Raw genomic sequence first — 55,761 nt, 5'->3', positions numbered from 1 at the left:
CCGCCCCGGTTGCCGCTGTGCCCGCCGCTGGCGCCCCGGCTGCTGGCGGCGACGCCGGCGCTGCCGCCGAAGAGAAGGATGAGTTCGACGTCATCCTCGACTCCGTCGGCGACAAGAAGATCCAAGTCATCAAGGCCGTCCGCGGCATCACCTCGCTCGGCCTGAAGGAAGCCAAGGACCTCGTGGACTCCGCTCCGAAGCCGGTCCTCGAAGGCGCCAAGAAGGAAGACGCCGAGAAGGCCAAGGAAGAGCTCGAGGCTGCCGGCGCGTCCGTCACCCTCAAGTAACTCCTCGCAGGCGATCGCCTGCTGAAGCGAGAAGCTTTACTCAGCTGCCCGCTCACCATCACGGTGGGCGGGCAGCTGCGTTATGTGAGGAGCGCGGAGTATACCTGACGTGATCAAAGACATTGCGCAAGGGTGTGGACACGCCGTCGATTTGGCCCTAATGTAGAGAGTTGCGCTTATCGTGTCCGAGGTGGACTGTGATCCGGCATCCGTTTCCGCGCGCAGGATGTGGTTGGCACAGTACCAGGTAGGGGCCGATTGAGCGACCGTGCACATGAGATCCGCAGGGAAGGATGCCCTTTGGCTGCCTCGAGCACCTCTAATAGCCCCACGGCTGAAGCCATTAAGAACCGTACGGCCTCGCGTCGTCAATCGTTCGCCAAAATCCATGAACCGCTGCAGGCACCCGATCTCCTAGGGTTGCAGACCGAAAGCTTTGACTGGCTGCTCGGCTCTGATGCCTGGCGTGAGCGGGTTGAAGCCGCCAAGAAGAGCGGCGACCGCCAGATCCCGGAGACTTCCGGTCTGGAAGAAATCTTCGCGGAAATCTCTCCGATCGAAGACCTTGGTCAGACGATGGAACTGACCTTCAAGGAGCACCACTTCTACGAACCGAAGTACTCGGTCGAAGAGTGCCGTGAGAAGTCCAAGACGTATGCGGCCCCGCTGTACGTCGTGGCTGAATTCATCAACCACGGGACCGACGAGATCAAGTCCCAGACGGTCTTCATGGGCGACTTCCCGCTCATGACCGACAAGGGCACCTTCATCATTAACGGCACCGAGCGTGTCGTCGTCTCCCAGCTCGTCCGTTCCCCGGGCGTGTACTTCGAGCGCAGCGAGGATCTCACCTCCGGCCGCGACATCTTCACCGCGAAGATCATCCCGTCGCGTGGCGCCTGGCTCGAATTCGAGATCGACAAGCGCGACGCCGTGGGCGTGCGCATCGACCGCAAGCGCAAGCAGTCCGTGACCCACTTCCTGCGTGCCCTCGGCATGACGACCGAAGAGATCCGCGAAGAATTCTCGAACTACCCGGTCGTGCTCGAGACCCTCGACAAGGACACCGTCACGACCCAGGACGAGGCCCTCGTCGATATCTACCGCAAGATCCGTCCCGGCGAGCCGCCGAGCGCGGACGCGGGCCGCAACCTGCTCAACAACTTCTACTTCACCGGCAAGCGCTACGACCTCGCGAAGGTCGGCCGCTACAAGGTCAACAAGAAGCTCGGCCTGGACGCCGACCTGTCCGAATCCGTCATGCGGGTTGACGACGTCGTAGCGACCATCAAGTACCTCGCCGCGCTGCACGCCGGACACGACACGATGCCGGGTGTCCGCAAGGGCAAGGAGGTCGAGGTTCGCGTCGAGACCGACGACATCGACCACTTCGGCAACCGTCGTATCCGCGCCGTGGGTGAGCTTATCCAGAACCAGGTCCGCACGGGCCTGGCGCGCATGGAGCGCGTCGTGCGCGAGCGCATGACCACCCAGGACGTCGAGGCAATCACGCCGCAGACGCTCATCAACATCCGACCCGTGACCGCCGCGATCAAGGAGTTCTTCGGAACCTCCCAGCTCTCGCAGTTCATGGACCAGAACAACCCTCTCGCGGGCCTGACCCACAAGCGCCGCCTGTCCGCGCTCGGCCCCGGTGGCCTCTCGCGTGACCGCGCGGGCATGGAAGTCCGCGACGTGCACCCCTCCCACTACGGCCGCATGTGCCCGATCGAGACGCCGGAAGGCCCGAACATTGGCCTCATCGGTTCGCTCGCGACGTTCGCGCGCATCGATCCGTTCGGCTTCGTCGAGACCCCGTACCGCAAGGTCGAAAACGGCAAGGTCACCGACAAGGTCGTCTACCTGACGGCTGACGACGAGGACCGCCACATCATCGCGCAGGCGAACGCCAAGCTCGATGACTCCGGCAAGTTCGAAGAGGACCACGTGCTGTGCCGCGTGTCCGGTGGCGAGCCGATCCTCGCGCCGATCGAGCAGGTCGACTACATGGACGTCTCCGCCCGCCAGATGGTGTCGGTGGCAACGGCCATGATCCCGTTCCTCGAGCACGACAACGCCAACCGCGCCCTCATGGGTGCGAACATGCAGCGTCAGGCCGTGCCGCTGGTCCGCCCGACCGCGCCGCTCGTCGGCACCGGTATGGAGCGCCGCGCCGCCGTCGACGCTGGTGACGTCCTCGTCGCCGACGCGCCCGGTGTCGTCACCGAGGTTTCGGCTGACACGGTCCACGTCGCGGAAGACTCCGGCAAGACCCGCGTCTACCGCGTGACGAAATTCGCGCGCTCGAACCAGGGCAACGCCTACAACCAGCGCGTCCTCGTCTCCGAGGGCGACCGCGTCGAGGTCGGCTCGGTCATCGCCGATGGCCCCGCGACCGACGAAGGCGAGCTCTCGCTCGGCCAGAACCTGCTCGTCGCGTTCATGAGCTGGGAAGGCTACAACTACGAAGACGCGATCATCCTGTCGCAGCGCGTCGTCTCCGACGACCTGCTGACCTCGATCCACATCGAGGAATACGAGGCCGAAGCGCGCGATTCGAAGCTCGGCCCCGAAGAGATCACCCGCGATCTTCCGAACGTCTCCGAAGACATGCTGGCTAACCTCGACGAGCGCGGCATCATCCGCATCGGCGCCGAGGTTTCCTCCGGCGACATCCTCGTCGGCAAGGTCACCCCCAAGGGCGAAACCGAACTCACGAGCGAAGAGCGCCTGCTGCGCGCCATCTTCGGTGAGAAGGCTCGCGAGGTGCGCGACACCTCGACCCGCGTGCCGCACGGTGAGTCCGGCATCGTCATCGGTGTGCGCGAGTTCAACGTCGAAAACGGCGATGATCTCGGCCCCGAGGTGACCCAGAAGGTCGTCGTCTACATTGCTCAGCGTCGCAAGATCACCGACGGTGACAAGCTCGCGGGCCGCCACGGCAACAAGGGTGTCATCTCCAAGATCCTGCCGGTCGAGGACATGCCCTTCATGGAAGACGGCACCCCGGTCGACATCATCTTGAACCCGCTTGGCGTTCCCGGCCGTATGAACCTCGGCCAGGTCATGGAGCTCCACCTCGGGTGGGTTGCCGCCAATGGTTGGGACATCACCGGCCTCGCGAAGGCTGGCGAAGAATGGGTAGCCTCGCTGCCCGAGGAGGCGCTGAAGGGTGAGCCCGGCTCGCTCGTCGCCTCCCCGGTCTTCGACGGCATCCAGCGCCCCGAACTCGAGGGCCTGCTCGCCAACGTCTACCCGAACCGTGACGGCGAACGCCTCGTCGGCACCAACGGCAAGGCGCGCCTGTTCGATGGCCGCTCCGGCGAACCCTTCCCGGACCCGATTGCCGTCGGCTACATGTACATCCTCAAGCTGCACCACCTCGTGGACGACAAGATCCACGCGCGTGCGACCGGCCCCTACTCGATGATCACCCAGCAGCCGCTCGGCGGTAAGGCCCAGTTCGGCGGTCAGCGCTTCGGTGAGATGGAAGTGTGGGCGCTGGAGGCCTATGGTGCCGCTTACGCGCTGCAGGAACTGCTCACCATCAAGTCCGACGACGTCACGGGCCGTGTCAGGGTCTACGAGGCGATCGTCAAGGGCGAGAACATTCCCGAGCCGGGCATGCCGGAATCCTTCCGAGTGCTCATCAAGGAAATGCGCTCCCTGTGCTTGAACGTGGAAGCGCTGGACGTCGATGGCAACGCCATCGAACTGCGCGATACCGAAGACGACGACCTACGCGCGACGGAGGATCTCGGCATTGACCTGGGCCGCCGTCCCGATGGCGCAAGCTTCGACTCAGCTCTTTAAGAAAAAACAGAGGAAGTAGGAAATCTTGCTCGACGTCAATGTCTTCGACTCGATCCACATTGGCCTCGCCACCGCGGACGATGTTCGGTCATGGTCCCACGGCGAAGTAAAAAAGCCCGAAACCATCAACTACCGCACGCTCAAGCCGGAAAAGGACGGCCTGTTCTGCGAAAAGATTTTCGGCCCCACCCGGGACTGGGAATGCAACTGCGGTAAGTACAAGCGCGTCCGCTTCAAGGGCATCATCTGTGAGCGCTGTGGTGTCGAGATCACCCGCTCGAACGTCCGCCGTGAGCGGATGGCCCACATTGAGCTGGCGACCCCGGTCACGCACATTTGGTACTTCAAGGGCGTGCCCTCGCGCCTCGGCTACCTGCTCGACCTCGCGCCGAAGGACCTGGAAAAGGTCATCTACTTCGCCGCCTACATGGTCACGAGCGTCGACGAGGAAGGCCGCCACGAAGATCTGCCCGACCTCGAAGCCGAAATCTCGGTCGAGCGCAAGCAGATTGAGCAGCAGCGCGACGCGGATATCGAATACCGCCTGCGCAAGCTCGAGACCGACCTCGCCGCCCTGGAAGAGGCCGGCGCCAAGGCCGCGGACCTGGACAAGGCCCGCAAGGGTGCCGACCGCGAGGTCGGGAACCTGCGCCGCAACGCCGATAAGGAACTCGACCGCCTGGAGCAGATCTGGGACCGGTTCAAGAACCTGAAGGTCGGCGACCTCGAGGGCGACGAATCGCTCTACCGCGAAATGCGTGCCCGCTACGGCATGTATTTCGAGGGCTCTAAGGGTGCCGCCGCAATCCAGCAGCGTCTGCGCGACTTCGACCTGAAGAGCGAAGCAGAATCGCTGAAGGAAATCGCGGAGACCGCGACCGGTCAGCGTCGCATCCGCGCTCTGAAGCGCCTCAAGGTCGTCAACGCGTTCCTCACCACGGGCAACTCGCCCGAGGGTATGGTCCTCGACTGCGTCCCGGTCATCCCGCCGGACCTGCGCCCGATGGTGCAGCTCGACGGTGGCCGCTTCGCGACCTCGGACCTGAACGACCTGTACCGCCGCGTCATCAACCGCAACAACCGCCTCAAGCGACTGCTGGACCTGAACGCGCCGGAAATCATCGTCGACAACGAAAAGCGCATGCTGCAGGAAGCTGTCGACGCGCTGTTCGACAACGGCCGCCGCGGCCGCCCCGTCACTGGACCGGGCAACCGCGCACTGAAGTCGATCTCCGACATGCTCAAGGGCAAGCAGGGCCGCTTCCGCGGAAACCTGCTCGGTAAGCGCGTCGACTACTCCGGCCGTTCGGTCATCGTCGTCGGCCCGACCCTGAAGTTGCACCAGTGTGGTCTGCCGAAGGCCATGGCGCTCGAGCTGTTCAAGCCGTTCGTCATGAAGCGCCTCGTCGATCTGCAGCACGCGCAGAACATCAAGGCCGCCAAGCGCATGGTCGAGCGCCAGCGCCCGCAGGTGTGGGACGTCCTCGAAGAGGTCATCCGCGAACACCCGGTGCTGCTCAACCGCGCGCCCACGCTGCACCGCTTGGGTATCCAGGCCTTCGAGCCGCAGCTCGTGGAAGGCAAGGCCATCCAGCTGCACCCGCTCGTGTGTGGCGCCTTCAATGCCGACTTCGACGGCGACCAGATGGCGGTCCACCTGCCGCTGAGCCCGGAGGCGCAGGCCGAGGCCCGCATCCTCATGCTCTCGACGAACAACATCCTCAAGCCGTCCGACGGTCGCCCCGTGACCATGCCCTCCCAGGACATGATCATCGGTCTGTACCACCTGACGAACATGCACGAGGATGCCCTCGGTACCGGGCGCGCGTTCGCTTCCCCGTCCGAGGCCATCATGGCCCTCGACGCCGGCGAGCTCGGCCTGGATGCGATGGTGAAGATCCGCTTCACCTCGATCGTCCCGGGTATCGGGATGGAGCTGCCGGAGGATTACTCCGCCGGTGACCCGCTCGTCGTCGAGACGACGCTCGGTCGCACCCTGTTCAACGAGGCGCTGCCCGTCGACTACCCGTTCGTGAACAAGGTCGTCGACAAGAAGGTGCTCTCGGGTATCGTCAACGATCTCGCCGAGCGCTACCCGAAGGTCGAGGTCGCCGAATCGCTCGACGCCCTGAAGGCCGCTGGTTACTACTGGGCGACCCGTTCGGGCACGACGATCGCGATCTCCGACGTCGTCGCACCCCCGCAGAAGGGCGAAATCCTCGAGCATTACGAAAAGCTCGCCGAGGAAATCGAAGACTCCTTCCAGCAGGGCTTCTTGCACGACGCCGAGCGCCGCGAAGAACTCATCAAGGTGTGGACGGAAGCGACCGACAAGGTCGCCGAGGCCATGCGCGATAACGTTCCCGAGTCCAACACCGTCAACCGGATGGTCACCTCCGGCGCCCGCGGTAACTGGATGCAGGTCCGCCAGATCGCCGGTATGCGTGGCCTCGTCGCCTCGCCGCGCGGTGAGATTATCCCCCGCCCGATTAAGTCGAACTACCTCGAGGGCCTGTCGGTTCTGGAGTACTTCATCGAGACGCACGGTGCGCGTAAGGGTAACGCCGATACTGCGCTTCGTACGGCCGACTCCGGTTACCTCACGCGTCGCCTCGTCGACGTCTCGCAGGATGTCATCATCCGCGAACACGACTGTGGTACCCGCGCCGGCCTGACGTTGCCGATCGCCGAGGTCCGCGAGGACGGCTCGACCGTCCGCGCCGACACTGTCGAGACCTCCGTGTATGCCCGGACCCTCGCCGCCGACGTCACCGACGCCGACGGTAAGGTCCTCGCGGCCGCGGGCGAAGACGTCGGCGATGTCATCATCGACCGCCTCGTTGCCGCCGACATCACCGAGGTCAAGGTGCGCTCCGTGCTCACCTGCACCTCGCGCGTCGGCACCTGCGCCCTGTGCTACGGCCGTTCGCTCGCCTCCGGCAAGCTCGTCGATATCGGCGAAGCCGTCGGTATCATTTCGGCGCAGTCGATCGGTGAACCCGGTACCCAGCTGACGATGCGTACCTTCCACACCGGTGGTGCCGCCTCCGCGGAAGACATCACGCAGGGTCTGCCGCGTGTCCAGGAGCTCTTCGAGGCCCGCACCCCGAAGGGTGAGGCCCCGATCTCCGAGGCCGCCGGTACCGTCACCATCGAGGACCGCGACCGCGAACGTGTCATCGTCGTCAAGCGCGACGATGGGGGAGAGAACCTCGAATACCCGATCGCCTCGCGCGCCAAGCTCATGGTGGAAGACGGCGGCCGGGTCGAGGTTGGCCAGCAGCTCGTCCACGGTGTGCTCGACCCGAAGAACGTCCTGCGTGTCAAGGGCCCGCGGGCCGTCCAGAAGCACCTGGTGGACGAGGTCCAGGAGACCTACCGTTCCCAGGGCGTGGATATCCACGACAAGCACATTGAGGTCATCGTGCGCCAGATGCTGCGCCGCGTGACCGTCCTCGACGCAGGCGATACGAACCTGCTGCAGGGCGACCTCGTCGAGCAGTCCCGCTTCACCGACGAAAACCGTCGCGTCGTTGCGGAAGGTGGCACCCCGGCCTCGGCTCGCCCCGAGCTCATGGGTATCACCAAGGCCTCGCTCGCGACCGAGTCGTGGCTGTCGGCGGCCTCCTTCCAGGAGACCACAAAGGTCCTCACCGAAGCCGCGATGTCGGGCAAGTCCGACCCGCTACTCGGCCTGAAGGAAAACGTCATCATCGGTAAGCTCATCCCCGCCGGTACCGGCCTTGGCCGCTACCACAACGTGGATGTCGAACCCACCGAGGAAGCTAAGGCAGAGGCGTTCAGCCGCCTCGGCCTGTCGGAGATCGACTTCCAGCCGATCTCTCGCGAGCCCCTCAACCTGGACGATCTGGACTTCGGCGACGACTTCGACGTCGACTTCTCCTAATCGCTCCGCACTAGCACGTGGCCGGTACGAATCCGTTCGTACCGGCCGCGTGCCGTATCAGGGTGGCCGATACCACGTGTTGAGCCCCCGCTGCCCCTTTGACTCACGCCTAACGATCGCGCTAACCTGGTCGCTGGTGCCCGCACGCCGGGCCCTCGTGTGTGCTCCCCGTTCAGCGGGGGTGACAGCACCTCTCGATTAGGAGATGCGTAGGGCCTGCGGCGCGAGCCAGGTTCGCATCGCGAACTCGCGCCGGCCGTAAGGCGGGCAATAACCGACCAATTATCAGATCTTCGAGACGGAGAAGTAGTGCCCACGATTCAGCAGCTGGTCCGCAAGGGCCGCAGCGTCAAGGCCGGGACCTCCAAGACGCCGGCCCTCAAGGGGAGCCCGCAGCGCCGTGGGGTGTGCACCCGTGTGTACACCACCACGCCCAAGAAGCCGAACTCGGCGCTGCGTAAGGTTGCTCGTGTGCGTCTTTCCAGTGGCATTGAGGTCACCGCGTACATTCCAGGAGTTGGCCACAACCTGCAGGAACACTCCATCGTGCTCGTGCGCGGTGGACGTGTGAAAGACCTTCCCGGTGTTCGTTACACGATCGTCCGTGGTGCCCTCGATACCCAGGGTGTCCGCGATCGTCAGCAGGCTCGTTCCCTGTACGGCGCCAAGAAGGAGAAGAAGTAATGCCTCGTAAGGGTCCCGCGCCCAAGCGCCCCCTCGTTTCCGACCCGGTCTACGGCTCGCCCGTCGTTTCCCAGCTCGTGAACTCCGTGCTGCTCGACGGCAAGAAGTCCACCGCTGAGCGCATCGTCTACGGTGCTCTCGAAGGTGTGCGCGAGAAGACCGACTCTGAGCCCACCGCCGTGCTGAAGCGCGCGCTGGACAACATTCGCCCGCAGCTGGAGGTCCGCTCCCGCCGCGTTGGTGGCGCCACCTACCAGGTGCCCGTCGAGGTCCGCGCCTCCCGCGCGACCACGCTCGCGATGCGCTGGCTCGTGGAATTCTCTCGGCAGCGCCGCGAGAACACCATGACCGAGCGCCTCATGAACGAAATTATGGACGCCTCCAACGGCCTGGGTGCCGCGGTCAAGCGCCGCGAAGACATGCACCGCATGGCCGAAGCTAACAAGGCGTTCGCCCACTACCGCTGGTAATCCAGCGGGCTTGTGTCCGAACTTTAGGAAGAGAGACCACACGTGGCACTCGACGTGCTGACTGACCTGACCAAGGTCCGCAACATCGGCATCATGGCGCATATCGACGCCGGCAAGACCACCACCACCGAGCGCATCCTGTTCTACACGGGCATCAACTACAAGATTGGTGAAACCCACGACGGCGCGTCCACGATGGACTGGATGGAGCAGGAGCAGGAGCGCGGCATCACGATTACATCCGCCGCGACGACCTGTTACTGGAAAGACCACCAGATCAACATCATCGACACCCCCGGCCACGTCGACTTCACCGTTGAGGTGGAGCGCTCGCTGCGTGTTCTCGATGGTGCCGTTGCCGTCTTCGACGGTAAGGAAGGCGTCGAGCCGCAGTCCGAGACCGTGTGGCGTCAGGCCGACAAGTACAACGTGCCGCGTATCTGCTTCATCAACAAGATGGACAAGCTCGGCGCCGACTTCTACTACTCGGTCAGGACGATCAAGGACCGCCTGAAGGCTACCCCGCTCGTCATGCAGATCCCGATCGGCGCGGAGTCTGACTTCCAGGGCGTTGTCGACCTCGTCGAGATGAAGGCGCTCTACTTCCCGGAGAAGGACGCCGACGGCAAGGATTCCCTCGGCACCGTCATCGACGAGCGCGAGATCCCCGAAGACCTTCAGGCCAAGGCCGAAGAGATGCGCGGCGAACTCGTTGAGGCCGTCGCGGAAGCCGACGAAGAGCTCATGGAGAAGTTCTTCGAAGAGGGCGAGCTCACCGTCGACGAAATTCGTCGCGGTGTTCGCACCCTCACCATCGCTGGTGACGCCTACCCGGTGTTCTGCGGTACCGCGTTCAAGAACAAGGGCGTCCAGCCCGTTCTCGACGCCGTCTTGTACTACCTGCCCTCGCCGCTCGAGGTTCCGGCCGTTGAAGGCCACAAGCCCGGCGACGAAGAGGTGGCGATGTCCCGCAAGCCCAGCGAAGACGAGCCGTTCTCGGCGCTCGCCTTCAAGGTTGCGGCGCACCCGTTCTTCGGCAAGCTCACCTACGTGCGCGTCTACTCCGGCATTGCCCATCAGGGCGCGCAGCTGATGAACGCCACCAAGGGCAAGCGCGAGCGCGTTGGCAAGCTCTTCCAGATGCACTCCAACAAGGAGAACCCCGTCGAGGAAGCGCACGCTGGCCACATCTACGCGTTCATCGGTCTGAAGGACACGACGACCGGTGACACCCTGTGCGCGCAGGACGCCCCGATCATCCTCGAGTCTATGAGCTTCCCGGAGCCCGTGATCCACGTGGCCATCGAGCCGAAGACCAAGGGCGACCAGGAAAAGCTTGGCACCGCCATCCAGAAGCTCGCCGAAGAGGACCCCACCTTCACGGTGCGCCTCGACGACGAAACCGGCCAGACCGTCATCGGCGGTATGGGCGAGCTGCACCTCGACGTTCTCGTCGACCGCATGCGCCGCGAGTTCAAGGTGGAAGCCAACGTTGGTAAGCCACAGGTGGCCTACCGTGAAACCATCCGCCGCACGGTGGAGAAGGTGGACTACACTCACAAGAAGCAGACCGGTGGTTCCGGACAGTTCGCGAAGGTGCAGGTCACCTTCGAGCCGCTGTCCACGGCCGAGGGCGAAACTTACGAGTTCGACAACGCCGTCACCGGTGGCCGCATCCCGCGGGAATACATCCCCAGCGTCGATGCCGGCATCCAGGAGGCCATGCAGCTCGGCGTGCTCGCCGGATACCCGCTCGTGGGTATCAAGGCCACGCTGATCGATGGCGCCTACCACGACGTCGACTCCTCGGAAATGGCGTTCAAGATCGCCGGCTCCATGGTGCTGAAGGAAGGCGCTCGCCGCGCCGACCCGGTGCTGCTGGAACCGATGATGGCCGTCGAGGTTCGCACCCCTGAGGAATACATGGGTGACGTGATCGGCGACCTCAACTCCCGTCGAGGCATGATCCAGTCGATGGAGGACGCGACCGGCGTAAAGGTCGTTCGCGCCCTGGTGCCGCTGTCGAGCATGTTCGGTTACGTCGGCGACCTGCGTTCCAAGACGCAGGGCCGCGCGGTGTACTCGATGCAGTTCGATAGCTACGCCGAAGTTCCTCGGAACGTTGCCGAGGAAATCATTCAAAAGACCCGGGGCGAGTAGTCCCACCGGTCAACCGGAAGAAAAACAACCGACCAGTAGGACCTCTCCCCGCCAACAGGTACACTGAAAACCTGCCATAGGCTGAGAGAACAACTACCCGAGTCCCAGGAGGACACCAGTGGCTAAGGCCAAGTTCGAGCGGACAAAGCCGCACGTCAACATCGGTACGATCGGTCACGTCGACCACGGTAAGACGACGCTGACCGCCGCCATCACCAAGGTGCTGGCCGACAAGTACCCGGATCTCAACGAGTTCCGTCCCTTCGACCAGGTCGACAACGCTCCGGAAGAGCGTCAGCGCGGCATCACCATCAACGTTTCTCACGTTGAGTACCAGACCGATAAGCGCCACTACGCGCACGTTGACGCCCCGGGCCACGCCGACTACATCAAGAACATGATCACCGGTGCCGCCCAGATGGACGGCGCGATCCTCGTGATCGCCGCGACCGACGGCATCATGGCGCAGACCCGCGAGCATGTGCTGCTCGCCCGCCAGGTGGGCGTGCCCTACTTGCTGGTTGCGCTCAACAAGACCGACCAGGCGATGGCCGAATACGGCGACGACGCCGAGGACATGCTCGAGCTCATGGAAGAAGAAATCCGCGAGCTGCTCTCCTCGCAGGGCTTCGACGGCGACAACGCCCCGATCGTCCGCGTCTCCGCTCTGAAGGCCCTCGAAGGTGACTCCGAGTGGGTTGAGTCCGTTGCCAAGCTCATGGAAGCCGTGGACGAGAACGTTCCGGAGCCCGTGCGCGACATGGACAAGCCGTTCCTCATGCCGATCGAAGACGTCTTCACCATCACCGGCCGCGGCACCGTTGTGACCGGCCGTGTCGAGCGTGGCAAGCTGCCGATCAACTCCGAAGTTGAGATCGTCGGTATCCGCGAGCCGCAGAAGACCACCGTCACCGGTATCGAGATGTTCCACAAGCAGATGGACGAAGCGTGGGCCGGCGAGAACTGTGGTCTGCTCCTGCGCGGCACCCGCCGTGAGGACGTCGAGCGTGGCCAGGTCGTGGTCAAGCCCGGTTCGATCACCCCGCACACCCAGTTCGAGGCGCAGGTCTACATCCTGTCCAAGGACGAAGGTGGCCGCCACAACCCGTTCTACACGAACTACCGTCCGCAGTTCTACTTCCGCACCACGGACGTCACCGGCGTCATCACGCTGCCCGAGGGCACCGAGATGGTTATGCCTGGCGACAACACCGAAATGACGGTCGAGCTCATCCAGCCGATCGCCATGGAAGAGGGCCTCGGCTTCGCTATCCGCGAGGGTGGCCGCACCGTTGGCTCCGGCCGCGTGACCAAGATCCTGAAGTAAGGCACTCGGTGACCTTCTGATCTTTCGTTAGATCGCATCAAGGACCCGGTCCCCGCAAGGGGATCGGGTCCTTGGCTTGTGCCCGACGGTCGCGTGCGGCACGCCCGAGCGCGGGGGCGTGGGGAGGCTCACGCTCCGAAAGGGCCGCTGCGGGTTTCACTTGTAGGCCAATCTGCGGTAACCTCGAACGGCCGGAACGCCTGGCACCCACAACGGATGCCGGCCAGAACGTACGCTGAATCACGCGAATGCGGGTTTACACAGTGTGGGTAGTTCTGGCAGACTAGTACGGTTGCTCGGATCAAGGTCCGAGTGTGCAGACTTCGGGCGGGTGGTAAATCGCCCCCCGTCCAACCAAAGTAACCAACGACCCGGAACCTGCCGGAGCGTGGTGCGGTGCGCTCAAAGCGCACGCGACACGCCCGAGCGCGGGGGTCGGTGAAGTTGCGGTACGAGAGAGGTTAGACGACGCCATGGCGGGACAAAAGATCCGCATCCGGCTCAAGTCCTACGACCACGAGGTCATCGATAACTCGGCACGCGAGATTGTCGATACGGTGACCCGCGCTGGTGCGACGGTCGTGGGCCCGGTGCCGCTGCCGACTGAAAAGAACGTGTACTGCGTTATTCGGTCGCCCCACAAGTACAAGGACAGCCGCGAGCATTTTGAAATGCGCACCCACAAGCGGTTGATCGACATTATCGACCCGACGCCCAAGGCCGTCGATTCGCTCATGCGTCTCGACCTGCCGGCGGACGTCAACATCGAGATCAAGCTCTGAGGAACCTAGACATGACTACTTCTACCCAGCAGGAAGCGGGCAAGGCCGTCAAGGCACTTGTCGGCTCGAAGCTCGGCATGACCCAGGTCTGGGACGACGAGGCTCGCCTCGTCCCGGTCACCGTCATCAAGGTGGACACCAACGTCGTTACTCAGGTGCGCACCCTCGATGTCGATGGCTACCAGGCGATCCAGGTCGCTGCCGGTGAAATTGACCCCCGCAAGGTGACCCAGCCGCTTAAGGGCCACTTCGCGAAGGCCGGTGTGACCCCGCGTCGCACCGTGCTCGAAATCCGCACCTCGAGTGCGGACGAATACAACGCTGGCCAGGAGATCGGCCTCGACACCTTCGCCCCCGGCGATGTCGTCGACGTGACCGGCACCTCCCGCGGCAAGGGCTTTGCCGGTGTCATGAAGCGCCACGGCTTTGCCGGTGGTCCCGCTTCCCATGGCGCCCACAAGATCCACCGCAAGCCGGGCTCCATCGGCGGCTGCGCGACCCCGGGACGCGTGTTCCGTGGCATGCGCATGGCCGGCCGCACGGGCAACCAGCGCACCACCATTCAGAACCTCACGATCCACGCGATCGACGCAGAGAACGGTTACGTTCTCGTCGCCGGCGCGGTTCCCGGTGCTAAGGGCGCCACGGTCGTGATCCGTAACGCCGCGAAGGGAGCCTAGTCATGACCGCCACCACGGTCGACGTTCTCGACGCTTCCGGCAAGAAGACCGGCAAGGCTGAACTGCCCGCCGAAATCTTCGATGTCGAGCTCAATGTTCCGCTGATTCACCAGGTCGTCGTCGCCCAGCTCGCTGCCAAGCGCCAGGGCACCGCCGCGACCAAGACCCGTGGCGCCGTCTCCGGCGGCGGCCGCAAGCCGTGGCGCCAGAAGGGCACTGGCCGTGCGCGCCAGGGCTCCATCCGCGCCCCGCACTGGGCCGGTGGCGGCGTCGTGCATGGCCCGCAGCCGCGCTCCTACGAGCAGCGCACCCCGAAGAAGATGAAGGCCGCCGCTCTGCGTGGCGCCCTGTCGGACCGCGCCCGTCACGGCCGGGTCTCCGTCATCTCGTCGTTCGTCGACGGCGACACCCCGTCGACCAAGCAGGCGCTGGCCGCCCTCAAGGGCGTTTCCAGCGGCCGTACCGCGCTCGTCGTCGTCACTCGCGAGGACCAGCTTGCGCAGCTCTCGCTGCGTAACGTGCCGACCGTTCACCTCGTGTGGCCGGACCAGCTGAACACCTACGACGTGCTCGTTCGCGACGACGTCGTGTTCACCTCCGATGCGCTCGACGCATTCCTTGCCAGCCGCAGCGCGGACGCGAAGGAGGAAAGCAAGTGAGCATCGAACCGACGAAGAACCCGCGGGACATCATCATTGCTCCCGTCGTCTCTGAAAAGAGCTACAACCTGATCGACGAGGGCAAGTACACGTTCATCGTGGACCCGCGCTCGAACAAGACCGAGATCAAGAACGCCATTGAGCAGATCTTCGACGTCAAGGTCGAATCGGTCAATACCATCAACCGCAAGGGTAAGACCCAGCGTCGCACCGGCGGCAAGCGCAAGGACACCAAGCGCGCCATCGTCTCGCTTCGCGAGGGCACCATCGACATCTTCGGTGAGGTGGCTATCTAATGGCTATCCGCAAGTACAAGCCGACGACCCCGGGCCGCCGCGGTTCCTCGGTCTCCGAGTTCACGGAGATCACCCGCTCCACCCCGGAAAAGTCACTGCTGCGTCCGCTGCACAAGACCGGCGGTCGTAACTCGACCGGTCGCATTACCTCGCGTCACCGCGGTGGCGGCCACAAGCGCGCCTACCGCGTGATCGACTTCCGTCGCCACGACAAGGACGGCATCCCCGCCAAGGTCGCGCACATCGAGTACGACCCGAACCGGACCGCGAACATCGCGCTGCTGCACTACGCCGATGGCGAGAAGCGCTACATCCTGGCCCCGGCCAAGATCAAGCAGGGTGACCGCATCGAGGCCGGCCCCGGCGCGGACATCAAGCCCGGCAACAACCTGCCGCTGCGCAACATCCCGCTCGGTACCGTCGTGCACGCCATTGAGATCAAGCCCGGCGGCGGCGCCAAGATCGCCCGCTCCGCTGGCGCTGGCGTCCAGCTCGTCGCCAAGGAATCCACCTGGGCGCAGCTGCGTATGCCGTCCGGCGAAATCCGTAACGTCGACGCGCGTTGCCGCGCGACCGTCGGCGAGGTGGGCAATGCCGACCAGTCGAACATCAACTGGGGCAAGGCCGGCCGTATGCGCTGGAAGGGCAAGCGTCCGCACGTGCGTGGCGTCGCCATGAACCCGATCGACCACCCGCACGGTGGTGGCGAGGGTAAGACCTCCGGTGGCCGTCACCCGGTCAGCCCGTGGGGCCAGAAGGAAGGCCGTACCCGCCGTCCGAACAAGCCGAGCGACAAGATGATTGTGCGTCGTCGCCGGACCGGCAAGAAGCGCTGATAGGGAGACGAAATGCCGCGCAGTTTGAAGAAGGGCCCCTTCGTCGACGACCATCTGCAAAAGAAGGTCGATCAGATGAACGAGGCCGGCAAGAAGAACGTCATCAAGACCTGGTCGCGTCGATCCGTCATTACCCCGGATTTCCTGGGGCACACCTTCGCGGTGCACGACGGTCGCAAGCACGTTCCGGTCTTTGTCACCGAGTCGATGGTTGGCCATAAGCTCGGAGAGTTCGCGCCGACCCGCACCTACCGCGGGCACGACAAGGACGACCGTAAGGCTCGTCGCCGGTAGGCGGGGTGCGTGAGGTCGAAATGAACCAAGTAAGGCAGGAAGCGATGGAAGCCAAGGCGCAGGCGCGAAACGTGCGCGTCACGCCCATGAAGGCACGGCGCGTCATCGACGTCGTTCGCGGTAAGGGCGTTGTGGAGGCTAGCAATATCCTCCGGTTCGCACCCCAGGCGGCGGCCGAAACCGTGCGCAAGGTGCTGGATAGCGCAGTAGCGAATGCTCGGGTTAAGGCCGATCAGGCCTCCGTGGCGTTCAACGAAAATGACCTAGTGGTCCTCGCCGCGTATGTGGATGAGGGACCGACGATGAAGCGGTACCGGCCGCGCGCCAAGGGCGCTGCGGGCCGCATCAACAAGCGGACGAGCCACATCACCGTCATCGTCGGTGAGCCCGAAGAGAGGAATCGGTAATGGGGCAAAAAGTTAACCCGACCGGGTTCCGCCTCGGCATCACCACGGATCACCGTTCGCGGTGGTTCGCGGACTCCAGCAAGGAGGGCCAGCGGTACAGCGACTACGTCCGTGAGGACGTCGCGATCCGCAAGCTGCTATCGACCGACCTGGAGCGCGCTGGCATCGCCCGCGTGGATATCGAGCGCACCCGCGATCGTGTCCGTGTCGATCTGCACACCGCCCGCCCGGGCATCGTCATCGGCCGCCGCGGCGCCGAGGCCGACCGCCTGCGCGGTCAGCTCGAGAAGCTCACGGGCAAGCAGGTCCAGCTGAACATTCTTGAAGTAAAGAACCCGGAGACCGACGCACAGCTCGTCGCCCAGGGCATCGCCGAGCAGCTCGCTGCCCGCGTGTCCTTCCGCCGCGCCATGCGCAAGGGCATTGTGTCCGCGCAGCGTGGTGGCGCCAAGGGCATCCGCGTGCAGTGCTCGGGCCGCCTCGGCGGTGCGGAAATGTCGCGCTCGGAGTTCTACCGCGAAGGCCGTGTGCCGCTGCACACCCTGCGCGCCAACATTGACTACGGCTTCTTCGAGGCTCGTACCACCTTCGGTCGCATCGGCGTGAAGGTCTGGATCTACAAGGGCGATGTCACCGACAAGGAACTCGCTCGCGCCCAGGCCCAGGCCCCGCGTGGCGGACGTCGCGGCGAAGGCCGCCGCGGTCGCCGCGGTGATGGTGCTGGCCGTCGCGGTGCGCCGCGTCGCAGCGAAGCCCCCGAGGCCGCCTCCGCTGAAGCGGGCGAGGCCACGGGCACTCAGACCGGAACGGAGGCCTGAGCCAATGCTCATCCCGCGTCGGACTAAGTTCCGTAAGCAGCACCGTCCCAAGCGTCGTGGCCAGGCCAAGGGTGGTACCGAGATCAACTTCGGTGACTACGCCATCCAGGCCCTCGAAGGCGGTTACATCACGAACCGTCAGATCGAGGCCGCGCGTATTGCGATGACCCGTCACGTCAAGCGTGGCGGCAAGGTGTGGATCAACATCTTCCCCGACCGCCCGCTGACCAAGAAGCCGGCCGAAACCCGCATGGGTTCCGGTAAGGGTTCCCCGGAATGGTGGGTGGCCAACGTCAAGCCGGGCCGCATCATGTTCGAGCTCGGTGGTGTTCCTGAGCAGCTGGCGCGCGAGGCCATGAGCCGCGCGCAGCACAAGCTGCCGATCAAGACTCGCTTTGTGAGCCGTGAGGGTGGTGAAGGCTAATGGCAATCGGATCCAAGGGCCTGACCCCGTCCGACCTGGACGGAATGGACAACGAGCGCCTCGCCGAGGAACTGGCCAAGGCCAAGGCTGAACTGCTGAACCTGCGGTTCGCCGCCGCGACCGGCCAGCTCGAAGACCACGGCCGCGTGAAGGCCGTGCGTCGCGACATCGCTCGCATCTACACGATCGTCAACGAGCGCGAGCTGGGCATCCGCACCGCTCCCGTGAAGAAGTAAGGAAGGTCTGTAGGCATGAGCGATAACGCAACCGCTGAAGCCGCGCCCCAGGCGCGGAACTACCGCAAGAGCCGCCGCGGCTACGTCGTCAGCGACAAGATGGACAAGACCGTCGTCGTTGAACTCGAAGACCGCGTCAAGCACGCACTGTATGGCAAGGTTGTGCGCCGCACCTCCAAGGTGAAGGCACACGACGAGAACAATGAGTGCGGCGTGGGCGACCTCGTGCGCATCATGGAGACGCGCCCGCTGTCTGCTACCAAGCACTGGCGAGTCGTCGAGATCGTCGAGAAAGCTCGCTAACGCGACACCTCAGAGGAGGGCCGGCACCAAAAGGTGTCGGCCCTTTTCTGTTGCCCGCAAACGGCAAGATCGCGTGCTCTACCACGACAAACATGGGCACCGACGCGAGCACGAAACCGAATATCCTCCTCATCGTCTCCGACGATCACGGCTACGGAGACCAGTCCGGACTCGGTTCGGTCGACGACGTTGAAACGCTCGCGCTCGACCGCATCCGCGCCCTCGGCGCCACCTTCACGCAGGCATACGCCGCGGCACCGATCTGCTCGCCAGCCCACGTCGGCATTCTGACCGGAGCCCACCCCCAACGCTGGGGCGGACACTGGTTCCAAGACACGACCTACCCGAGCGGTCACCCCACCATCGCCGATTAGCTCGCGGCCGGCGGCTACCGCACCGCCTACTTCGGCAAGGTCCATTACGGCCCGGGCGACGAAGCCGGGGGAGAGTGCTGCCCCGAAAACCACGGCTTCGACGAAGCCCTCTACTCGCTCACGTCGCTGCACATGGGGCGCATGCACTACATGAAGCACACACGCGCGCAGCAGGCAGAGTATGGCGAAGCCGCCGCGAACATGGGCGTCTCGCCATTCCTCAGCCACGCCGGCGAGGCCGAATCCGATCAACACTCGACCTATGTCTTCGCCCAGCGCGCGATCGACTTCATCGAGCGCGACGACGAGCGCCCCTACTTTTGCTACGTCGCCTTCAACGCCGTCCACAACTTCGCCTGGCAACTGCCCGAAAAAGTCCTCGCCGAGCGCGGACTGACCCCGCACCAGGACTGGGATGCGGACGTGCAGGACTACGACGAGTGGTACGACAGTGCGATCTACCCAGCCCTTGGGGAGCAGGGCCGCGGTGTCTACCGCGCTCAGCTCGAGCTCATGGACGAGCAGATCGGTCGCCTACTTGATGCCGCCGACGCTCGTGGTGGCCTGAAGAACACGATCGTCATCTATGTCTCCGATAACGGCGGGGGAGCGGAGAACTACTCCAACAACGCCCCGCTGGCCGGCCACAAGTACAGCCTGAAAGAAGGTGGCATCCGCGTCCCCTCCCTCATCTCGTGGCCGGGTGGCGGCATCCTGCACGGGGCGATCTCACGGCCTGCCTGGACGATGGGTATTCTCCCGACGGTCCTCGCGGCCGCGTGGCTCGACCCCCGCGAGTGGCGCACCCCTCGACGGCTGCAACGAGCTGCCAGCCCTCCGCTGCGACGCAAGCGGCGGCCACGACGAGCTGCACTTCGATAACGGCTTCCAGTTCGCAGTGCGCCGCGGCACGTGGAAACTCCACGTCATCGATCGCTCGCATGCAATCGTCGAGCGGCTCGAGCGCGTCCAGCACGTCGATCTCGGAGGCGAACTCACGCTCACGAACGTCGAGGCCGACCCGAGCGAGCAGACCAACCTTATCGATCAGCATCCGGACATCGCGCGCGAATTGATCTCGGCGCACCAAGAGTGGCGCAAAGCCCTTGGTTTAGCGGTTTCTGAGGTCGCCGACGCCGCCCTCGCCGCCCTCGATAGGTAACAAAAACCAAGCAAAACCATCAAAATGCTTGCCCGATCGCACATTCTGTCTTGATGTAGCTCTTGTAACTAACACGAGTGAGTTCAATCCGGAACACCTAACCGATGAGGGTTTGGTAGCCAGCACAGGGACATGACCAAGGGAGGTCAATAATGAGGAGTTTCAAGGCGAAACTTGTTGCTTTCAGCTTAGTGGCAAGCCTCGGCCTGGCCGGCTGTGGTGGTTCCGGATCCGGCGGATCGGGAAACTCCGATGGCGGCGACGGCGCGATTCCTAAGCCCGATGTTGCGATGTGCCCGAGACGAATATCGACGGCAACAAGCTCGACACGTCCAAGATCGAGGGAGAGATCCGCTTCATGACCCAGAACCTGAAGAACGACTTCTCGGAGTTCTTCGAAAAGCAGATCGCGCAGTTCGAAAAGGAGAACCCCGACACCAAGGTCATTTGGGAAGACAAACCCGGCGGCCCCGACTTCGATAAGAACATGGCCGCGGACGCCGTCGAATGCCAGATGGCCGACGTCATCAACATCCCCGACTAGACCATCCTCGCCCTGTCCAAGGCGAACCTGCTCATGAACCTCGACGTCAAGGCCCCCGGCATCGGCGACAAGTTCATGGAAAACCTCTGGAACGCGACCGCCGTCGGCGCCAACGGCGCTCACACCGGCCTGCCGTGGTACACGTTCCCGAACATCACGACCTGCAACAAGGACGTCTTCAAGCGCTCCGGCCTCGATGAGAACACTGTCCCGGCCACGATGAAGGACATGTTCGACATGGCCCGCAAGGTCGCGGAAGCCGGCAACGGCGACTACGGACTGTACGGCAACGCCAACTGGTACCTCGCCCCGCAGTGGGCAGCCCTCGGCGTGAAGTTCATGAACGACGACAAGTCGGAGTTCGTCTTCGCTCAGAACCCGCTGGCCCTGGACTGGGTGACGAACATGGCCGAGCTGTACAAGATGGGTGCGATCCCGAAGGACTCGCTGACCGGTGAGCCCGACGCGAACAAGGCCTACTTCGAAGGCGACCTCGCCATCGGCACTCCGAACCCGTCCTTCCTACGCGCCGTCAAGCGCAACAACCCCAACGTTTACGCCTCCACCGGCGTCGGCAAGTTCCCGCGCAACGAGGGTGTCACGCCCGCGATCGGCGGCCAGTACATCGCCGTGTCGGCGGCGACGAAGAACGCGCCGCTCGCGATGAAGTTCGCCGAGTTCCTCACCTCCGATCAGCAGGAGCTCGCCTGGGCCCGCGACGGCGGCGCCATCATCTTCCCGCCGGCCAAGAAGGCCCTCGAGGAACTCCTCACCAACCCGCCGAAGTTCGTCGACGACGAGATCTTCTCCGCGGCCTACAAAGTTGCCGCGGAGTCGCTGGAAGAAAACCGCTCCGAGCCGGCCCTGCTGTACATCCAGGGCTCGATCCAGCAGGAGCTGGTCAACAACATCAACGCCGGTGTCCGCGGCGAGGTCAGCCCGCAAGAGGCGCTCGACAAGGCCCAAGACGCCATGAACCGCCTGCTCAAGCAGCTGAACAACTATCTGTTCTGGGGGTGCGCCGGCCGCGCGCCGCGCGCCCCCAGAGTCTTGGAAGGACAAATATCGTGGCCACAACCGTTCGCCAGCCGCGGCGTAGGCGGGAGCCCGATGCCCTGAACGGCGCATCGCGCTTCCGGCGGTGGTCGGTACCTCCGCTGTCGGTGCTGCTGCCGGTTCCCGTCGTCGTAATTTTCTACATCTATCCCTTCATCTCCATGATCATCACGTCGTTTACCAACACCCGCCCGCTGCGCACCCGCGGCGAATGGGTGAACTGGGAGAACTACCAGACGATCATCACCGAACCCCGCTTTCGGGATGCCGCCAAGCACTCGCTGATCTACGCGGTCTGCGTCGTCCCGCTCATGGTGCTGCTGCCGCTGCTGCTCGCCCTCCTCGTTCGCGACAAAGTCTCCGGCATAGGCTTCTTCCGTGCCGCCTACTACGTCCCCGCGATCTGCTCCATCGTGGTCACCGCGCTGTCGTGGCGCTCGCTGCTGCAGGAGCAGGGCCCAGTCAATAACTGGCTGAGAAGTATCGGCCTCATCGACGGGGCCATCCCCTTCCTGTCGCATCCCATGTGGATCCTCGTGTGCGCGATGATCATCACCCTATGGACCGGTCTGCCGTACTACATGATCATGTACCTGACCGCTCTCAAGAACGTCGACCGGTCGCTTTACGAAGCCGTCGAGATCGATGGCGCCGGGGCCATCCGACGCTTCTTCACCATCACCGTGCCGGGCGTGCGCGTCATGATGTACCTCGTTGGTGTCCTCACGACGATTAACTCGCTGAAGATCTTTACCGAGGTCTTCTTGATCGGCGGAGCCAACTCCCCGGTCGAAACCGTCACGATGTACATCCGCTCGCGCATCCAGGACCCGCTGTACGGCTCGCTCGGCGAAGGTACCGCCGACTCGGTGCTGCTGTTCATCATGACGTTCGGGTTCATCATGCTTTCTAACCGACTGCAGGCAAAAGCGGAAGAACAGTGACGACCGTCGGTCGAAATGTCCCCGTGGCCGCCGTCGCGGAATCCACGGCCCGCTTCAAGCGCCACCGCCGCAACGAGACCAACCGCAAGCTCAAGGGCTGGCGCCTCGTCATGCGCTATGTCGTGCTCGTCCTCGTCCTGATCTTCATGCTCGGTCCGATCTTCGTCCCGCTCATCGCCGCATTCAAATCTCCCAGCGAACCCGTCTTCGGTCAGGGCGCCACGCTCTTCCCGCAGACGTGGTCGCTCGACGCGTTCTACGAGATCTTCGAAAAGACGAACCTGCCGCGGGCCATCATGAACTCGCTGACGATCGGCCTGCTCGCGGTGTTCTCGCACTGCACGCTCGCGACGGTCGGCGGGTACATGCTCTCCCGACGCGGCTGGACGCTGCGCAACATTGCCTACCTCGTCATCTTGTCGGCCATGATCTTTCCGTTCGAGTCGATCATGCTCTCGCTGTTTTCGATGATGAACTCGATCGGGTTGTACGACTCGATCATCGGCGTGTGGCTGCCGGGCCTCCTCGGCCCCTTGCACCTGTTGCTCATGCGAGCCGCCTTCCTCGGCATCCCCGAGGAGATCGAAGACGCCGCCTTCATCGACGACGCGGGGGAGTTCCGCCGCTTCTGGTCGATCTTCCTGCCGCAGGTCAAGGGCGCGCTCACCATCGTCGGTCTCACGTCGTTCATCTACGCGTGGTCCGACTTCCTGTGGCCGTTGCTCATGCTGCGCTCGGCCGAGAATCAGACGATGATGCTGGCGCTCAACTCCCCGCAGGAATCGGCACCGGGTACGACGTACCGGACCATCCTTGCCGGCGCGATCATCGCCCTGGCACCGGTGTTGCTGCTGTTCGCGTTCACCCAGCGCTACTTCTTCCGCGGCATCGAAGAAGGTGGCCTGAACTTCTAGTTCTCACCTCGGCGCGGACATCCGGTATGCTCCCGGATGTCCGCGCCGAGCTAATGGTGAGCGATTGCACGCCGGGGCGCCGATAACCCCCTGGCTTGCGCTAGGGCAGATGATCTATACTCGAACGGTTGCCTTGTGGCTACCCGGACCTGTCTGCGCACTTTTTCCGCAGTTTTCTTGGGTCCGAAAGACGCCACGCGGACTCCCTAGCGGGGCCGCGCAGGCAGTGCAGTAAACCGTTCGGCTAGGCTCGGAAAGTTTTCCGAGAACCGGCACGACGACAGGAGAATACTCAATGATCCAGCAGGAGTCGCGGCTTAAGGTCGCCGACAACACCGGCGCGAAGGAAATCCTTTGCATCCGGGTTCTCGGTGGCTCCGGCCGGCGCTATGCCGGTATCGGCGACACCATCGTCGCCACCGTCAAGGACGCCATCCCTGGCGGCAACGTGAAGAAGGGCGACGTGGTCAAAGCCGTCATCGTCCGGACCAAGAAGGAACGTCGCCGTCCCGATGGCTCATACATTCGATTCGATGAGAACGCGGCCGTCATTCTGAAGAATGAAGAAGAGCCCCGCGGCACCCGCATCTTCGGCCCCGTGGGCCGCGAGCTGCGTGACCGCAAGTTCATGAAAATCATCTCGCTCGCTCCGGAGGTGCTCTAAATGGCAAAGGTGAAGAAGGGCGACCAGGTCGTCGTCATCGCCGGTCGCGATAAGGGCAAGACCGGACGCGTGCTCCAGGTCATCACCGAGTCCGACCGCGTGGTCGTCGAAGGTGTGCAGCGCGTCAAGAAGCACACCAAGGTTGGCCAGTCCAGCCGCGGTGCCCGTACCGGCGGCATTGAGACCGTCGAGGCCCCGATCCACATCTCCAACGTGATGGTCGTGGATCCGGAGACCAAGAAGGGTACCCGCGTCGGCTACCGTCTCGAGACTGTTGAGCGCAACGGCCGCAGCAAGACGCAGCGCGTGCGGATCGCCAAGCGTTCGGGCAAGGAGCTGTCATGACCGAAACCAAGACCCAGCCTCGGCTGAAGCAGCGCTACCGCGATGAGATCATCGACGGCCTGCGCGAGGAGTTCAAGCACCCCAACGTCAACGAGGTGGCTAAGCCCATCAAGGTTGTCGTCAACATGGGTGTCGGCGACGCGGCTCGCGACTCCAAGCTCATCGAAGGCGCTATCAATGACCTCACCGTCATTACCGGCCAGAAGCCTCAGGTGACCAAGGCCCGCAAGTCCATCGCGCAGTTCAAGCTGCGTGAGGGCATGCCGATCGGTGCGCACGTAACCCTGCGCGGCGACCGCATGTGGGAGTTCCTCGATCGCCTGCTGTCGTTGGCCCTGCCCCGTATTCGCGACTTCCGTGGCCTGTCGCCCAAGCAGTTCGACGGCAACGGAAACTACACGTTCGGCCTCACGGAACAGTCCATGTTCCACGAGATCGACCAGGACAAGATTGATCGCGTGCGCGGCATGGACATCACCATCGTGACGTCTGCCAAGTCCGACGACGAAGGTCGCTCGCTGCTGCGCCGCCTCGGCTTCCCGTTTAAGGAGAACTGACAGATGGCGAAGACCTCCCTGAAAGTCAAGGCCTCCCGCAAGCCGAAGTTCGGCGTGCGTGGCTACACCCGGTGCCAGAAGTGCGGTCGCCCGCGCTCGGTATACCGCAAATTCGGCCTGTGCCGCATCTGCCTGCGTGAGATGGCCCTTGCTGGCCAGCTCCCCGGCGTGACGAAGAGCAGCTGGTAACACTTACGTTGTAGGTCCCCTGCGGGGGAAACCGCGACGAGGAAGGGCGAAGGCCCAACAACATGACTATGACAGATCCCATCGCAGATATGCTGACGCGTCTGCGCAACGCCAACTCGGCGTACCACGAGACGGTGTCGATGCCGTACTCGAAGCTCAAGGCGAACATCGCCGAAATCCTGAAGGCCGAAGGCTACATCGCGGACTGGTCCGCATCGGATGCCGAGGTGGGCAAGAACCTCACCCTCGAGCTGAAGTACGGCACCGACCGCAAGCGCGCCCTCGTTGGCGTCAAGCGCGTGTCCAAGCCCGGCCTGCGGGTCTACGCCAAGTCGACCAAGCTCCCCAAGGTGCTCGGCGGCCTCGGCGTGGCCATCCTGTCCACCTCCTCCGGTCTGCTGACGGACCGCGAGGCTGAATCCAAGGGTGTTGGCGGGGAAGTCCTCGCTTACATCTGGTAAGAACCGGAAAGGAGAACGCACTATGTCACGTATCGGCAAGATTCCCGTTCCGGTTCCCTCCGGTGTGGACGTGTCGATCGACGGCCAGGACGTTAGCGTGAAGGGCCCCAAGGGCACCCTCACCCACACGGTTCCGGCGCCGATCACCGTAGAGCGCAACGAGGACGGAGCCATCGCGGTGAACCGTCCCAACGATGAGCGCGAATCGCGTTCGCTGCACGGCCTGACCCGTACCCTGATCGCCAACATGGTTGAAGGTGTGACCAAGGGCTACGAAAAGAAGCTGGAAATCGTCGGTACCGGTTACCGTGTGACCGCGAAGGGCCAGGATCTCGAATTCGCCCTCGGCTTCTCTCACCCGGTCTCGGTCAAGGCCCCCGAAGGCATCACCTTCGCGGTGGAAAGCCCCACCAAGTTCTCGGTGTCGGGTATTTCCAAGCAGCTCGTCGGCGAAACCGCGGCTTCTATTCGCAAGCTCCGCAAGCCCGAACCCTACAAGGGCAAGGGTGTGCGGTACGCCGGCGAACAGATTCGCCGCAAGGCAGGAAAGGCTGGTAAGTAACCCATGTCCGTCACGATTAAGGGCAAGGGCAAGGCGGTCGCCCGCAAGCGCCGCCACCAGCGCGTGCGCAAGCATGTTGCCGGCACCGCCACGACCCCCCGTCTTATCGTCAAGCGCAGCGCGCGCCACATGGTGGCCTCGCTCGTCGATGATCGCGCGGGTCACACCCTGGCGTCGGCTTCCACCATGGAAGTTGAACTGCGCCAGATGGAAGGCACCAAGGTCGACAAGGCGCGCAAGGTGGGCGAACTGCTCGGCGAGCGCGCCAAGGCAGCGGGCATCGAGTCCGCCAAGTTCGACCGGGGCGGTAACAAGTACCACGGCCGCGTGGCCGCCGTTGCTGACGGCGCTCGCGAAGCCGGCTTGGCCCTGTAACCAGCGAGAACGAAGAGAGCAGGAGTACATCCATGGCTGCACAGCAGCGAGATCGGACCGGCTCGGGTTCCGCCGAACAGGGACGCGAGCGTAATGAAGGCCGCCGGGCGCGCGACGATCGTCGCGACAACCGCCGCGGTGGCGATGACAAGAACCAGTTCGTCGAGCGTGTTGTCACCATCAACCGCGTCGCGAAGGTTGTGAAGGGTGGCCGTCGCTTCTCCTTCACCGCCCTCGTGGTCGTTGGTGATGGCGACGGTACGGTCGGCGTCGGCTACGGCAAGGCGAAGGAAGTTCCCGCCGCCATTGCCAAGGGCGTGGAGGAAGCCAAGAAGAACTTCTTCCGGGTCCCGCGGATTGCCAAGACCATCCCACACACCGTCCAGGGTGCGGATGCCGCAGGCGTCGTCCTGCTGCGTCCGGCCGCTCCCGGTACCGGTGTTATCGCCGGTGGTCCGGTGCGCGCCGTCCTGGAGTGCGCTGGCATTCACGACGTGCTGTCGAAGTCGCTCGGCTCGCAGAACGCGCTCAACATTGTGCGCGCGACTGTGGCGGCGCTGAAGCAGCTCGAGCAGCCCGAAGCGGTTGCGGCCCGTCGCGGCCTGCCGCTGGAGAAAGTTGCCCCGTCGTCCATGCTGCGCCACCGCGCAGAGGGTGAAGCTCGCGCCAAGGCCGAAGCCGAAGCTGAAGCTGAGGCAGGTGCGTAATGGCAGAGCTGAAGATCACCCAGAAGAAGTCCACCATTGGCGGCATCCGCAAGCAGCGTGAGACCCTGCGCGCCCTCGGGCTGCGCAAGATCGGTCAGAGCGTTGTCCGCGAAGATAACGACGCGGTCCGCGGCATGATCCGCACCGTCGACCACCTGGTTGACGTCGAGGAGGTCAAGTAAGCATGGCTGAAGAATCGACGCCTCTGAAGATCCACGATCTGCGTCCCGCCCCGGGAGCCAAGAAGTCCAAGACCCGCGTGGGTCGCGGTGAAGGCTCCAAGGGCAAGACCGCCGGTCGCGGCACCAAGGGCACGAAGGCTCGCGGCCAGGTTCCTGCCGGGTTCGAAGGCGGTCAGATGCCGCTGCACATGCGGCTGCCCAAGCTGCGTGGCTTCAAGAACCCGAACAAGGTGACCTACCAGGTCGTGAACCTGACCAAGCTCGCCGAGCTCTTCCCGAAGGGCGGCGACATCACCGTCGCTGACCTCGTGGCCAAGGGCGCCGTCCGCGCGAAGCAGCCCGTCAAGATCCTCGGCACCGGAGAAATCTCCGTCGCCGTGAACGTGACGGTCGACGCGTGGTCGGGCTCCGCCAAGGAAAAGATCGATGCCGCCGGCGGCTCCATCACGGGAGCCTAAGCGGCGCGGATGGTTTCCATCCGCATCGACGTGGAACGCCCCCGTGCCACCCGTGGCTCGGGGGCGTTTCCACTTCCCGACTAGTTACCCTTAGACTTCTTAAAGATTGACGTTTGAGCTGGATAAGCTCACCCGTTGCCGACGTAGGCGTTCCCATGCGTCGCCCGCGACGGCAACCCACCGGGAGGAATTTTGCTCTCTGCATTCGCTCACGCGTTTAGAGTCACTGATCTGCGCAAGAAGCTGCTCTTTACGCTCGCCATCATGGCGATCTACCGCTTCGGCTCCTTCGTGCCTGCCCCGGGCGTTGACTACGGCAACGTCCAGCAGTGTGTCGCGGGTAGCCAGAACAGCTTCCTCGGGATGATCAACCTGTTCTCGGGCGGCGGCTTGCTTCAGCTCTCGGTCTTCGCTCTCGGGATCATGCCGTACATTACGGCGTCGATCATCATCCAGCTGATGCGCGTCGTCATTCCGCGCTTTGAAGACCTCCACAAGGAGGGCCAGGCTGGTCAGGCGAAGCTCACGCAGTACACGCGTTACCTCACGATCTTCCTTGGCGTGTTGCAGTCCACCGTCATGGTGACGACCGCCGCCAACGGCCTGCTGTTCCAGGGTTGCCCGGTGAACCCGATCCCGAACGCTGGCCCCGCGAGCCTCCTGCTCACCATTTTGACAATGACCGCCGGTACCGGCCTCATCATGTGGCTCGGTGAGCTCATCAGCGAAAAGGGTATCGGCAACGGCATGTCGCTGCTCATCTTCACCTCGATCGCCGCGTCCTTCCCGATCGGCCTCGGCACCGTTTTCGGTCTCGAAAACGGCATCGTCAAGCTCCTGGTTATCCTCGCGGTTATCCTCATCATCACCCTCGCGGTTGTCTTCGTTGAGCAGTGCCAGCGCCGCATCCCGGTGCAGTACGCCAAGCGCATGGTCGGCCGCCGCCTGTACGGTGGCTCGTCGACCTACATCCCGATGAAGATCAACCTCGCGGGCGTTATCCCGGTCATCTTCGCATCCTCGATCATGCAGCTGCCCGTGATGATCTCCGAATTCAACAAGACGGCCCCCTGGGCGGTCACGCTGGCGCAGTACTTCTCACCGTCGCACCCGCTGCGGCTCACGGTGTACACGCTCCTCATCATCTTCTTCGCGTTCTTCTACACGTCGATTACCTTCAACCCCGAAGAGGTTGCCGACAACATGAAGCGCTACGGCGGCTTCATCCCCGGCATCCGCGCGGGACGGCCCACCGCCGAGTACCTGAACTACGTCATGACGCGCATTACCGCGCCGGGCGCACTCTACCTCGCGATCGTCGCTCTCGTGCCGGAGATCCTGTTCGCCATGATGGGCCTGAACCAGGCCATGCCATGGGGCGGAACGTCGATCATGATTATGGTCGGTGTCGCGTTGCAGACTGTGAAGGACATCGACTCTCAGCTTCAGCAGCGGCACTACGAAGGATTCCTGTCATGACCACGCGTCTCGTCATTTTTGGCGCCCCCGGAGCAGGCAAGGGCACCCAGGCCGAGCGGCTCGCTCAGCACCTGAAGATCCCGACGATCTCGACGGGCCACCTCTTCCGCTCCCACATCTCCGAGGGCAGCGAACTCGGCCACCTGGCCGGCTCCTACATTGCCCGCGGCGAGCTTGTCCCGGACTCAGTGACCGTCGAGATGCTGAAGGAGCGTCTCGCCGCCAAGGACACGAAGGACGGGTTCCTGCTCGACGGCTTCCCGCGCAACCCCGCGCAGGTCGATCTGCTCGACGAACTGCTGGGCGACGAGAAGCTCGACGGCGTGCTGGAGCTGTCCGTCGACGAAGACGCCATCGTTGAGCGCCTGCTCAAGCGCGGCATCGAACAGGGCCGCACCGACGACACCGAAGACGTCATCCGCACCCGCCTGCGCATCTACCGCGAGCAGACGGCGCCCGTCGCGAAGCTGTACGCCGAGCGCGGCCTGCTGCACTCGATCGACGGCATGGGCGAAATCGATGAGGTGACCGAGCGGCTCCTGAAGGCCGTCTCCGCGCTGTGATGTTCGGACCCAAACCCGAAATCAAGACGCGCACCCAACTGGCCGCCATGGCCGAGGCCGGGGCGATCGTCTACGAGATGCTGACCGCGGTCGAGCGTGCTGCCGAGGTCGGAATCACGACGGGCGAGCTCGACGCGATCGCCGAAAAGGTGTGCCGCGACGCCGGCGCGAAACCGAACTTCAAGGGCTATCACGGCTATCCCGCGACGGTCTGCCTGAGCGTCAACGAAGAAATCGTGCACGGCATCCCGGGGGGCCGGGTGCTGCAGGACGGTGACCTCATCTCGGTCGACGGCGGCTGCTCCGTCGCCGGCCCGGGCGGGCGACGCTGGCACGGCGATTCCGCACGCAGCTTCTTCGTTGGTACTCCCTCCGAGAGCGACCAGCGCCTGTCCGATGTCACCCGCGAGGCGATGTGGCAGGCGATCGCGGCCCTGCCCGGCGCCAAGCAGCTCAACGTCGTCGGCAACGCGGTCAGCCGTGTTGTCGCCGAAAACCCGGTCGACGGGCGCGAGCTCGGCATCGTCCGCGAATACGTCGGCCACGGCATTGGCTCTGCGATGCATCAGCCGCCCGATGTCCTGAACTACGCCGCCCCCAAGGGCCCGCGCATCAAGTCCGGCATGGCCGTGTGCATCGAGCCGATGCTCACCCTCGGCGAGCCCGATAACGAGACGCTCGACGACGACTGGACGGTCGTGACGCTCGATGGTTCGCGCGCGAGCCACTGGGAGCATTCCGTCGCGCTGATCGACGGCGGAATCCGGATCCTGACCCTGCCCGACGGGGGAGCGGCCGAGCTCGCTCGCTTCGGCATCACTCCCGTCGAGCTGTAACCACACCCGGGTGGCGAGCTTCACGTCACGGGGGAGTTTCCATCGCGCACAAATTCCCATAGGATGGTCAGCTGGACGTGCGTACACGTGTGCCGCAACGGCGGCGCACCGCACGAGGGTGCTTCACGGCGCCACAATCTGAGGAGAAGTACGAAAGAGCATGGCTAAAAAGGACGGCGTCATCGAGGTTCAGGGCACTGTCGTCGAAGCGCTGCCCAACGCGATGTTTCGTGTAGAGCTGGACAACAAGCACATTGTGCTTGCCCACATCAGTGGCAAAATGCGTCAGCACTACATTCGTATTCTTCCCGAAGACCGCGTCGTGGTTGAGCTGAGCCCGTACGACCTCTCTCGTGGTCGTATCGTCTACCGCTACAAGTAACTGTTAGCCACCGTAGTGGTGGCGGAGGAACGACATGAAGGTCCAGCCAAGCGTCAAGAAGATCTGCGACAAGTGCAAGGTGATCCGCCGGCACGGTCGCGTCATGGTCATCTGCGACAACGTTCGTCACAAGCAGCGTCAAGGCTAAGTGACGGTGCGAGGGACTCCCTCGCAAACCCTGCTGCTAGCGCTATCGCGCAACCCCCGGTCCGGAGGCCGGGGCTCGCAATCCCGCGAGAAAGCAACGGGGAAGACCTCCGGTTCGAACAGTCAGGAGACTGATCAGTGGCACGTCTAGCTGGCGTTGACCTCCCCCGCGAAAAGCGGCTCGAGGTTGCGTTGACGTACATTTACGGCGTGGGTCGTACCCGCGCGCAGGAAGCTCTCGCCGCGACCGGTGTTTCGCCGGATCTTCGCGTGAAGGACATGCAGGAGTCCGATCTGGTGGCCCTGCGTGACTACATTGAGGGCAACTTCAAGGTGGAAGGTGATCTCCGCCGTGAGGTCGCAGCCGACATCCGCCGCAAGGTCGAGATTGGTTGCTACCAGGGTCTGCGTCACCGTCGTGGCCTCCCGGTTCACGGCCAGCGCACCAAGACGAACGCTCGTACCCGCAAGGGCCCGAAGCAGACCGTCGCCGGTAAGAAGAAGAAGTAGTCCGGTACAGCGCTGCTGTCCGGTCCGATGACCTGGAGATAAAAACACATGCCTCCCAAGACCCGTACTTCCTCGGTGGCGCGCAAGGGCCGCCGCCGGGACCGCAAGAACGTTGCCCAGGGCAACGCCTACATCAAGTCCACGTTCAACAACACGATCGTGTCCATCACCGACCCGGACGGCGCCGTTATCGCATGGGCCTCCTCCGGCCAGGTGGGCTTCAAGGGCTCGCGTAAGTCCACGCCGTTTGCCGCCCAGCTTGCTGCTGAGGCCGCGGCGCGTCGCGCCCAGGAACACGGCATGAAGAAGGTTGACGTGTTCGTCAAGGGCCCCGGTTCCGGCCGGGAAACCGCCATTCGTTCCCTTCAGGCCACCGGCCTGGAGGTCTCCTCGATCTCTGACGTGACGCCGCAGGCACACAACGGCTGCCGCCCGCCGAAGCGTCGTCGCGTCTAAGACGCTTAAAGCCCCGGCAACGGTAGACAGAGACCTGTCGGGGATTACACGTTGTCCCGCACGGCGTCAAATAGCGGATGCCGGCTGAAAGGATTACCAAGTGCTCATTACCCAGCGTCCCACGCTGACCGAGGAGGTCGTGAGTGATAACCGCTCACGATTCGTTATCGAACCCCTGGAGCCGGGTTTTGGTTACACCCTAGGAAACTCGCTTCGCAGGACCCTGCTGTCCTCGATCCCGGGCGCCTCGGTGACCTCCATCCGGATCGATGGCGTTCTCCACGAATTCTCGACGATTCCGGGAATCAAGGAAGACGTCACCGAGATCATTTTGAACATCAAGAACCTTGTCGTCTCTTCGGATCACGATGAGCCTGTGGTGATGTACCTGCGCAAGCAGGGACCGGGTGTCGTCGTCGCCGGCGACATCACGCCGCCCGCCGGTGTCGAGGTGCACAACCCCGACCTGCACATCGCGACCATCAACGCCAAGGGCAAGCTCGAGATCGAGCTGACCGTTGAGCGTGGCCGCGGCTACGTGCCGGCCGCCATGAACAAGAGCGACGATGCCGAGATCGGCCGTATCCCGGTCGACTCCATCTACTCGCCCGTGCTCAAGGTGACGTACAAGGTGGAAGCCACCCGCGTTGAGCAGCGCACGGACTTCGACCGCCTCGTCGTCGACGTCGAGACCAAGCCGTCCATGGAGCCGCGCGACGCGCTCGCTTCGGCCGGCAAGACGCTCGTCGAGCTCTTCGGCCTCGCCCGCGAACTCAACGTGGAGGCCGAAGGCATTGAGATCGGCCCGTCGCCGACGGACCAGGCTCTCGCCCAGGATCTGGCGCTGCCGATCGAGGACCTGGACCTGCAGTCACGGTCGTACAACTGTCTGAAGCGCGAGGGCATCCACACCCTCGGGCAGCTGGTGGCACGGTCGAAGGAAGACCTGCTGGATATCCGTAACTTCGGTAAGAAGTCCATCGACGAGATTCAGGAAAGGCTGGCCGGCTACGGACTCGGCCTGAAGGACTCCGGCGTCGACTTCGCCTCCGAGGACGATAGCCCGGCCTTCGAAGACCTGCACTTCAGCGACGAGCTCTGATAAGAAAAGGACCAAACATGCCTACCCCCTCTAAGGGACCCCGCCTGGGCGGCAGCTCCGCCCACGAAAAGCTCATGCTCGCGAACCTCGCGACGTCGCTGTTCGAGCACGAGTCGATCCGTACCACCGAAAACCGTGCGAAGCGCCTGCGCCCGCTCGCGGAAAAGCTCATCACGCTGGGCAAGCGTGGCGACCTGCACGCGCGCCGCAAGGTCATGGAGACCATCGGCCGCAAGGACATCGTCGCGAAGCTGTTCGAGGACCTCGCCCCGAAGTTCGCCGAGCGCCCCGGTGGCTACACCCGCATCACGAAGATCGCTAACCGCAAGGGCGACAACGCCCCCATGGCGATCATCGAGCTCGTGCTCGAGCCCGTCAGCCCGAAGCAGGCCGTCGTGAAGGAAGCTGAAACGGCGACCAAGACCGCGGCCAAGAAGGATGAAAAGGCCGAAGAGCCGACCGTGGAAGAGACCGAGGTCGCGCAGACCGACGAGGAAGCATCTGTCGAGGACGCGCCCGAGTCGAAGGAAAGCGCGGACAAGGAGTAATTGCCCGCACAGCGCCCCCGCTCCGGATCATCCGGGTGGGGGCGCTGTGTTATGCGTTCGGGGCCTGGTGCGGCGCGATCTCCCAGGCGCGCACGCCGCCGGAGATGCCCGCGGCGTTCGGGATGATGATGACGCTCGGGCCGAGCTTTGCGACATTGCTCCCAGTGATGCGTCGGCCATTGCCGCCGCCGACGTAGAGGCGATCCCAGTGGTAGACGGGCATGAGCGACTCGATGACGAGGCGCGCGCGCCGCGACCAGTGGGCATCGCCGAGGCGCAGCCGCTCGTGCTCGCCGATGTAATCGTCGTACGTCAGCCCCCATTTGACGGGGCATTGCGAGAGTTCGGCATGCGGCGCGAGGCGGCCGTCGTCGAAGATCGCGTTGCCGAGCCCGGTGCCGAACGTGATGACCATTTCGAGGCCCGTGCCGGTGACGACGCCACAGGCGTGCACTTCCGCGTCGTTCAAGACGAGCGCGGGCAGCTCGAGCGACTCCTCGATCGCGGTGCGCATATCGAAGCCCGTCCACGCGGCGAGCAGCTCGGGCACGACGCGCGTGCGCGGGCCGGCGCGGCAAATATAGTGCGGCGTGTGGACGACGATGCCGCGACGAATCATGCCGGGCATGCCGACGGTGACGCGGCGGGCCGGCGGCAGCTGCTCGGATAGGTCGCGGATGAGCGAGACGAGGCGTGCCGGCGAGAGCGGATAGGGCGTAGGGGCCCGCACCGCGGGGGTGTGCATGACGCCGGAATCGTCGAGAACCGAGGCCTTGATGCCGCCACCGCCGCAGTCGATTGCGAGCGTGGTGCGAGGAGTCATGCCTGCACGTTATCGCACCCGCTTAGAATTGGACTCGTGCCTCGCATCCGACTTGATCTCGCCTACGACGGCTCCGGCTTTTCCGGCTGGGCCGCGCAGCCCGGCCGCCGCACTGTCCAGGGGGTGCTGACCGAGGCGCTCGCGACGCTGCTGCGCGAAGACGTGCAGCTCACGGTCGCGGGGCGGACCGACGCGGGCGTGCATGCGGCCGACCAGGTGGCGCATCTGGACGTCTCTGACGCGGCGTGGGCGGCGCTGCCCGGGCGCTGCGACCGGACGAGCGAGCAGGCGCTGCTTGATCGGCTCGACCGGCTGCTGATCCGCGGCAGCGGCGTGCTGCGCGCATCCGACGTCGTGGTGCGCGCGGCTAGCGTCGTCGATGAGAGCTTCGATGCGCGCTTTGCGGCGATCTGGCGCGCCTACCGCTATCGCGTCGCTGAGCCGGGCGCCTTCGATCCGCGCACGCGCGCAAGCACGTGGTGGGTGCGCGATGAGCTCGACGTGGCCGCCATGGGCGAGGCGGCGGCGCTGCTGGTAGGGGAGTGGGACTTCGCCGCGCTGTGCAAGCCGCGCGAGGGGGCCTCAACGATCCGGCGGCTGACCCATGCCGAGGTGATGCGTGCCGACGGCGCCATCGCGATCGACCTGCGGGCCGACGCGTTCTGCCATTCGATGGTGCGCTCGATCGTCGGGTGCCTCGTCGCCGTCGGGCAGGGCAAGAAGCCGTCGAGCTGGCTGGGCGAGTTGCTCGCCTCCCGCGATCGCTCGCTCGCGGCTGCCGTCGCCCCCGCGCACGGGCTCACGCTCATGGCGGTGGGCTATCCGCCGCAAGACCAATGGGCATCCCGGCAGGAAGAAACGCGCCGTTTTAGAACGACGGCGGCTGGGCGCGACGAAAGCTAGCGGGCTACTGCCGGTCGGCGGGCGCCGTGCCGTAGTGCGTGCCGCGATCGAGCTCAGCAATCGCCGCCATTTGGGCGTCGCCGAGCTCAAAGCCATACACGTCGGCATTGCTCCGCAGCCGCTCGGCACGTTCGGACTTCGGGATGACGGAGTTGCCCAGCTGCAGATGCCACCGGATCACGACCTGCGCCGGGCTCACGCCATGCGCGTCGGCGATCTGGACGATCGTCGGATCGGTAAGCACATTGCCGCGCCCGAGCGGGCTCCACGCCTGCGTGAGGATGTCGTGCTCAGCGTGGAATGCGCGCAGCTCGGCCTGCTGCAGGTACGGATGCAGCTCGACCTGGTTCACGAGCGGCACCTCGCCGGTTTCGTCGATGAGCCGCATGATCTGCTCTTCCGAAAAATTCGAGACGCCGATGGCGCGCACGCGTCCGGCGTCGCGCAGCTCAATGAACGTGCGCCACACGTCGACGAACTGGCCCCGCTCCGGGCGCGGCCAGTGGATGAGGTAGAGGTCGATCGAGCCGAGCGCACGCTCGGAGGCGTCGAAGGACGCGAGGACGGCGTCGCGGTCCTGGCTCTCTTCGCCCCAGAACTTGCTCGTCACGATGAGCGAGGAGCGGTCGATATCGTCGTGCCGCAGCGCGCGGCCCGCCTCGACCTCATTGGCGTAGAACTCGGCGCCGTCGACGAGCCGATAGCCCGCCTTCACGCCTTCGACGACGACCTCTTCCGCCTTGTTCGGCGGGACCTTGTACAAACCAAAACCGAGGGCAGGAATCATAACTCTGATTCTGCCAGTTGCTAGGGTTTTGGACATGTTCGTGACCTTGGGCGGCGGCGGTTTTTCGATGGCGGACGATGCAACGCCGCTCGACCGCTATCTGCTCGAGCGCACCGGCAAGGCTTCACCGCTCGTGTGCTTTATCCCGACGGCGAGCGCAGACAGCGCCGACTACTGCCGACGCTTTCGCGCCCCTTCGACACGCTCGGCGCCGCGGCCTGCGTGCTGACGCTCTGGGAAGACACGGCCGCGAGCGTCGAGCGGCTGGCCGACGCAGATCTCGTCTATGTCGGCGGCGGGTCGACGCTCAACCTCCTCGCGCTGTGGCGCGTCCATGGCGTCGACGAGGTGCTCACCGAGCTCGCTGGGAGAGAGGGGACCGTACTTGCCGGCATCTCCGCGGGCGCGAACTGCTGGTACGAGGGCTCCTCGACGGACTCCTTCGGCCCCGAGCTGCGCCCCTTGCCCGACGGGCTTGGCCTCCTGCCGGGGAGCTTCTGCCCGCATTTCGACGGCCAGCCGGGGCGCCGGGAGTCCTTCTAGCGCTGGATTCGCGACGACGAGCTGCCGCCAGGCTGGGCCGCCGACGACGGCGCAGCCCTGGTGTGGGAAGGCGGCGAGAGCCGGGCGTGCCTGAGCAAGCGTGCGGGCGCTAAGGCGTTTCGCGTCGATCGCGAGGGGATTCGCGCCATGGAGATGACGCAGCTGAGCTGAGCTACGGCGCGGGGCCTGATGGCTGGCGTCGCCGTGCGATACGAGTGTGGAATCGCGGATGATAGTGCGGCGCCTGCTCCGGGTCGTCTCGTGCGGGTGGGATCGCCGCGGCGATCCCGTCGATGAGGCGGATCGTCCAGCCGGTGCGCGATCCGGGCGGGTTTTCGAACTGCGGATGGTGGCGCGGGCACATGAGGACGACGTTGTCGAGCGTCGTCGGCCCGCCATCGGCGTAGGCGAGCAGGTGGTGGCCGTCGCACAGCTCGGCTTTGACCGAACACCAGGGCACGACGCAGCCGCAATCACGTTTCGCGAGTGCGGCCCGCAACTGCGGCCCGACGAGGCGAGCGCGCGGGTCTTCGGCTACTGGCGGTTGCGTGCCAGTGGGTGATGCCTCGGAAGCTGGCAGTATTTTCTGGGGCGCGGGCGGCTTCGGGTGCGCGGAATCGTCGAAAAAGGCGGGCGTCGACGGAGCGGGTTCGCGTGGGGGAGTCTCCTGATTGCCACGCCGCGCAAGATTCGTCAGCGCATCGATCGTCCGCGTCGCGCCGGCCGGGACCGGCCCCTCGCCATGGCGGCTCGCGCGGTGAATGCGGTTCGATTCGCGTGCGAGCCACGGCGCGATGATGGCGTACTGCTCGCCGGTCGCGTGCCCGCGGATGTCGTAGCCCTCGGTGTCGTTGCCGGTGAACGTCAAAAAACGTTTGGCCTGCGAAAGCTTGCGCAGCTTCGCATCGTGCTCCGTGCGCGAGGCGGCCCCGCGCAGGTCGATCCTGTCGAGGTGGTCGCGGCACGCAGCCTTGAAAAAGCCGGGACTCGCCCACCGGCCGGAGCGAATCAACTGCGCGGCGGAGTCAGCGAGCTGCTCGGCGCTACAGAAAGGCTCGAGTGCCTGCAATGTGCCGACGAGGATCCCCGCATTCGGCGCGGACAGCTGCCCGTCGGCGACCGCATCAAGCACCAAGGGGAAGCGCGCTTGTCGCACGGCTCGCTTGACGACGCCGTCGGCGAGCTTCGTGGGTAGTGCGCGCGTTTCGGTAATGACCGACGAAATGGTGCGGCCCTCTTGCCGCGTGCGTTTGGCGTCGGCGGCCGCGATCTGCCGGGTGCGGACGACATCGAGATTGCGGCCGGCTTCCTCGAGCTTGACGAGCGCATCGATGCTGGCTGCGCGCGTCTTTGCGTCGCAGCCGTGATGCGCTGCCCGATAGGACAGGGCCGCCAGCTCTGCCAGCTCCGCAGCGCTCAGCGGCGCCTCGGGCGGGAGCGAGAGTGGGGCGACGGCCGACATGTCCCCAGTGAACACGTCGCCCGGCCCGCCCGCTAGGGGGCTATCCGAACCTGTGGATAACTAGGCGAGCTCGTCTTCTTCTTCCTCATCGAAGGCGAAGTCGGCAGCCGAGTCGTCGCGCTTTTCGACATCCTCGTCATCGTCTTCGTCGTCGTCACCGTAGTCTTCACTATCATCGTCGCCGTCGTAGAGGTCAGCGTCGTCGTACCCATCGGACAGGTGCATCGCGGATTCTTCCGGCGACGCATCCCGGCGCGGCTCGCCCTCGGCGCGGGCAAAGATGGACTGTTCCTCGCCCTCGAGGTCCTCCGGTCCGTCGTCGTCCGGCTCGGCGACGAGCTGGCCGACACCGCCGGGGGAGCGGTCATAAGGAATGTCGTCGCGCGGCTTATCCTCTTCCGGGATTTCTTGCGCTAACCGATCATCAAGCGTGTTTCCGGTGCCTTGGAACGTGTCGACCGGCAGATCTTCGTTACTCATAACCTAAGTCTGCCACGGTGTGGACTGTCGCACACAGCGCTCCGGACCTTTGACCCCGGGGGCTGCGGGCGATAACCTAAGTGATTGTTGTGCGACTGCCCTGCAGCGCCTCCCACTCGCTGCGGTTGATCGCGAGTCGCGCAATGACACCTTGACCATTTCCAGCGAAATGTCATGGCAGCTGTACGCCTTAGGCCGCTCACGCATGTTCACGATGCGATAGACCCTTATGGCAACTGTGCCGTGATAGCTGAAGACAACACGATAGGCAGAGTCCGTGCGTACGTACACTCCTAAGCCCGGGGACATTGACAAGCAGTGGCACATCATTGACGCCACCGACGTCGTCCTCGGCCGCCTGGCCTCCCAGGTAGCCCGACTGCTCCGTGGGAAGCACAAGCCGATTTTTGCCCCCAACACTGATACCGGTGACTTCGTCATCGTCATCAACGCCGAGAAGGTCGCCCTCACCGGCGCCAAGCTCGAACAGAAGATGGCCTACCGTCACTCCGGTTTCCCGGGCGGTCTGAAGGCCACCTCCTACGCCGAGCTCCTGGCCAAGAACCCGGAGCGCGCCATCACCAAGGCGGTGGCCGGCATGGTTCCGAAGAACTCGCTGGGCCGCGCGCAGATGCGCAAGCTGAAGGTGTACGCAGGCAGCGAGCACCCGCATGCTGCTCAGAAGCCCCAGCCCTACACCATCGACCAGGTGGCGCAGTAGCCCCGCGACGGGCTGTGCATCGCCGACACAGATCTGAGGAGAACAGTGGCTGAGACCATTGCAGATTACGAGCTGGAAGAGGACGCTCCCAGCAGCTACACAACGGAGACCGAGAAGGTCAACACCGGCGCCGGCGTTTCCGCCACGGCTCCGGGCCAGGCCCTCGGCCGTCGCAAGCGCGCCGTTGCCCGCGTCCGCCTGATTCCCGGATCGGGCAAGTGGACCATTAACGGTCGCGAACTCGATCAGTACTTCCCGAACAAGCTGCACCAGCAGCTCGTCAACTCGCCGTTCGCGCTGCTCGACATCGAAGGCCGCTTCGACGTCATCGCGCGCATCAACGGTGGCGGCTCGTCCGGCCAGGCCGGCGCGCTGCGCCTGGGCATCGCCCGTGCTCTGAACGAGATCGACCGCGAGGCCAATCGTCCCGCGCTGAAGAAGGCTGGCTTCCTCACGCGTGACGCCCGCGCCACTGAGCGCAAGAAGGCCGGCCTCAAGAAGGCCCGCAAGGCTCCCCAGTACTCGAAGCGCTAATCGCTTCTGCTGGCGTCGAAGGCCCATGCCCCACGTTGGGGTGTGGGCCTTCGCCTTACCCTCCTGCTCCAGGTGGACGAAGCCGCGTGCAACCCGTGGCAGAATGTTCTGGTTAGCGTGTGAAAGGACCCGATAGTGTCACGCCTTTTTGGTACCGATGGTGTTCGCGGACTCGCGAATCGAGACATCACTCCCGAGCTTGCGTTGGGCCTCGGCGTCGCCGCCGCGCGCGTGCTGACGCGCAATTACGATGGCTCGCGCCCCCGCGCCGTGATCGGCCGGGACACCCGCGTCTCGGGTGAGTTCATCGTCTCCGCGCTCGCCGCTGGCCTCGCGTCTGCGGGTGTCGACGTGACCCGGGTCGGCACGCTGCCCACCCCCGCGATCGCGCACCTGACGGCCGCGACGGCCGTCGACCTCGGCGTCGTCGTGTCCGCCTCGCACAACCCGATGCAGGACAACGGCATCAAGTTCTTCGCGCACGGCGGCTACAAGCTCGAGGACACCGTCGAAGATGAGATCGCCGCGATGCTCGGCGCCGAATGGGATCGCCCGACGGGCGCCGATGTCGGTCGCATCGGCAAGGACGATGTCACCGCCGACCGCGTCTACATCGACCACCTGCTGAAGGCCGTCGATACGCCGCTACGCGGGCTGCGCATCGCGATCGACTGCGCGAACGGTGCCGCCTCCGACGTCGCGCCCGAGGCGCTGCGGGAGGCCGGAGCGGACGTCGTCGTCATCAATGCGTCCCCGGACGGGACGAACATCAACGCAGAATGCGGCTCGACGCACCCCGAGACGCTGCAGGCCGTGACCGTCGCCTCGGGCGCCGCGTTTGGCGTCGCCTTCGACGGCGATGCGGACCGCTGCCTCGCCGTCGATGCCACAGGCAAGATGGTCGACGGCGACCAGATCATGGGCCTGCTCGCGATCGACATGAAGGAGCGCGGCGAGCTCGATCACGACATGCTCGTCGTGACGGTGATGTCCAACCTCGGCCTGCTACTCGCGATGAAGGACGCCGGCATCGAAACGATGCAGACCGGCGTCGGCGATCGCTACGTGTTGGAGGCCATGCGCGAGGGCGGCTATGTCCTCGGCGGCGAACAGTCCGGCCACATTATTAACGCCCACCATGCGACGACGGGCGATGGCCTGCTCACGGCGCTCATGCTCGCCTCCAAGGTCCAGCGCTCGGGCACGTCGCTCGCGGAGCTCGCCTCCGTCGTCACGCGCCTGCCGCAGGTCCTCATCAACGTTGGCGGCGTCGACAAGGCGAAGGTGTCCACCGATGAGCACGTGGCGGAAGCCGTGCGCGTCGCGGAGGACTTCCTGGGCGAGACCGGACGCGTCCTGCTGCGCCCGTCGGGCACCGAGCCCGTCGTGCGGGTCATGGTCGAAGCGGCGACGCAGGACCAGGCCGACGGCGTCGCCCACCGCATCGCCGACGTCGTCAAGGAGCGGCTCGCCCTGTGAGCGAATGGTTCACCGCGTTCCAGGATCAGGTACTCGCGCTCGTCGATAGCCCGTGGATCCTCCTCGCGGTGTTCCTGCTGACCATCATCGACGGGTTTTTTCCGCCGGTGCCGAGCGAGTCGATCGTGATCGCCGCGGGCGTTCTCATCGTCGCGGGGCAGGGGCCGCACCTCGGCTGGCTGATCCTCGCGGCGGCCGCGGGCGCGTTCATCGGGGACATGATCGCCTTTACGATCGGCCGGTTTTTGCCGGTCGAACGCATCCCGCTGCTGCGCGGGCCCAAGGTCGCGCGCGCGATGATGTGGGCCGAACAGGCCCTCGCGGAGCGCGCCACCGTCTACATCATGTCGGCGCGGTTCATCCCCGTCGGGCGCGTCGCGGTCAACATCACGGCCGGGGCGGTGGGTTTCCGCCGCAAGTTCTTCATCGTCATCGCCGCGTGCGCGGCCGTGTGCTGGGCGCTGTATTCGGTCGCCCTCGGGCTGGTCGCCGGGACGCTGCTCGCCAAGCATCCGCTGCTCGGCGTCGTGCTCGGCGTCGCGGGCGGTGTCAGCATCGGCTTCGTGCTGGATTTCGTTCTCAAGCGCGTCTACGGGCGCATCCTCACTCGCCAGGCCGAACGGTTCTCGCGCGGCGAGTCCTCGCGCAGCGGCCTATAGCTTGCGCAGGCGCATCTTGCGCATCGAGTGGTCGCCCGATTTTTGCAGCACCAGCGTCGCGCGCCCGCGCGTCGGGGCGACGTTTTCGATGAGGTTCGGGGCGTTGATCGAATCCCAGATCGTGCCCGCAACGGCGCGCGCCGCGTCGTCGTCGAGATCCGCATAGCGGGCGAAATAGGCGCCGGGCGTCGAAAATGCCGTCCGCCGCAGCTGCAAGAACCGCTCGATATACCAGCGCTTGACGTCGCTCGGGCGCGCGTCGACGTAGATCGAGAAGTCGAAAAAGTCCGACACCGCGAGCGAGGCATCCTTGCCGGCACGGGCCGGCTGCAAGACGTTCAAACCCTCGATGATGAGCACGTCGGGGCGACGCACGACGATCTGCTCGCCGGGGACGATGTCATAGGTCAGGTGCGAATAGACGGGGGCGGCGACCTCCGGAGCGCCGGATTTCACCTCTTGGACGAACCGCAGCAGGGCGCGCCGGTCGTAGGACTCGGGAAAGCCCTTGCGGCTCATGAGGCCGCGCCGCTCGAGTTCGGCGTTCGGGTAGAGAAAACCGTCGGTCGTGACGAGTTCGACGTGCGGGGTCTGCGGCCAGCGGCGCATCATCTCGCGCAGCACGCGGGAGGTGGAGGATTTGCCGACGGCGACCGAGCCCGCGACGCCTATGACGAACGGGGTGCGGCTCGTCGAATCGCCGAGGAAGCCCTGCGTCGTTTGGTGCAGGGCGCGCGTTCCCGCGACATAGAGCTGCAGCAGGCGCGAGAGCGGGCGGTAGATCGTGTCCACCTCCGCGAGGTCGATCGGATCGCCGAGGCCAGCGAGCGCGCGGACATCCGCGTCGGTGAGTTTTAAGGGCGTCGACTGGGACAATCGCGCCCACTGCTCACGCGTGAACTCCACGAACGGCGAAAACTGGCTTTCTCCTGCCACGCATAACAGTCTGACATGCCCGGCGGAGATTGCTCGCGCGGGCCGATGTCGGTTTAGGGTTTTCCCATGTGTGGAATCGTGGGCTATGTCGGCCCGAATACTCCGTCCGAAAGACCGCTTGAAATCGCTCTGGCCGGGCTCGCTCGGCTCGAGTACCGCGGATATGACTCCGCGGGCGTCGCGCTTGCGACCCCGGATGGCATTGTCAGCCGGAAGAAGGCCGGCAAGCTGGACAACCTGCGCGAGGTGCTCGCGGCCGATCCGCTGCCGGAATCGACCGCGGCGATCGGCCATACCCGGTGGGCGACGCACGGTGCGCCCTCCGATGTCAACGCGCATCCGCATCTGGCCTACGACGGCAAGCTCGCCGTCATCCACAACGGCATTATCGAAAACTATGCGGAGCTGCGTGCCGAGCTCGTGACGGCCGGGATTGCGCTCACCTCCGATACCGATACCGAGGTCACGGCGCACCTGCTCGCGCGCGCCTATGAGATGACGGGCGACCTGACCGACGCGATGCGCGCCGTCACCGTGCGGCTGCGTGGCGCCTTCACGCTGCTAGCGATCCACGAGGATGCGCCCGGGGTCATTGTCGCGGCGCGGCGCAACTCGCCGCTCGTGCTGGGGCTTGGCGAAGGCGAGAACTTCCTCGGCTCCGACGCCGCCGCGTTCATCTCCGCGACGCGCACCGCCGTCGAAATGGGCCAGGACCAGATCGCGACCGTGAGCGCCGATGCCGTGCGCATCATCGACGCAGACGGCAACGAGGTCACCGGCCGGCAGTACACGGTCGACTGGGATGCGTCCGCGGCCGTCAAGGGCGGCTTCGCGACGTTCATGGAAAAGGAAATCCACGACCAGCCGCTCGCCGTCGCCGATACGCTGCGCGGCCGGGCCGACGCCGAGGGCCGCTTGAAGCTCGACGAGCTGCGCATCGACGAGTCCGTGCTGCGTTTGATCAACAAAATCATCGTTATCGCGTGCGGCACCGCTGCCTACGCGGGGCACGTCGCGAAATATGCGATCGAACTCTGGTGCCGCATTCCCGTCGAGGTCGAGCTCGCGCACGAATTCCGCTATCGCGACCCCATCGTCGACGAAAAGACGCTCGTCGTCGCGATCTCCCAGTCCGGCGAAACGATGGATACGATCATGGCCGTGCGCCACGCGCGCGAGCAGGGCGCGAAGGTCCTCGCGATCTGCAATACGCACGGTTCGACGATCCCGCGCGAGGCCGATGCGGTGCTGTATACGCATGCCGGCCCCGAGGTCGCGGTCGCGTCGACGAAGGCGTTCCTTGCGCAGATCACCGCGTGCTACCTGCTCGGGGCCTATCTCGCGCAGCTGCGGGGCAATATGTTCGGCGACGAGATCCGCTCCCTGCTCGATGAACTCGGCACGATGCCGGACAAGGTCGCCGAGGTCATCGGCAGCGAGGAGGAGATCGCGCGCGTCGCGAATGACCTCGCCGATGTGCCGTCGGTCCTGTTCCTCGGGCGCCACGTCGCGTTCCCGGTCGCGATGGAAGGGGCGCTGAAGCTCAAGGAGCTCGCCTACATCCACGCCGAGGGCTTCGCCGCGGGCGAGCTGAAGCACGGCCCCATCGCGCTCATCGACGAGGGGCAGATCGTCGTCGTCATCGTGCCCTCGCCGCGCGGCCGCAACGAACTGCATGCCAAGGTCGTCTCCAATATTCAGGAGGTGCGGGCCCGCGGCGCGAAGACGATCGTCATCGCCGAGGACGGGGACGCGGACGTCGAGCCGTATGCGGACGTCATCTTTAGGATCCCCAAGACGCCGACGCTGCTCGCGCCGCTCGTCGCGGTCGTGCCGCTGCAGCTGTTCGCGTGCCACCTCGCGGGCGCGAAGGGGCTCGACGTCGACCAACCGCGTAACCTCGCCAAGTCCGTTACGGTGGAGTAATGGCGGTACGCGGAATCGGGGTCGACGTCGTCGACGTTGCCCGATTTTCCGCGGCGCTCGAGCGCAATGAGCGCCTCGCGGCCGCCCTGTTCACCGATGCTGAGCGGAGAGCGCCGTCGGGAGGTGCGCGCGGCGCGGCCTCGCTCGCGGCGCGGTTCGCGGCCAAGGAGGCCGTCGCCAAGTCGCTCGGCTCGCCCGGCGGGATGCGCTGGCACGACTGCGAGGTGCGCGTCGCCGACTCGGGGGCGCCCACCCTCGCGATCACCGGGACCGTCGCCGCGGTGGCCGCGCGCGTCGGGATTTCTCGCTGGCACCTCTCGCTCAGCCACGACGGACCGATCGCGACGGCCTTCGTCGTCGGGGAGGGGGACTAGATGCGGGCAGCGTTTAGGGCCGACGATATTCGGGCCGCCGAGGCGCCGCTGCTCGCGGCCGACGTTCCCCTGATGCGGCAGGCCGCGCGCGCCGTCGCCACCCGCACGATCAGCATCGCGCGCGACCGTCGCGCCGCGGGGCTGAACGCCGACATCCTCGTCCTCGTCGGGGGCGGCAATAACGGCGGCGACGGGCTGTGGGCCGCGCATGACCTCGCGCAGCGCGGCCTCGCGCCCGTCGTGCTGCTCGCCACGGACCATCCGCATGCCGAGGGGCTCGCCGCTGCGCGCGGCGCGGGCGTCCAGGTGGTGACGCGCGCCGAGCTGGGCGAGGACGTCGCGCCGTTCGCGTCGTGGTTCGGGATCTGGCTCGATGCGCTAGCCGGGATTGGCCTTTCGGGGCCGCTGCGCGGTGAGCTCGGCGAGCTCGTCGCGGCGCTCGCGGAGGTGCGCCAGGAGGCGCCCCGCCATGTCATCGCGGTCGACACGCCGTCGGGTCTCGCCGACGATCCCGCCGCGACGAGAGCGATCCGCGCCGATGAGACGCACACCTTCGGTGCGCCGAAACCGGCCCTCCTGCTGCCGCCGGCCTGCCGGGCCGCTGGCGTCGTCCTCGTGCATGACCTCGGCATCCCGCTCGACGCGGAGCCTGCCGTCGTCGAGCTCGATACCGGCGATATTTCGGAGCTCTGGCCGCGCGCGGGCCACCTCGACCATAAGTACACGCGCGGCGTCGTCGGGATTGACGCCGGCAGCGCCACCTACCCGGGCGCGGGCATCCTCGCAACCCGTGCCGCGCTCGCGGCCGGCCCCGGCATGGTACGGTTCCTTGGGGATCGGGCGATCGCAGATCGCTTGCCGCCCGAGGTCGTGACTGCGCCGGGTCGTATCCAGGCGGGCCTCGTCGGCTCCGGCACCGAGGGCGGCCCAGACGTTGCCGCCGCGCTGCGCGATTTTCGCGAGCGCGACATCCCCGTCGTCGTCGATGCGGGCGCCCTTGCCAGCCGCGATGAGCTCGGCGCGGGGCCCGGCCAGCTCGTCCTCACCCCACACCTGGGCGAACTCGCGACGCTGCTCGACGACGAGCGCGCAGCCGTCGAGGCCGATCCGGTTCGCTATGCGCGTGCGGCGGCCACGGAGTTCGCGGCCGTCGTCGTGGCGAAGGGCCCGGAAACCGTGATCGCCGCCCCCACGGGGCCGGTGTATACGACGCCGCCCGGCTCGCCGTGGCTCGCGACCGCTGGCAGCGGGGACGTGCTCGCCGGGGCGCTCGCGGCCGCCCTCGCGCAGTTCGCCGCGCGGCAGGAAGCTAGCGAGGCCACTCCGCCGCTCGCCGCGCAGGCTGCCCTCGCCGTCGCCCTGCATGCCCACGCGGTGGACTACTGCCCGAGCGCGCCCGGCCCCATCCGCGCCTCCGACCTCGCCGACGCTCTCGGCCCCGCTCTCGGCGCGCTGCTCGCCGGACAGTGACACAATAGGGGTCATGTCCTACCCGTCGCGCGCCATCATCGACCATGGGGCGTTGGCGCATAACTTCCGGACGCTCGGATCGAGCGTCGACGCCGAGGTCATGCCGATCGTCAAGGCCAACGCCTATGGCCACGGTCTCGCGCCGTGCGTCGCCACGCTGCAGCGCGCGGGTGCGCGCATCATCGGGATCGCGCAGCTGGCCGAGGCGATCGAGCTCGCCGCCCACACGCGCGGCGCCCGGCCCGAGATTTTCACGTGGATCTACTCGCCGACGCAGCTGGGCGATATCCGCGACGCGAGCCGCTTCGGGCTGCATCTCTCTGTTCCCGACACCTGGGCGCTCGATGCAATCGCGCGCGCGATGCCCGACGGCGTCGAGCCGCTGCGCGTCCACCTCAAGATCGACACCGGCATGGGGCGCGGGGGAGTCCTGGCCGACGACGCCGGCGCCCTCATCGAGGCGGCGCTCGCGACGCCCGGCATCGAGGTCGTGGGCCTGTGGTCGCACCTGGCCTGCGCCGATACCGACAGCGACGCGACCGCGCGGCAGGAAGAGGCCTTCGCCGCCGCGCTCGCCCGGGCCCAGGCGGCCGGCGCCCCCATCCGCTATGCGCATCTCGCGGCCTCCGGCGGTGCGCTGTGGCATCCCGCGACGCGCCACACGCACGTGCGCCCCGGCATCGCGATCTACGGCATCATGCCCGACGACTCCGACCCCGCCGCGGCAAACCTCCGCCCCGTGATGCGCCTGGAAGCCGAGCTCACGTCGGTCAAGCAGGTCCCGGGCGGCACTCCCGTGTCCTACGGCCACATCGAGACGGTCAGCGCGACGACGCTCGGCATCGTCCCGCTGGGATACGCCGACGGGATGGACCGGCATGCCTCTTCGCGCGCGCACGTCACGGTCGGGGGCAGGATGTGCCGCGTCGTCGGGCGCATCTGCATGGACCAGTTCGTGGTCGACCTCGGGCCCGAATCGGATGCGCGCGTCGGCGATACCGCCATCGTCTGGGGGCCGGGCGGCCCGTCGGCCTCCGATTGGGCGCGCGCGGCCGGGACGATCGGCTATGAGATGGTGGCGCGCCTCGGCCCGCGCGTACCCCGCATCCACGTGCACCAGGAGGATGTATGATCACGCTGCCCGACGCGGATGCGACCCGCGACTTCGGCGCCCGGCTCGCACGCATGCTGCGCCCCGGGGACGTCATTGTCCTCACCGGCCCGCTCGGCGCGGGCAAGACGACGCTGACGCAGGGCATTGGCGAAGGCCTCGATGTGCGCGGGCGCGTCACCTCGCCCACGTTCACGATCTCGCGCATCCACCCATCGCGCTCCGGCGCGCCGGACCTCGTGCACGTCGACGCCTACCGCCTCACCGGCCTGCTCGACCTCGAGACGATCGACCTCGACGCGTCCATCCCCGAGACGATCACCATCATCGAATGGGGTGAGGGCCTGATCGACGAGCTCGGCGTCGACTACCTGCAGGTCACGCTGGACCGCTCCGATGATGAGCGGCGCCTTGCGACCCTCACGCCCGTCGGGGCGCGGTGGGAGAGCGTGCCTTGGGAGGAACTCGCGCGGCCATGAGGGGCGTGATCGGCCGGCTCGCCACCCTCGTGGTGGCGCTGGTCGTCCTGGCCCCGCCCGCACTCGCCATCGACGCCGACGAGGAACCCACCGACGCGATCACGGCCTGGATCGCCGATGCCGCCCGCGAATGGGTGGACGCCGACGAGACCCGCCCCGAGCAGGTCGTGCCCGCCGAGGTCTCCTTCGGCGTCGCGCGCCGGGCCCTCGAGTGGTCGCCCCTCCTGCTGGCCGATCCGCCCGCCGACAGCTGGTCCGGCGTCTCCGTCCCGCTGCGGCCCGATGATCCCGCGGCGCGTGTACCGCGCCCGCCGCGCCACCCCGAGGCGCTGCCCGTCGGCAGCGACCCGGTCGCGGTTGGCCTCGTCGTCCCCATTGACACGTGGTTGATCCCCGTGACGCAGGCGGGCCGCGCGGTCGGCGTCCTCGAGGTGACATTCAAACGCGGCGCACCCGTCGTCGCCGCCACCTGGTCGCCAGCGGCAGGCGCGGCCGTGATCGATGCGCCCCATCACGTCGTGCACGACCCATCGGGCTGGATCGGTATCGACTTGCCGACGGTGCGCGCGCTCGATGACGCCGCTCGCGAGCGCATCGCGGGCGAGGTCCCCATCGATACGTATCTCGAAGTCTTGGCCGAGGCGGCCGCCGAGCCGGGGACGCAAGCGGCCCGCTATCGCGCGACAACGCCCATCATTGTGACGATCAGCGCCCTCGCCGCCCTGTTTGCCGCGCTGCTGTTCGCGCGCTGGCTGCGCATAGAATCGGATACATGACTGACGTTTTGGCGATCGACACGTCGGCCGGGACGAGCGTCGCCCGGATCGACGGCGAGCACATCACGCGCGCGAGCGATGCGAACCCGCGAGCCCACGCGGAAAACCTCGCCCCGCTCATCACCAAGGTCGGCGGCGCCGCGGGGGTAGACCTCATCGTCGTCGGAACGGGGCCCGCGCCCTTTACCGGGCTGCGCGTCGGGATCGCGACGGCGCGCGTGCTGGCCGACGCGCTCGGCGTTGAACTCGCGGGCGTTAGCGTGCTCGATGCCCTCGCCCGCCAGGCGCTCGATACGTCCACGGCCGATCAGGTCACCGTCGTGACCGACGCGCGGCGCCGCGAGGTCTATACCGCGAGCTTTACGGCCGACGGCGCGGATGACGTCGAAGTCATCCGCCCCGCCCAGGTGCTCTCGCCCGCCGATCTCGACGTCGTGGGCGAGCTCGTCGGCGCCACCCACCTCGTGCCCGAGGCGCCCGGCAGGTCACTCGAGCTCGATGTGGCCGTCCTTGCCCGCATCGCCCTGCAGCGCCGCGCGGCCGGCGTCGGGATGCCGACGACGGCCCTGTACCTGCGCGAGCCCGATATCCACAATGCTCCGCGACCTGACCGCGTCTGACCTCGAGCGCGTCATGAGGCTCGAGGCCGAACTTTTCGGCCCCGACGCCTGGACGCGCTCCCTATACGAAGCCGAGCTCGCGCGCCCCGACCGCATCTGGCGGGCCGTCGAGCTCGACGGCGCGGTCGTCGCCTACGGCGGGATCACGATTGCCCTCCAGTCCGACCTCATGACGATCGGGGTCACAGAAAGCCACCAGGGGCGAGGGATCGGCGCGCAGTTACTGACCGATCTCACTGCCGCGGCGCAAAGCAATGGAGCGCGGGAATTATTTTTGGAAGTGCGCGCCGATAACGAGATTGCGCAGCGCCTTTATTTGCGCCACGGATTCGAACAGTTAGGTATTCGACCGCGCTATTACCGAGGCGGGATAGCCGCCGTCGTCATGCGATTGACCCTGCGCGAGGTGGGCGTGGGCCCCGTCGGCGCCGAAGTAATTACGTAACAATATTTGCGCATAATTGCGCGGATCTTGCGGCGTGAGCAACGCCTCGCAAAATCGGACGAACCGGTCCCATCTAGGACGTTCATCCGGCCATTTGCCCACACGTGTGTCGGTATGATCGAAATCGTGGTCTCTACAACTGTGACGACGAAACGCAAGGCGCGAGATACCTCTGTCGCACTCAAGATCGGCATGGCCGTCTCGGGCATTCTTTTCGTCCTCTTCATCCTCATGCACATGTACGGCAACCTGAAGATGTTCGCCGGCGCTCAGGCATACAACGACTACGCTGAGCACCTTCGGACCTTCGGTGAGCCCATTTTGCCCTATGAGGGTCTGCTCTGGATCTTGAGGATCGTGCTGCTCGCAGCGCTGATCCTGCACGCTTATGCCGCATTCACCCTGTGGCATCGTGCGGGTCAGGCTCGCGGCAGCAAATACGCGGTCAAGCGGACTCTTGCGCAAACTTACGCCTCCCGCACGATGCGGTGGGGCGGCGTGATTTTGCTGCTGTTCATCATCTTCCACATCCTGCAGTTCACGACGCTCTCCATCGAGATCGGCGGCGATTACCACTCGATTACGCCCTATGAGCGCATGGTCGTCGCCTTCCAGCAGTGGTACGTCTGGCTGATCTACCTGATCGCGATCGCCTCGCTTGCGATGCACGTCCGACACGGCGTGTGGTCCGCGATGGCGACCCTCGGTGGAAACAAGAAGCGTCGGCAAGACACCATCCACCTCGTCGCGATCTTCGTCGCCGCGATCGTGTTCGTCGGCTTCATGCTGCCGCCGACCGCGACCCTGTTCGGCTGGGTTAGCTAGGGGAAGGGAAGATCATGACTGAACTCATTGATGGCCTGTATACGCTCGGCGAACCCGTCGCCGACACCAAGGCGCCCCACGTGCCGATCGACAAGATGTGGGGCCAGCGCAAGTTCGAAGCCAAGCTCGTCAACCCCGCCAACCGCCGTAAGCTCCGCGTCATCATCGTGGGCACCGGCCTGGCCGGTGGCGCTGCCGCCGCCTCGCTCGGCGAGATGGGCTACCACGTTGACGCGTTCTGCTACCAGGACTCCCCGCGCCGCGCGCACTCGATCGCGGCCCAGGGTGGTATCAACGCGGCTAAGAACTACCGCAACGACAACGACTCGATCTACCGGCTGTTCTACGACACGGTCAAGGGCGGCGACTACCGCGCCCGCGAGTCCAACGTCTACCGCCTCGCCGAGGTGAGCGCGAACATCATCGACCAGTGCGTCGCCCAGGGTGTTCCGTTCGCTCGCGAATACGGCGGCCTGCTCGATAACCGCTCGTTCGGTGGTGTGCAGGTCTCCCGTACCTTCTACGCTCGCGGCCAGACGGGCCAGCAGCTGCTCATCGGCGCCTACCAGGCGCTCGAGCGACAGGTTGGTGCCGGCACGGTCACGATGTACTCGCGGCACGAAATGCTCGACCTCATCGTCGTCGACGGCGTCGCCCGCGGCATCATCGCCCGCGACATGGTGACCGGCGAAGTCCAGACGCACACGGCCGACGCGGTCGTGCTCGCGACCGGCGGCTACGGCAACGTCTTCTTCCTGTCGACGAACGCCATGGGCTGTAACGTCACCGCGAACTGGCGCGCCCACCGCCTGGGCGCCTACTTCGCGAACCCCTGCTTCACGCAGATCCACCCGACGTGCATCCCGGTGTCCGGCGAATACCAGTCGAAGCTGACCCTCATGTCGGAATCGCTGCGTAACGACGGGCGCATCTGGGTGCCGAAGAAGGCCGAGGACTGCAAGAAGGATCCGCGCGAGATCCCCGAGGATGCGCGCGATTACTACCTGGAGCGTAAGTACCCCGCCTTCGGCAACCTCGTACCGCGTGACATCGCGTCGCGTGCCGCGAAGCAGGTCTGCGACGAGGGTCGCGGCGTCGGCCCGTCGGGCCTTGGCGTCTACCTCGATTTCGCCGACGCGATCCAGCGCATGGGCAAGGACCAGGTCTCCGCGAAGTACGGCAACCTGTTCGACATGTACGAGCGCATCACGGGCGAAAACCCCTACGAGGTCCCGATGCGGATCTTCCCGGCCGTGCACTACACCATGGGCGGCCTGTGGGTCGACTACGACCTGCAGTCCAACATCCCGGGCCTGTACGTCACAGGCGAGGCGAACTTCTCCGATCACGGCGCGAACCGCCTGGGTGCTTCGGCACTCATGCAGGGCCTGTCCGACGGCTACTTCGTCCTGCCGAACACCATTAACGATTACCTCGCTTCTGGTCCGTTCGAGCAGATCGACGAGGACCACCCGGCCGTCGTCGAGGCGCGCACGCGCGTCCAGGAGCGCATCGATCACCTGCTCGAGGTCGACGGCACCCGCTCGGTCGATTCCTTCCATAAGGAACTCGGCAACATCATGTGGGAAAAGTGCGGCATGGAACGCACCGAAGAGGGCCTGAAGGAAGCCATCGAGGAGATCCGCGCGCTGCGGGCCGAGTTCTGGCGGGACGTTAAGATCATCGACAAGTCGCGTGATCTGAACCAGGAGCTGGAAAAGGCCGGTCGCGTCGCCGACTTCCTGGAGCTCGGTGAGCTCATGTGCATCGACGCGCTGCATCGGCGTGAATCGTGTGGCGGCCACTTCCGGGCCGAATCCCAGACCGAAGACGGTGAGGCGCTGCGTCACGACGACGAGTTCGCCTACGTCGCCGCCTGGGAATACACCGGTGAGGGCCAGCCCCCGATCCTGCACAAGGAAGACCTCGTGTACGAGTACGTCGAGATGAAGCAGCGGAGCTACAAGTGAACATCACACTCAATATTTGGCGCCAGCCCGGCCCCAAGGCCGAAGGCAAGATGGTCGCATACGAGCTCGCGGGTGTCTCCGAGGACATGTCGTTCTTGGAAATGCTCGACGTCCTCAACGAGGAACTCTTTGCTCGCGGCGAGCAGCCGGTGGCATTCGACTCGGACTGCCGCGAAGGCATCTGCGGCATGTGTGGCCTCGTCATTAATGGCGTGGCCCACGGCCCCGAGCGCACCACCACCTGCCAGCTGCACATGCGCACCTTCAAGGACGGGGACACGATCACCATCGAGCCGTGGCGCTCGAAGGCGTTCCCCATCATCAAGGACCTCGTCGTCGACCGTCGGGCCCTCGACCGCATCATCGCGGCCGGCGGCTACATCTCGGTCAACACGGGTGCCGCGCCGGAAGCGCATTCCCAACTGATCCCCAAGCCCGACGCCGACCGCGCCTTCGAGGCCGCGGCCTGCATCGGCTGTGGAGCGTGCGTGGCGGCGTGTCCGAACGCGTCGGCGATGTTCTTCACCGCCGCGAAGGTCACCCACCTCGGCATGTTGCCGCAGGGCCAGCCCGAGCGCGCGGCCCGCGTCGTGTCCATGCTGAACCAGCAGGACGCGGAAGGTTTCGGCGGCTGCACCAACATCGGCGAATGCGCCGCGGTGTGCCCGAAGGAGATTCCGCTCGACGTGATCAGCCAGCTCAACGCTGATCTGCGCAACTCCTGGGCGAAGGGCAACTAACCCTCACCTCAACTAGATGTTGTGGGGCAGGACGTTAGTGACAGGCTGGTAGATCTGGGATGCAGGAAGGGCAGGTCCTTCGCGGCGAAGATGAGTAGCGACCAAGCAACTCGTCTGGAGCCAGCAAGAAGGAGCCTGCCCTCGTGTCCCACCGTAACGCCCCACTGTCGGTCGAAGGCCGCCGACGCCTCGTCGAACGCTGCAAGACGCGCCCGATCGCCCACGTCGCCGCCGAGATGGGCATTTCCAGGGTCTGCGCCAGCAAGTGGGTCAACCGCTACCGCCACCACGGCGACCTCGGCCTGCACGACCGGTCCTCAACCCCACACCGGTCACCACAGGCCACCCCACCAGAAGTCATCGCCCGCATCGAGACCTGGCGCCGCGACCACAAATGGTCCGCGGCCCGCATCACCCACGAACTCGCCCAGCAAGGAGTGCGGATCCATCGGCGCACGGTGACGCGTCACCTCACCCGCCTCGGCCTGGGTCGGCGCCGGTTCATCGACCCCACCGGTGCCACGAACCGCACCCCGACCCCGATCGTGGCCCGGTGGCCCGGCCACATGATCCACCTCGACGTGAAAAAGGTCGGCCGCATCCCCGGACGGTGGCGGATGGCGCATCCACGGCCGCAACAGTGCCCAGCACCGGGCCGTGGACCGGGCCAAGACCGCCGGCGCCCGCCGCGGCTACGTCTACCTGCATTCCGCAGTCGATGGGTTCTCCCGGCTGGCTTACACCGAAGCCCTCGACGACGAGAAGGGCTCCACCGCAGCCGGGTTCCTCGCCCGCGCGAGGGTGTGGTTCGCCGCCCATGGCATCACCCACATCCACCGCGTCGTCACCGATAACGGGTCCTGCTACCGTTCGGCTGATTTCGCCCGTGTCATCGCCACCACCGCCAGTCGTCATCAACACACACGTCCCTACACCCCACGCCATAACGGCAAGGTGGAGCGCTACAACCGGATCCTGGCCGAGGAACTCCTCTACGCCCGCCCCTATGCCAACGAGGCCGACAGGTCAGCAGCCATCGAGGTCTGGAATATCCATTACAACTATCATCGACCGCACAGTGCCGCGAACGGGCAGCCACCAGCGACCCGACTCAAAGCAGGCGTAACTAACGTCCAACCCTCATACAACTAGAGGCCACAAGCGGCCGACCGGGATTTTTCCGGTCGGCCGCTTTGTGATTCCGCTCCCAGATAGTCAGCAGGCCTGTCTTTACTTGGGGGACGCCGGACGCTGCCTGAAAGAGGCATTTAGCCGCATAATCATGCTGCTAATCTGGCTCTTCAGAGTTGAGTGTGGGCGCGCCGATCGGGCAAGGGTGTTGGGGGATAGACGTCGAGGTCCCCGATGATGAGCGGACTTCTACCCCGCTGATCACAAGGACCTCGACAATGCCCCATCCTATGTGCCTCTGCACTGCCTCTCTGGACCGCTGCAGCCGCTGCGATGTCCTCCTCGGCCTCCCCGGACTACACCTGACCGACGTCGATGCCACCGACGAGAGCGTGGTCCTCGACGTCGAGGCCTGCGACTCGCTGACCGGTTGCCCCGGTTGCGGCGTCATCCCGACCGGCCACGGACGCATCACCGTGACCCTGATCGATGCTCCGTCCGCCGGCCGCCCTGCCCACCTGCGGTGGCGCAAACACCGCTGGATCTGCCGCGAGCCCGCCTGCCCGGTCGTAACCTTCACCGAGCAGAACCCGCAGGTAGCCGCCCCACGCGCCCTGCTGACGAGCCGCGCGGTGTCCTGGGCGATCCGCCAGCTGCGCTACGAGAA

General features: G+C 65.4%; 64 protein-coding genes and 3 pseudogenes (1 of these 67 only partly in view). 62 read left to right on the top strand and 5 right to left on the bottom strand.

From position 1 onward, the window contains the following. From rplL to rplQ, 43 genes and pseudogenes are all read left to right on the top strand, one after another. Positions 1–287 carry the 3' portion of a 50S ribosomal protein L7/L12 gene (gene rplL / locus BSZ39_RS00745; RefSeq protein WP_073715491.1) on the top strand. Its footprint begins 109 nt before the window's first position, so the window shows 287 of its 396 coding nt (coding positions 110–396); its start codon lies off the left edge, out of view; its stop codon occupies positions 285–287. A 300-nt stretch (positions 288–587) separates the two neighbouring features. Beyond that, positions 588–4,100 carry a DNA-directed RNA polymerase subunit beta gene (rpoB, locus tag BSZ39_RS00740; RefSeq protein WP_073715490.1) on the top strand — a complete coding sequence of 1,171 codons (3,513 nt, stop codon included), beginning with the start codon at positions 588–590 and terminating at the stop codon, positions 4,098–4,100. Between the two features lie 25 nt (positions 4,101–4,125). Then, positions 4,126–8,007, top strand: coding sequence for a DNA-directed RNA polymerase subunit beta' (locus BSZ39_RS00735; protein WP_073715489.1), 3,882 nt, complete (start codon positions 4,126–4,128; stop codon positions 8,005–8,007). Positions 8,008–8,316: 309 nt separating this feature from the next. Further along, positions 8,317–8,691 (top strand): 30S ribosomal protein S12, encoded by a 375-nt coding sequence (gene rpsL / locus BSZ39_RS00730; protein ID WP_073715488.1) that lies wholly within the window; start codon positions 8,317–8,319, stop codon positions 8,689–8,691. Beyond that, a complete protein-coding gene (gene rpsG / locus BSZ39_RS00725) occupies positions 8,691–9,161 on the top strand; it encodes a 30S ribosomal protein S7 (RefSeq protein WP_073715487.1) in 471 nt (156 codons plus the stop codon). Before rpsL ends, rpsG begins: the two co-directional genes overlap by 1 nt. 42 nt (positions 9,162–9,203) lie before the next feature. Next, complete coding sequence (gene fusA / locus BSZ39_RS00720; RefSeq protein ID WP_073715486.1) at positions 9,204–11,321, top strand: elongation factor G; 2,118 nt, start codon at positions 9,204–9,206, stop codon at positions 11,319–11,321. A gap of 118 nt (positions 11,322–11,439) precedes the next feature. After that, a complete protein-coding gene (gene tuf, locus BSZ39_RS00715) occupies positions 11,440–12,648 on the top strand; it encodes an elongation factor Tu (protein ID WP_073715485.1) in 1,209 nt (402 codons plus the stop codon). 473 nt (positions 12,649–13,121) lie between these two features. Next, positions 13,122–13,430 (top strand): 30S ribosomal protein S10, encoded by a 309-nt coding sequence (rpsJ, locus tag BSZ39_RS00710; RefSeq protein WP_073715484.1) that lies wholly within the window; start codon positions 13,122–13,124, stop codon positions 13,428–13,430. Between the two features lie 11 nt (positions 13,431–13,441). Next, positions 13,442–14,110 (top strand): 50S ribosomal protein L3, encoded by a 669-nt coding sequence (gene rplC / locus BSZ39_RS00705; RefSeq protein WP_073715483.1) that lies wholly within the window; start codon positions 13,442–13,444, stop codon positions 14,108–14,110. Positions 14,111–14,112: 2 nt separating this feature from the next. Then, positions 14,113–14,769, top strand: a complete 657-nt coding sequence (gene rplD / locus BSZ39_RS00700) for a 50S ribosomal protein L4 (RefSeq protein WP_073715482.1) — start codon at positions 14,113–14,115, stop codon at positions 14,767–14,769. Further along, positions 14,766–15,065: a 50S ribosomal protein L23 gene (gene rplW, locus BSZ39_RS00695; RefSeq protein WP_073715481.1), complete on the top strand. Its 300-nt coding sequence runs from the start codon at positions 14,766–14,768 to the stop codon at positions 15,063–15,065. The genes rplD and rplW overlap by 4 nt, the downstream gene beginning before the upstream one ends. Beyond that, positions 15,065–15,901: a 50S ribosomal protein L2 gene (gene rplB, locus BSZ39_RS00690; RefSeq protein WP_073715480.1), complete on the top strand. Its 837-nt coding sequence runs from the start codon at positions 15,065–15,067 to the stop codon at positions 15,899–15,901. Before rplW ends, rplB begins: the two co-directional genes overlap by 1 nt. Positions 15,902–15,913: 12 nt before the next feature. After that, positions 15,914–16,195 carry a 30S ribosomal protein S19 gene (rpsS, locus tag BSZ39_RS00685; protein WP_073715479.1) on the top strand — a complete coding sequence of 94 codons (282 nt, stop codon included), beginning with the start codon at positions 15,914–15,916 and terminating at the stop codon, positions 16,193–16,195. A 44-nt stretch (positions 16,196–16,239) separates the two neighbouring features. Further along, a complete protein-coding gene (rplV, locus tag BSZ39_RS00680; protein WP_073715478.1) occupies positions 16,240–16,602 on the top strand; it encodes a 50S ribosomal protein L22 in 363 nt (120 codons plus the stop codon). Further along, positions 16,602–17,420: a 30S ribosomal protein S3 gene (gene rpsC / locus BSZ39_RS00675; RefSeq protein ID WP_073715477.1), complete on the top strand. Its 819-nt coding sequence runs from the start codon at positions 16,602–16,604 to the stop codon at positions 17,418–17,420. Before rplV ends, rpsC begins: the two co-directional genes overlap by 1 nt. A gap of 4 nt (positions 17,421–17,424) precedes the next feature. Continuing rightward, positions 17,425–17,844 (top strand): 50S ribosomal protein L16, encoded by a 420-nt coding sequence (gene rplP / locus BSZ39_RS00670; RefSeq protein WP_073715476.1) that lies wholly within the window; start codon positions 17,425–17,427, stop codon positions 17,842–17,844. Beyond that, positions 17,844–18,080 (top strand): 50S ribosomal protein L29, encoded by a 237-nt coding sequence (rpmC, locus tag BSZ39_RS00665; RefSeq protein WP_073715475.1) that lies wholly within the window; start codon positions 17,844–17,846, stop codon positions 18,078–18,080. Before rplP ends, rpmC begins: the two co-directional genes overlap by 1 nt. Before the next feature lie 15 nt (positions 18,081–18,095). After that, on the top strand, positions 18,096–18,383 hold the full coding sequence (rpsQ, locus tag BSZ39_RS00660) for a 30S ribosomal protein S17 (RefSeq protein WP_073715474.1): 288 nt from the start codon (positions 18,096–18,098) through the stop codon (positions 18,381–18,383). A gap of 92 nt (positions 18,384–18,475) precedes the next feature. Continuing rightward, a pseudogene (locus BSZ39_RS13105) lies at positions 18,476–19,639 on the top strand (sulfatase-like hydrolase/transferase). 16 nt (positions 19,640–19,655) lie between these two features. Further along, positions 19,656–19,919: a hypothetical protein gene (locus tag BSZ39_RS13100; protein ID WP_083602813.1), complete on the top strand. Its 264-nt coding sequence runs from the start codon at positions 19,656–19,658 to the stop codon at positions 19,917–19,919. 292 nt (positions 19,920–20,211) lie between these two features. Then, positions 20,212–20,463 (top strand): hypothetical protein, encoded by a 252-nt coding sequence (locus BSZ39_RS14885; RefSeq protein WP_073715473.1) that lies wholly within the window; start codon positions 20,212–20,214, stop codon positions 20,461–20,463. Positions 20,464–20,496: 33 nt separating this feature from the next. Next, a complete protein-coding gene (locus tag BSZ39_RS00645) occupies positions 20,497–21,582 on the top strand; it encodes an extracellular solute-binding protein (RefSeq protein WP_073715472.1) in 1,086 nt (361 codons plus the stop codon). Continuing rightward, the gene (locus tag BSZ39_RS00640; protein WP_073715471.1) at positions 21,531–22,463 is read left to right on the top strand and encodes a carbohydrate ABC transporter permease; all 933 of its coding nucleotides are present in this window, start codon (positions 21,531–21,533) and stop codon (positions 22,461–22,463) included. Before BSZ39_RS00645 ends, BSZ39_RS00640 begins: the two co-directional genes overlap by 52 nt. Before the next feature lie 23 nt (positions 22,464–22,486). Next, on the top strand, positions 22,487–23,377 hold the full coding sequence (locus BSZ39_RS00635; protein ID WP_073715521.1) for a carbohydrate ABC transporter permease: 891 nt from the start codon (positions 22,487–22,489) through the stop codon (positions 23,375–23,377). Positions 23,378–23,672: 295 nt separating this feature from the next. Then, on the top strand, positions 23,673–24,041 hold the full coding sequence (gene rplN / locus BSZ39_RS00630) for a 50S ribosomal protein L14 (RefSeq protein ID WP_073715470.1): 369 nt from the start codon (positions 23,673–23,675) through the stop codon (positions 24,039–24,041). Continuing rightward, positions 24,042–24,386: a 50S ribosomal protein L24 gene (gene rplX / locus BSZ39_RS00625; protein WP_073715469.1), complete on the top strand. Its 345-nt coding sequence runs from the start codon at positions 24,042–24,044 to the stop codon at positions 24,384–24,386. It abuts the gene before it with no gap. Then, positions 24,383–24,943, top strand: a complete 561-nt coding sequence (gene rplE / locus BSZ39_RS00620; protein WP_073715468.1) for a 50S ribosomal protein L5 — start codon at positions 24,383–24,385, stop codon at positions 24,941–24,943. Before rplX ends, rplE begins: the two co-directional genes overlap by 4 nt. A 3-nt stretch (positions 24,944–24,946) precedes the next feature. After that, complete coding sequence (locus BSZ39_RS00615; RefSeq protein ID WP_073715467.1) at positions 24,947–25,132, top strand: type Z 30S ribosomal protein S14; 186 nt, start codon at positions 24,947–24,949, stop codon at positions 25,130–25,132. A gap of 62 nt (positions 25,133–25,194) precedes the next feature. After that, a complete protein-coding gene (gene rpsH / locus BSZ39_RS00610; RefSeq protein ID WP_073715466.1) occupies positions 25,195–25,593 on the top strand; it encodes a 30S ribosomal protein S8 in 399 nt (132 codons plus the stop codon). 22 nt (positions 25,594–25,615) lie between these two features. After that, a complete protein-coding gene (gene rplF, locus BSZ39_RS00605; RefSeq protein WP_073715465.1) occupies positions 25,616–26,155 on the top strand; it encodes a 50S ribosomal protein L6 in 540 nt (179 codons plus the stop codon). A gap of 3 nt (positions 26,156–26,158) precedes the next feature. Further along, entirely contained in the window at positions 26,159–26,530 is a 372-nt protein-coding gene (rplR, locus tag BSZ39_RS00600) for a 50S ribosomal protein L18 (RefSeq protein ID WP_073715464.1), read from the top strand. Between the two features lie 32 nt (positions 26,531–26,562). Continuing rightward, positions 26,563–27,237 (top strand): 30S ribosomal protein S5, encoded by a 675-nt coding sequence (gene rpsE, locus BSZ39_RS00595; protein WP_073715463.1) that lies wholly within the window; start codon positions 26,563–26,565, stop codon positions 27,235–27,237. After that, complete coding sequence (rpmD, locus tag BSZ39_RS00590; RefSeq protein ID WP_073715462.1) at positions 27,237–27,419, top strand: 50S ribosomal protein L30; 183 nt, start codon at positions 27,237–27,239, stop codon at positions 27,417–27,419. Before rpsE ends, rpmD begins: the two co-directional genes overlap by 1 nt. 2 nt (positions 27,420–27,421) lie before the next feature. After that, positions 27,422–27,877: a 50S ribosomal protein L15 gene (gene rplO, locus BSZ39_RS00585; RefSeq protein ID WP_073715461.1), complete on the top strand. Its 456-nt coding sequence runs from the start codon at positions 27,422–27,424 to the stop codon at positions 27,875–27,877. Between the two features lie 192 nt (positions 27,878–28,069). Beyond that, complete coding sequence (gene secY / locus BSZ39_RS00580) at positions 28,070–29,356, top strand: preprotein translocase subunit SecY (RefSeq protein ID WP_073715460.1); 1,287 nt, start codon at positions 28,070–28,072, stop codon at positions 29,354–29,356. Then, positions 29,353–29,919 carry an adenylate kinase gene (locus BSZ39_RS00575; RefSeq protein ID WP_073715459.1) on the top strand — a complete coding sequence of 189 codons (567 nt, stop codon included), beginning with the start codon at positions 29,353–29,355 and terminating at the stop codon, positions 29,917–29,919. The genes secY and BSZ39_RS00575 overlap by 4 nt, the downstream gene beginning before the upstream one ends. After that, positions 29,919–30,755 carry a type I methionyl aminopeptidase gene (gene map / locus BSZ39_RS00570; RefSeq protein ID WP_222842821.1) on the top strand — a complete coding sequence of 279 codons (837 nt, stop codon included), beginning with the start codon at positions 29,919–29,921 and terminating at the stop codon, positions 30,753–30,755. The genes BSZ39_RS00575 and map overlap by 1 nt, the downstream gene beginning before the upstream one ends. Positions 30,756–30,915: 160 nt before the next feature. Continuing rightward, positions 30,916–31,137: a translation initiation factor IF-1 gene (gene infA, locus BSZ39_RS00565; protein ID WP_073715457.1), complete on the top strand. Its 222-nt coding sequence runs from the start codon at positions 30,916–30,918 to the stop codon at positions 31,135–31,137. A 34-nt stretch (positions 31,138–31,171) separates the two neighbouring features. Then, positions 31,172–31,285, top strand: coding sequence for a 50S ribosomal protein L36 (gene rpmJ, locus BSZ39_RS00560; protein ID WP_073715456.1), 114 nt, complete (start codon positions 31,172–31,174; stop codon positions 31,283–31,285). Between the two features lie 137 nt (positions 31,286–31,422). Further along, complete coding sequence (gene rpsM, locus BSZ39_RS00555) at positions 31,423–31,794, top strand: 30S ribosomal protein S13 (RefSeq protein WP_073715455.1); 372 nt, start codon at positions 31,423–31,425, stop codon at positions 31,792–31,794. A gap of 48 nt (positions 31,795–31,842) precedes the next feature. After that, a complete protein-coding gene (gene rpsK, locus BSZ39_RS00550) occupies positions 31,843–32,250 on the top strand; it encodes a 30S ribosomal protein S11 (protein ID WP_073715454.1) in 408 nt (135 codons plus the stop codon). A 100-nt stretch (positions 32,251–32,350) separates the two neighbouring features. Next, complete coding sequence (locus tag BSZ39_RS00545) at positions 32,351–33,352, top strand: DNA-directed RNA polymerase subunit alpha (protein ID WP_073715453.1); 1,002 nt, start codon at positions 32,351–32,353, stop codon at positions 33,350–33,352. 17 nt (positions 33,353–33,369) lie between these two features. After that, positions 33,370–33,900: a 50S ribosomal protein L17 gene (rplQ, locus tag BSZ39_RS00540; RefSeq protein WP_073715452.1), complete on the top strand. Its 531-nt coding sequence runs from the start codon at positions 33,370–33,372 to the stop codon at positions 33,898–33,900. 49 nt (positions 33,901–33,949) lie between these two features. On the opposite strand, the gene BSZ39_RS00535 is transcribed toward rplQ, so the two are convergent. Beyond that, the gene (locus BSZ39_RS00535) at positions 33,950–34,723 is read right to left on the bottom strand and encodes an ROK family protein (protein WP_073715451.1); all 774 of its coding nucleotides are present in this window, start codon (positions 34,721–34,723) and stop codon (positions 33,950–33,952) included. 36 nt (positions 34,724–34,759) lie between these two features. Between BSZ39_RS00535 and truA the strand changes: the two genes are divergently transcribed. Then, positions 34,760–35,626 carry a tRNA pseudouridine(38-40) synthase TruA gene (gene truA, locus BSZ39_RS00530; RefSeq protein ID WP_073715450.1) on the top strand — a complete coding sequence of 289 codons (867 nt, stop codon included), beginning with the start codon at positions 34,760–34,762 and terminating at the stop codon, positions 35,624–35,626. Between the two features lie 4 nt (positions 35,627–35,630). On the opposite strand, the gene BSZ39_RS00525 is transcribed toward truA, so the two are convergent. Further along, positions 35,631–36,413 carry an aldo/keto reductase gene (locus BSZ39_RS00525; RefSeq protein WP_245792388.1) on the bottom strand — a complete coding sequence of 261 codons (783 nt, stop codon included), beginning with the start codon at positions 36,411–36,413 and terminating at the stop codon, positions 35,631–35,633. A 34-nt stretch (positions 36,414–36,447) separates the two neighbouring features. On the opposite strand from BSZ39_RS00525, the pseudogene BSZ39_RS14120 reads away from it, so the two are divergent. Continuing rightward, positions 36,448–36,956 (top strand): annotated as a pseudogene (locus tag BSZ39_RS14120) (Type 1 glutamine amidotransferase-like domain-containing protein). Between the two features lie 172 nt (positions 36,957–37,128). Here the strand turns inward: BSZ39_RS14120 and BSZ39_RS00515 are convergent. Further along, positions 37,129–38,418 (bottom strand): HNH endonuclease signature motif containing protein, encoded by a 1,290-nt coding sequence (locus BSZ39_RS00515; protein WP_073715448.1) that lies wholly within the window; start codon positions 38,416–38,418, stop codon positions 37,129–37,131. A 60-nt stretch (positions 38,419–38,478) separates the two neighbouring features. Beyond that, on the bottom strand, positions 38,479–38,898 hold the full coding sequence (locus BSZ39_RS13805) for a hypothetical protein (protein WP_073715447.1): 420 nt from the start codon (positions 38,896–38,898) through the stop codon (positions 38,479–38,481). Between the two features lie 277 nt (positions 38,899–39,175). Here BSZ39_RS13805 and rplM point away from each other — a divergent pair, with 277 nt between their 5' ends. From rplM to BSZ39_RS00490, 4 genes are all read left to right on the top strand, one after another. Further along, positions 39,176–39,619: a 50S ribosomal protein L13 gene (rplM, locus tag BSZ39_RS00505; protein WP_073715446.1), complete on the top strand. Its 444-nt coding sequence runs from the start codon at positions 39,176–39,178 to the stop codon at positions 39,617–39,619. Positions 39,620–39,664: 45 nt separating this feature from the next. Then, positions 39,665–40,153 (top strand): 30S ribosomal protein S9, encoded by a 489-nt coding sequence (gene rpsI / locus BSZ39_RS00500; RefSeq protein ID WP_073715445.1) that lies wholly within the window; start codon positions 39,665–39,667, stop codon positions 40,151–40,153. A gap of 135 nt (positions 40,154–40,288) precedes the next feature. Beyond that, positions 40,289–41,632, top strand: coding sequence for a phosphoglucosamine mutase (gene glmM, locus BSZ39_RS00495; protein WP_073715444.1), 1,344 nt, complete (start codon positions 40,289–40,291; stop codon positions 41,630–41,632). Continuing rightward, positions 41,629–42,291: a DedA family protein gene (locus tag BSZ39_RS00490; protein ID WP_073715443.1), complete on the top strand. Its 663-nt coding sequence runs from the start codon at positions 41,629–41,631 to the stop codon at positions 42,289–42,291. The genes glmM and BSZ39_RS00490 overlap by 4 nt, the downstream gene beginning before the upstream one ends. Here the strand turns inward: BSZ39_RS00490 and coaA are convergent. Next, a complete protein-coding gene (coaA, locus tag BSZ39_RS00485; RefSeq protein WP_245792387.1) occupies positions 42,286–43,227 on the bottom strand; it encodes a type I pantothenate kinase in 942 nt (313 codons plus the stop codon). The genes BSZ39_RS00490 and coaA overlap by 6 nt on opposite strands. A gap of 66 nt (positions 43,228–43,293) precedes the next feature. On the opposite strand from coaA, the gene glmS reads away from it, so the two are divergent. From glmS to BSZ39_RS00420, 13 genes and pseudogenes are all read left to right on the top strand, one after another. Next, positions 43,294–45,153, top strand: a complete 1,860-nt coding sequence (gene glmS / locus BSZ39_RS00480; protein WP_073715442.1) for a glutamine--fructose-6-phosphate transaminase (isomerizing) — start codon at positions 43,294–43,296, stop codon at positions 45,151–45,153. Beyond that, positions 45,153–45,527, top strand: coding sequence for a holo-ACP synthase (locus tag BSZ39_RS00475; RefSeq protein WP_073715441.1), 375 nt, complete (start codon positions 45,153–45,155; stop codon positions 45,525–45,527). Before glmS ends, BSZ39_RS00475 begins: the two co-directional genes overlap by 1 nt. Continuing rightward, positions 45,528–46,997, top strand: a complete 1,470-nt coding sequence (locus BSZ39_RS00470) for a bifunctional ADP-dependent NAD(P)H-hydrate dehydratase/NAD(P)H-hydrate epimerase (protein ID WP_073715440.1) — start codon at positions 45,528–45,530, stop codon at positions 46,995–46,997. Between the two features lie 13 nt (positions 46,998–47,010). Next, positions 47,011–48,129: an alanine racemase gene (gene alr / locus BSZ39_RS00465; RefSeq protein ID WP_073715439.1), complete on the top strand. Its 1,119-nt coding sequence runs from the start codon at positions 47,011–47,013 to the stop codon at positions 48,127–48,129. Beyond that, positions 48,126–48,587: a tRNA (adenosine(37)-N6)-threonylcarbamoyltransferase complex ATPase subunit type 1 TsaE gene (tsaE, locus tag BSZ39_RS00460; protein WP_073715438.1), complete on the top strand. Its 462-nt coding sequence runs from the start codon at positions 48,126–48,128 to the stop codon at positions 48,585–48,587. The genes alr and tsaE overlap by 4 nt, the downstream gene beginning before the upstream one ends. Beyond that, on the top strand, positions 48,584–49,363 hold the full coding sequence (locus BSZ39_RS00455; RefSeq protein ID WP_143180301.1) for a hypothetical protein: 780 nt from the start codon (positions 48,584–48,586) through the stop codon (positions 49,361–49,363). Before tsaE ends, BSZ39_RS00455 begins: the two co-directional genes overlap by 4 nt. After that, the gene (gene tsaB / locus BSZ39_RS00450) at positions 49,360–49,983 is read left to right on the top strand and encodes a tRNA (adenosine(37)-N6)-threonylcarbamoyltransferase complex dimerization subunit type 1 TsaB (RefSeq protein ID WP_073715436.1); all 624 of its coding nucleotides are present in this window, start codon (positions 49,360–49,362) and stop codon (positions 49,981–49,983) included. The genes BSZ39_RS00455 and tsaB overlap by 4 nt, the downstream gene beginning before the upstream one ends. Continuing rightward, entirely contained in the window at positions 49,958–50,428 is a 471-nt protein-coding gene (rimI, locus tag BSZ39_RS00445) for a ribosomal protein S18-alanine N-acetyltransferase (RefSeq protein ID WP_073715435.1), read from the top strand. The genes tsaB and rimI overlap by 26 nt, the downstream gene beginning before the upstream one ends. Before the next feature lie 126 nt (positions 50,429–50,554). Continuing rightward, the gene (locus BSZ39_RS00440; protein WP_073715519.1) at positions 50,555–51,253 is read left to right on the top strand and encodes a succinate dehydrogenase cytochrome b subunit; all 699 of its coding nucleotides are present in this window, start codon (positions 50,555–50,557) and stop codon (positions 51,251–51,253) included. A gap of 14 nt (positions 51,254–51,267) precedes the next feature. Then, entirely contained in the window at positions 51,268–53,223 is a 1,956-nt protein-coding gene (locus BSZ39_RS00435; protein ID WP_073715434.1) for a fumarate reductase/succinate dehydrogenase flavoprotein subunit, read from the top strand. After that, a complete protein-coding gene (locus tag BSZ39_RS00430) occupies positions 53,220–53,963 on the top strand; it encodes a succinate dehydrogenase/fumarate reductase iron-sulfur subunit (protein ID WP_073715433.1) in 744 nt (247 codons plus the stop codon). The genes BSZ39_RS00435 and BSZ39_RS00430 overlap by 4 nt, the downstream gene beginning before the upstream one ends. 143 nt (positions 53,964–54,106) lie before the next feature. Continuing rightward, positions 54,107–55,115: pseudogene (locus BSZ39_RS00425) on the top strand (IS481 family transposase). A 257-nt stretch (positions 55,116–55,372) separates the two neighbouring features. Further along, positions 55,373–55,761 (top strand): transposase family protein (locus BSZ39_RS00420; RefSeq protein WP_143180300.1); only part of this gene is annotated, 389 nt, incomplete at its 3' end.

This window comes from Bowdeniella nasicola, assembly GCF_001907295.1.
GTDB classification, from domain to species: domain Bacteria; phylum Actinomycetota; class Actinomycetes; order Actinomycetales; family Actinomycetaceae; genus Bowdeniella; species Bowdeniella nasicola.
This window is presented reverse-complemented; position numbering and strand designations above follow the sequence as displayed.

Coding starts and splice junctions, on each gene's coding strand:
- rpsG (WP_073715487.1), top strand. CDS start 8,691: ATGCCTCGTAAGGGTCCCGCGCCCAAGCGCCCCCTCGTTTCCGACCCG.
- rpsJ (WP_073715484.1), top strand. CDS start 13,122: ATGGCGGGACAAAAGATCCGCATCCGGCTCAAGTCCTACGACCACGAG.
- rplC (WP_073715483.1), top strand. CDS start 13,442: ATGACTACTTCTACCCAGCAGGAAGCGGGCAAGGCCGTCAAGGCACTT.
- rplD (WP_073715482.1), top strand. CDS start 14,113: ATGACCGCCACCACGGTCGACGTTCTCGACGCTTCCGGCAAGAAGACC.
- rplB (WP_073715480.1), top strand. CDS start 15,065: ATGGCTATCCGCAAGTACAAGCCGACGACCCCGGGCCGCCGCGGTTCC.
- rpsS (WP_073715479.1), top strand. CDS start 15,914: ATGCCGCGCAGTTTGAAGAAGGGCCCCTTCGTCGACGACCATCTGCAA.
- rplV (WP_073715478.1), top strand. CDS start 16,240: ATGGAAGCCAAGGCGCAGGCGCGAAACGTGCGCGTCACGCCCATGAAG.
- rpsC (WP_073715477.1), top strand. CDS start 16,602: ATGGGGCAAAAAGTTAACCCGACCGGGTTCCGCCTCGGCATCACCACG.
- rplP (WP_073715476.1), top strand. CDS start 17,425: ATGCTCATCCCGCGTCGGACTAAGTTCCGTAAGCAGCACCGTCCCAAG.
- rpmC (WP_073715475.1), top strand. CDS start 17,844: ATGGCAATCGGATCCAAGGGCCTGACCCCGTCCGACCTGGACGGAATG.
- rpsQ (WP_073715474.1), top strand. CDS start 18,096: ATGAGCGATAACGCAACCGCTGAAGCCGCGCCCCAGGCGCGGAACTAC.
- BSZ39_RS00645 (WP_073715472.1), top strand. CDS start 20,497: ATGAACCTCGACGTCAAGGCCCCCGGCATCGGCGACAAGTTCATGGAA.
- rplN (WP_073715470.1), top strand. CDS start 23,673: ATGATCCAGCAGGAGTCGCGGCTTAAGGTCGCCGACAACACCGGCGCG.
- rplX (WP_073715469.1), top strand. CDS start 24,042: ATGGCAAAGGTGAAGAAGGGCGACCAGGTCGTCGTCATCGCCGGTCGC.
- rplE (WP_073715468.1), top strand. CDS start 24,383: ATGACCGAAACCAAGACCCAGCCTCGGCTGAAGCAGCGCTACCGCGAT.
- BSZ39_RS00615 (WP_073715467.1), top strand. CDS start 24,947: ATGGCGAAGACCTCCCTGAAAGTCAAGGCCTCCCGCAAGCCGAAGTTC.
- rpsH (WP_073715466.1), top strand. CDS start 25,195: ATGACTATGACAGATCCCATCGCAGATATGCTGACGCGTCTGCGCAAC.
- rplF (WP_073715465.1), top strand. CDS start 25,616: ATGTCACGTATCGGCAAGATTCCCGTTCCGGTTCCCTCCGGTGTGGAC.
- rplR (WP_073715464.1), top strand. CDS start 26,159: ATGTCCGTCACGATTAAGGGCAAGGGCAAGGCGGTCGCCCGCAAGCGC.
- rpsE (WP_073715463.1), top strand. CDS start 26,563: ATGGCTGCACAGCAGCGAGATCGGACCGGCTCGGGTTCCGCCGAACAG.
- rpmD (WP_073715462.1), top strand. CDS start 27,237: ATGGCAGAGCTGAAGATCACCCAGAAGAAGTCCACCATTGGCGGCATC.
- rplO (WP_073715461.1), top strand. CDS start 27,422: ATGGCTGAAGAATCGACGCCTCTGAAGATCCACGATCTGCGTCCCGCC.
- BSZ39_RS00575 (WP_073715459.1), top strand. CDS start 29,353: ATGACCACGCGTCTCGTCATTTTTGGCGCCCCCGGAGCAGGCAAGGGC.
- map (WP_222842821.1), top strand. CDS start 29,919: ATGTTCGGACCCAAACCCGAAATCAAGACGCGCACCCAACTGGCCGCC.
- infA (WP_073715457.1), top strand. CDS start 30,916: ATGGCTAAAAAGGACGGCGTCATCGAGGTTCAGGGCACTGTCGTCGAA.
- rpmJ (WP_073715456.1), top strand. CDS start 31,172: ATGAAGGTCCAGCCAAGCGTCAAGAAGATCTGCGACAAGTGCAAGGTG.
- rpsK (WP_073715454.1), top strand. CDS start 31,843: ATGCCTCCCAAGACCCGTACTTCCTCGGTGGCGCGCAAGGGCCGCCGC.
- rplQ (WP_073715452.1), top strand. CDS start 33,370: ATGCCTACCCCCTCTAAGGGACCCCGCCTGGGCGGCAGCTCCGCCCAC.
- BSZ39_RS00535 (WP_073715451.1), bottom strand. CDS start 34,723: ATGACTCCTCGCACCACGCTCGCAATCGACTGCGGCGGTGGCGGCATC.
- BSZ39_RS00525 (WP_245792388.1), bottom strand. CDS start 36,413: ATGATTCCTGCCCTCGGTTTTGGTTTGTACAAGGTCCCGCCGAACAAG.
- BSZ39_RS00515 (WP_073715448.1), bottom strand. CDS start 38,418: ATGTCGGCCGTCGCCCCACTCTCGCTCCCGCCCGAGGCGCCGCTGAGC.
- BSZ39_RS13805 (WP_073715447.1), bottom strand. CDS start 38,898: ATGAGTAACGAAGATCTGCCGGTCGACACGTTCCAAGGCACCGGAAAC.
- glmS (WP_073715442.1), top strand. CDS start 43,294: ATGTGTGGAATCGTGGGCTATGTCGGCCCGAATACTCCGTCCGAAAGA.
- BSZ39_RS00475 (WP_073715441.1), top strand. CDS start 45,153: ATGGCGGTACGCGGAATCGGGGTCGACGTCGTCGACGTTGCCCGATTT.
- BSZ39_RS00470 (WP_073715440.1), top strand. CDS start 45,528: ATGCGGGCAGCGTTTAGGGCCGACGATATTCGGGCCGCCGAGGCGCCG.
- alr (WP_073715439.1), top strand. CDS start 47,011: ATGTCCTACCCGTCGCGCGCCATCATCGACCATGGGGCGTTGGCGCAT.
- tsaE (WP_073715438.1), top strand. CDS start 48,126: ATGATCACGCTGCCCGACGCGGATGCGACCCGCGACTTCGGCGCCCGG.
- BSZ39_RS00455 (WP_143180301.1), top strand. CDS start 48,584: ATGAGGGGCGTGATCGGCCGGCTCGCCACCCTCGTGGTGGCGCTGGTC.
- tsaB (WP_073715436.1), top strand. CDS start 49,360: ATGACTGACGTTTTGGCGATCGACACGTCGGCCGGGACGAGCGTCGCC.
- rimI (WP_073715435.1), top strand. CDS start 49,958: ATGCTCCGCGACCTGACCGCGTCTGACCTCGAGCGCGTCATGAGGCTC.
- BSZ39_RS00435 (WP_073715434.1), top strand. CDS start 51,268: ATGACTGAACTCATTGATGGCCTGTATACGCTCGGCGAACCCGTCGCC.